The organism is Sphingomonas fuzhouensis (assembly GCF_034659795.1).
GTDB lineage: Bacteria > Pseudomonadota > Alphaproteobacteria > Sphingomonadales > Sphingomonadaceae > Sphingomonas > Sphingomonas fuzhouensis.
Window position 1 is genome coordinate 112,690 of record NZ_JAXSQY010000001.1, and the last position, 52,528, is coordinate 165,217.

A 52,528-nucleotide genomic window follows, 5' to 3' on the forward strand; every position below is an offset into this window, starting at 1 on the left:
CTTCCCCCATCTGGTCGCACTGTTCGGGCAGGCGGTGCGCGCCCTAGGGGCTCGTGACGAGGAACCGGAGTGGAATCCGTTTGTCGGGCAGGCGAGCCCGCGCGTCTACGGTCCCGCACCCGGCCGCTACGGTATCGGGCTGGACCCGGAGGCGGGCTATGACGAGGCCGCGCGGATCGAGGCGGGACGGAGCTGGCTCGCCGCGTCGGCGACCGCGCTCGACGATGGCGACCGGCGCGATGCCGAGGGGATCTCGGCGCGGGTGGCAGGGGCGCAGGCCTTTGTCCATGTCCACGACCTGCCGGAGAGCGACCTGCTGCTCGCTGCCGATTATGCCGCGCATCAGGCGGGCTTCGCGGCGGCGCGGGCGGCTGTGGGCGAAGGGGGGGCGTCGCTCTATCATCTCGATACGCGTGATCCGGCCAGCCCCAAGGCGCGGACGCTGGCGGAGGAGATCGCCCGCACCGTCTACGCCCGCGCCGCCAACCCGCGCTGGGTGGCGGGCATGATGGCGCATGGCTTTCGCGGCGCGGCCGAGATTGCCGCGACGCTCGACCATCTGGGCAGCTTCGCGCATCTGGCCGATGTGGTGCCCGCGTCGCTGATCGACCTCTATTGGGATGCGACGCTGGCGCAGGACGCGGTGCGCGATTTCATGGTGCAGGCGAACCCGGCGGCGTTGAAGGCGATGGAGGCGCGGTTTGCGGCGCTTCACAAGGCAGGGTTGTGGCAGACGCGGCGCAACTCCGTGTTGGCGATGCTGGACGGCGCGGGATGAGCGGGTTCGAGGTCAAGGGCTGGTGCCCCGATGCATGGCGGCCGATGATGGCGGGCGACGGCCTGCTCGTCCGCGTCCGCCCGCCGCTTGCCCGGCTGACGGCGGAACAGGTCGAGGGGCTGTGCGACGCTGCGATCCGGCATGGCAATGGCCAGATCGACCTGACGAGCCGCGCCAACCTGCAATTGCGCGGGGCGACCGAGGCAAGCTGGCCCGCTATGGTCGCCGCGTTGCAGCCACTGGGGCTCGTCGATCCCGATCCGGTGCGCGAGGGGCGGGGGGCGATCCTTATCAATCCAGACTGGCGGGAGGGTGACGACAGCCACGCCATCGCCAGCGAATTGCGTGCGCGACTGGCGGAACTGCCCGAGCTGCCGGGCAAGGTCGGCATCGTGGTCGATGCCGGGCCTGCACCAATGCTGGCGCACGCGTCCGGCGATTTCCGGATCGAGCGCGCCGCCACGGGTGGGTTGCTGTTGCGTGCCGATGGGCGGGCGAGTGGCGTGACCGTCACCCGCTCCAATGCGGTCGATGCCCTGATCCGGCTGGCGCACTGGTTCGTCGACAGCGACGGCCGCACCGCCGGGCGGATGGCGCGACACAAGGTCGCTCTGCCCGATTGGGCCGAAGGTGACGCCGTACCTGCGTCCGGCGTGCCGATGGAGCCGGGCCCGCACCCATTGGGCACGGTATATGGTCTGCCCTTCGGCCGGATCGATGCCGCATCGCTGGCGGCGTTCGTCCACACCCATGACTGCGCCATTCGCCTTATCCCGTGGCGGCTACTGATCGCGGAGGGCGTCGCACCGACGCCTGCCGCCGGGATGCTGCTGGCCGATAGCCCCATCCTGCACGTCGATGCCTGTGTCGGCGCGCCCGCCTGTCCGCAGGCCAGCGTCGAGACCCGTGAATTGGCCACCCGGCTCGCGCCGCTGATCGACGGTCGCCTGCACGTCTCGGGTTGCGCGAAGGGCTGCGCACGGGCACGGGCGGCGGACTGGGTGCTGACCGGGCGGGCGGGGGCTTTCGATCTGACCCGCAACGCCCGCGCCGGGGCCACGCCCCTTCACACCGGATTGACGCCCGAGCGGGCGGTCGCGCTTCTCGGAGCCTGTTGATGCCGTACACTTACGAAACCGATGGCGCGGCGATCTATCGCCAGTCCTTTGCCATCATCCGCGCCGAGGCGGAGCTGGCCCGCTTCGATGCGGAGGAGGAGCCGGTCGCGGTCCGCATGATCCATGCCGCCGGACTGGTCGAACTGGCGCCGTCGATCCATTTCTCGAGCGGCTTCGCGATGGCGGGACGGCAGGCGCTGGCAAACGGGGCGGCGATCCTGTGCGACGCGCATATGGTCAGCGAGGGCGTGACGCGCGCGCGGCTGCCCGCCGACAATCCGGTGATCTGCACGCTGCGCGATCCCTCGGTGCCCGCGCTCGCCAAGGAGATGGGCACGACCCGCTCGGCGGCCGCGCTGGAGCTGTGGCGGCCGTATCTGGGCGGGGCGCTGGTGGCGATAGGCAATGCGCCGACTGCGTTGTTCCATCTGCTGACCATGCTGGAAGACCCCGGCTGCCCGCGTCCGGCCGCGATCATCGGCTGTCCGGTCGGCTTTGTCGGCGCGATGGAGTCGAAGGACGCGCTCTGGGACGCGCAGCCCGTCCCCTGCGCCATCGTGAAGGGCCGCCCCGGCGGCAGCGCGATCACGGTGGCGGCGATCAACGCGCTGGCGAGCCGCGCCGAATGACCGGGACCGTTCACGGCGTCGGCCTGGGGCCAGGCGCGGCGGATCTGATGAGCGTCCGCGCCGACCGGCTGGTCCGCGGGGCGCGGCATGTCGCGTACTTTCGCAAGGCCGGACGGCGCGGCCATGCGCGCACCATCGTCGAGGGCATGCTGCGCGACGATGTGGTCGAATATCCGATGGACTATCCGGTCACGACCGAAATCCTGTTCACCGACCCGCGCTACAACGAATGCCTGTCGGCCTTCTATGCGACATGCACCGCGCATATCCTGTCGCTCGTGCAAAGCGGTGAGGATGTTGTGGTGCTGTGCGAGGGCGATCCGTTCTTCTACGGATCGTTCATGCACCTGCACAGCCGGTTGAAGGACCATGCGCCGGTCGCGGTGGTGCCCGGTATCACCGGCATGTCGGGTGCCTGGACCGCCAGCGGCGCGCCGATCACCTGGGGCGACGATGTGCTGACCGTCGCGATGGCGACCCTGCCCGAGGCCGAGTTGACCCGCCGCATCGCCGAAACGGACGCGCTGGTCGTCATGAAGATCGGCCGCCACCTGCCCAAGCTGCGCCGCGCCATCGCGGCGGCGGGGCGGGAAGGGCAGGCGTGGTTGGTCGAACATGCCGCGCAGGCCGGGGAACGGGTCCGGCCCCTGGTAGAAGTAGAGGATGCACCTGCGCCCTATTTCTCGATCGCGCTGATCCACGGGCAGGGGCGGCGGCCATGAGCGGCTGGCTGATCGTTGTCGGGCTGGGGCCGGGCGCGCAGGCGATGGTCACGCCCGAAGTGTCGGCGGCGCTGGCCGAGGCGACCGATGTCGTCGGCTATATCCCGTACGTCGCGCGGGTGCCGGAGCGCCCCGGTCTGACCCGCCATGCCAGCGACAACCGGGTCGAGCGCGACCGGGCGCTCCATGCGCTGGAGATGGCGGAGGCGGGCGGCCGCGTCGTCGTCGTGTCCTCGGGCGATCCGGGCGTGTTCGCGATGGCGGCGGCGATCTTCGAGCGGGTGGAGGAAGACCCCACGCGCTGGCATGACCTCGACATCCGCGTCCTCCCCGGCATCACCGCGATGCTGGCCGCCAGCGCACGGGCGGGGGCGCCGCTGGGGCATGATTTCTGCGCGATCAATCTGTCGGATAACCTCAAGCCGCAGGCACTGATCGAACGGCGGCTGAGGTTGGCGGCGGAGGCGGACTTCGCCATCGCGCTCTATAATCCCCGGTCCAGGGCACGGCCCGATGCGCTGGACGCGGCCTTTACACTGCTCCGGGAGACGTGCGGCGATGACCGCCCGGTCCTGTTCGCCCGCGCGGTATCCACGCTGGAGGAGGTCTTGCGCATCGTCTCTTTGCCGCAAGCGCGCGGCGAGATGGCCGATATGCGCACCGTCGTCATCATCGGGTCCAGCCGCACGCGGATGATCCCGCATGCGGGTCAGCCGATCCTCTACACCCCCCGGACGACGCCGTGATCCAGCCAGTTCAGCACCTCCATGATGCTGCGCGCTTGCGGGCGGGGCGGGATGAAGGGGCGGTCGATCATCACGACCGGCAGCCCCAGTTCGCGCGCTGCATCCAATTTGGCCCGTGCACCCGACCCGCCCGCATTCTTGGCGACGACCACCGCGATCCGGTGTTCGCGCAGCAGGGCAAGTTCGCCCGCCAGCGTGAAGGGGCCACGATCCACGACCAGATGATGGTGGGGCAAAGCGGGCTGATCGGCGGCGTCGACGAAGCGCAGCAGATAGAAATGCTGTGGCGCGCCGGCGAAGTCGCCGATGGTCTGACGCCCAAGTGCCAGGAAGACCCGCGCCGGGTCAGTCCCGAGCGCGACGACCGCCTGTTCACTATCCGCCACGCGGGTCCAGTGATCGCCGGGGCCCTCCACCCATTCGGGCCGGGTCAACGCGAGCAGCTTCACCCCCGCGCGCTCCGCCGCCGCGATCGCGTTGGCGCTGATCCGCGCGGCGAAGGGATGCGTCGCGTCGACCAGATGGGTCACGCCCTCGCGCATCATATGGTCGGCCAGCCCTTCGATACCGCCGAACCCGCCGATGCGCGTCGGGATGGCCTGCGCGCGGGGGTGCTCGGTGCGGCCTGCGTAACTCAACGTCGCCCGTTCGCCGCGCGCGGCCAGCGCGGTGGCCAAGGCGCTCGCTTCGGTCGTGCCGCCGAGCAGAAGGATATGGCGCATGGCTGACTCCGGGCCGTGGCTGACGATCGTCGGGATCGGCGAGGATGGCTGGGACGGCCTAGCCGCCCCCGCGCGCGCCGCGATCGAGGCGGCCGATAGCGTGATGGGCGCACCGCGTCACCTGTCGCTGCTGCCCAAATCGGGCCGTGCCAAGCGGATCGTTTGGCCGGTGCCCTTTGCCGATGGCGTGCCGATGCTGCTCGAACGGCGCGGCGAGCGGGTTGTCATGCTCGCCTCGGGAGATCCCTTCTGGTTCGGGGCCGGATCAGTCGTCACGCGCCATCTGGAGCCGGGCGAGTGGATCGCCTATCCGGCCGCGTCGACCCTGTCGCTGGCGGCGGCGCGGCTGGGCTGGCCGGTCGAGACGATCCAGAGCGTCGGGCTGCATGCCCGGCCGGTCGAGATGCTGCGTCCGCATCTGGCGCCCGGACAGCGGATATTGGCGCTGATGCGCGACGGAGCGTCGGTGACGGGGCTCGCCGCCTGGTTGGCCGAACAAGGCTTCGGCGACAGCGCGCTCACCGTGCTGGAGGCGCTGGGCGGCCCGCGCGAGCGGGTACGGGCCTGCACGGCGGACGCGCTCGACTGGACCGACATCGCCCATCCGGTCGCGGTGGCGATCGAACCTGCCGGGCCGGGCCGGGTGCTGTCGTCCGCAAGCGGTTTGGACGACGACTGGTTCGCGCATGACGGACAGATCACCAAGCGCCCCGTCCGCGCACTGGCACTGTCCGCGCTTGCCCCGCGACCCGGCGAATTATTGTGGGACATCGGCACCGGATCGGGATCGGTCGCGATCGAATGGCTGCTGAGCGACCCGACGACGCGCGCCATCGGCTTTGAGCGCGATCCCGCCCGTCTTGGCCGCGCCGCTGATAATGCCGCCCGGCTGGGTCTGGCACGGCTGGACCTGGTCGAGGGCGACGCTATCGCCGAACTGGCCGAGCGAGCGCACCCTGATGCGGTGTTCGTCGGCGGCGGGCTGTCGCGGTCGCTGGTCGAGGCGTTGCGGACGCTGCCGCGCTGTCGCCTGGTCGCGCATGCGGTCACGCTGGAAACCGAGGCTTTGCTGGCCGAATGCCATGCGCGATATGGCGGTGAGTTGCTGCGCATCGAACTGGCGCGCGCGCGGCCGCTCGGCACCAAGCGGGGTTGGAAGGCGAGTTATCCCATCGTGCAATGGCGGGTTGCATGGTGATCGCCGGGTTCGGATGCCGGGCGGGGGCGACGGTCGAGTCGTTCCGTAGCGCGCTGGCGGCGACCGGCATGCGTCCGGATGCGCTGGCCGTACCCACCGATCGCGCAGCGGTCATCGCGCCATTCGCCGAGGGAATGGCGGTCCATTTGATCGATGCCGACCTGTTGCAAGGCATCGACACCCCGACCCGCTCGACCGTCAGCATGACCGCGCGTGGGGTCGGCAGCGTCGCCGAAGCGGTGGCGCTTGCCGCCGCCGGGCCGAACGCACGGATCGTCGTGCCTCGTGTAATTTCCTCGGACCGCATGGCGACCTGCGCCATTGCTCAAGGACCTGAAGAATGACCGTTCACTTCATCGGCGCCGGACCCGGCGCGCCCGATCTGCTGACCCTGCGGGGTCGCGACCTGATCGCGGCCTGTCCCGTATGCCTCTATGCCGGATCGCTGGTGCCGGAGGCGGTGCTGGCGCATTGCCCGCCGGGTGCCAGGATCGTGAACACCGCGCCGATGACGCTCGACGAGATCATGGCCGAGATCGCGGACGCCCATGCCAAGGGACAGGACGTGGCACGGCTCCATTCGGGCGATCTGTCGGTCTGGTCGGCGATGGGCGAGCAAGTGCGGCGATTGCGCGAACTCGGCATTCCCGTCTCGGTGACGCCCGGCGTGCCGTCCTTCGCGGCGGCGGCGGCGGTGCTGGAGAGCGAACTGACCCTGCCGGGCATCGCCCAGTCGGTGATCCTGACCCGCACCCCCGGCCGCGCGAGTGCCATGCCCGAGGGCGAGTCGCTGACCGCCTTCGCCGCGACGGGGGCGACGCTGGCCATCCATCTGTCGATCCACAATCTGGCCAAGGTCGTCGCCGACCTGATCCCGCATTACGGGGCCGACTGCCCGGTCGCGATCGTCTGGCGCGCCAGCTGGCCTGAGCAGCGGATTGTCCGTGCGACGCTCTCCACCATCGAGCAAGCGGCCGCCGACGGGCCGGAGCGGACCGCGCTGATCCTGGTCGGCCGCGTCCTCGCGCCCGACGATTTCGCCGAGAGCCGGTTATATGCCGAGGGCTATGACCGCCGCTATCGCCCCGGAAACAGCCTGACATGACCCCCGGCCTGATGATCGCCGCGCCCGCCTCGGGCACCGGCAAGACGACGGTGATGCTGGGCCTGCTCCGCGCATTCCGTGATGCGGGGGTGGCGGTGCAGCCGTTCAAGAGCGGTCCCGATTATATCGACCCCGCCTTTCACCGCGCGGCCTGCGGGCGCGCGTCGTTCAACCTCGACGGCTGGGCGATGCCCGCCGCCCTCCTCGATACGCTGGGCCAGCGGGGGGTGGATGCGAACCTCGTGCTGGCGGAGGGCTCAATGGGGCTGTTCGACGGCGTCGCCAAGCCCGGCGCGACCGGCATGGGCAGCAGTGCGGAGACGGCCAGGCGGATGGGCTGGCCGGTGGTCCTGGTCATCGACGTGTCGGGACAGGCGCAGTCGGCGGCGGCGACCGCGCTGGGGTTCGCGCGTTACGATCCCGAGCTGCGCGTGGCGGGGGTGATCCTCAACCGCGTGGCGAGCCCGCGCCACGAGCGACTGGCGAGGCTCGGCTTCGAGGAGATCGGCCTGCCGGTCTTCGGCGCGCTGCCCCGGCGCGGCGATCTGGTCCTGCCGGAGCGGCATCTGGGGCTGGTGCAGGCGGTCGAGCATCCCGAACTCGACCGGCTGATCGGCGATTATGCGGCGTTCCTGGCGGCGCATGTCGATCTGGAGGCGATCCGCGCGGCGGCCTATGCCAAGCCCATGTCCATCAGCGACGCGATCCTGCCGCCACCCCCGGCGCAGCGGATCGCGCTGGCGCAGGATGCGGCCTTTTCCTTCGTCTATCCGCATATGCTGGAGGGTTGGCGCGCGGGCGGAGCGGACATCCTGCCCTTCTCGCCGCTGGCCGACGAGGCGCCCGATGCGTCGGCCGATCTGGTCTGGCTGCCCGGCGGCTATCCCGAGCTTCATGCCGGACGGCTGGCGGCGGCGGAGACGTTTCGCGCTGGTCTTGCCGCCCATGCCCGCACCAAGCCGATCCATGGTGAGTGCGGCGGCTATATGGCGCTGGGTGAAGCGCTGATCGATGCGGGCGGCGTCAGCCACCGCATGGCCGGGCTGCTCGGCCTCGTCACCAGCTATGCCAAGCGCAAGATGCATCTGGGTTATCGCCGCGCGACGTTGCTGGGCGACGTGGCGGGGATGCCCGAGGGCGCGGTGCTGGGCGGGCATGAATTTCATTACTCGACCGTCCTCGAACAGCCCGATGCGCCGCTTGCCCATGTCGTGGATGCGCAAGGGGAGGCGGTGCCCGAAACCGGATCGCGGCGGGGGCAGGTGACCGGCACCTTCTTCCATCTGGTGGCGCGCTGGTGGTGAGGGGTTTCGTATCTCTTGTCGGCGCGGGACCGGGCGATCCGGAGTTGCTGACGCTAAAGGCCGTCCGTTGTCTGGGACAGGCCGACGTCGTGCTGTTCGACGATCTGGCCGCCGGGCCGATGCTGAGCCATTGCCGCCCCGATGCCGAACTGATCGCCGTCGGCAAGCGCGCTGGGCGCGCTTCGCCCAAGCAGGGCGAGATCGACCGGCTGCTGGTCGATCATGCGCTGAGCGGCAGCCAGGTCGTGCGATTGAAGTCGGGCGATCCCGGTATTTTCGGGCGGCTGGAGGAAGAGATCGTCGCGCTGAAGGCGGCGGGCATCCCCTTCGAGATCGTCCCCGGCGTCAGTGCGGCGAGCGCGGCAGGGGCGGCGGCGGGCATTCCGCTGACCCGGCGCAACGCGGCGCGGCGGGTGCAGTTCGTGACCGGCCATGACGTCACCGGCGCGCTGCCTGCCGACCGCAATATGGCGGCGCTCGCCGATGCGAGCGCGACGACGGTGGTGTTCATGCCCAAGCGGACCTTCCCCGCGCTGGCGGAAGCGTTGATCGCGCACGGCCTGTCGCCGGATACCCCTGCGTTGATGGCCGAGCATGTCGGCTGCCCCGACCAGCGCCTGACCCGTGCCAGCGTCGGCGAACTGGCCGCACGACTGGCGGAGGGCGTGTCGGATAAGGCGGCGTTGATCCTCTACGGTCCGCTGATGGAGGATCTGTGATCCATCTCGACCTGATCGGCATCGGCACGGGCAATCCCGACCATCTGACCCGCGCGGCGGAGGCCGCGATGCGGGCCGCCGATCTGATCCTGCTGCCGCGTAAAGCGGACAAGGCGGAGCTGATCGACCTGCGCCGCGACATCTGCGCGCAGGTGCTGGCGGGGACAAGCGTACGGGTGGTCGAGTTCGACTTGCCGGTGCGGGCGACCGAGGGGGCCTATCTTGATACGGTCGAGCATTGGCACGACGCGATCGCGGAACGCTGGGCGGCGGAGATTACGGCGTATCTGCCCGGCGGAGGGCGGGTGGCGCTGCTCGTCTGGGGCGATCCGTCGCTTTACGACAGTACGATCCGTATCGCGCGGCGGCTGGCATCGGTCGAGCGGGTGACGGTGGTGCCGGGGATCACCAGCCTTCAGGCGCTATGCGCGGCCCATGCCATCCCGTTCAATGCGGTCGGCGCGCCGGTTTTGGTCACGACCGGGCGGCGTTTGCGCGAGGGCGGCTGGCCCACGGGGGCGGACAGCATCGCGGTGATGCTCGACGGCGGATGCGCGTTCACGACGTTGAACCAGCCGGATGCGGTCATCTGGTGGGGGGCGTATCTGGGCATGACGCAGCAGGCGGTCGAGGCCGGGCGGCTGGCCGATGTCGCCGAGCGGATCGTCGCACGCCGCGCCGAACTGCGGCGGGTCCATGGGTGGATCATGGATGTGTATTTGCTCCGGCGTGGTGGAGATTTGGCAGGGGAGGGTTTGTGATAGTGCCGACCCTTCCGCCCCTAGCCGCTCCCCTCCCGCAAGCGAGTTGTGGGTCGGCCATGCCCCCGGCATGGCCTGAACGATGCGGGGCATCGTTCACCCACAGCTGGGGTGGGGGAGGGCCTTGCCCCACACCACATCGCCCGTGGCTTGGCCCCCACCCCAAGCCCCTCCCCCCTGCCGGGAGGAGGGGCTTTAAGCGTATCGCCCATAAACCCTTTCCTCCCCTGGCAGGGGAGGTGGCAGGCCGAAGGCCTGACGGAGGGGTGTCCCGGCCAGTTGGCTATTCCCTCGCGAGCGGCGACACCCCTCCACCATGCTTCGCATGGTCCCCCTCCCCTGCAAGGGGAGGAATGGGGTTAGAACTCGATACCCTTTTGCGCCTTCACGCCCTGTTCGCGGAAGGGGTGCTTCACCTGCGTCATGTCCGTCACCAGGTCCGCCGCTTCGATCAGCGCATCCGGGGCATTGCGGCCGGTGATGACGACATGCGTCATCGCCCCCTTGGTGCTCAGCACCTCCAGCACCTCGTCCACCGGCAGGTAATCGTAACGCAGCACGATGTTAAGCTCGTCCGCGACGATCAGGTCGTAGGACGGGTCGGCGATCATCCGCTTGACCTCCTCCCATGCGCCCCGCGCGGTGGCGATGTCGCGGGTGCGGTCCTGCGTATTCCAGGTGAAGCCTTCGCCCATTGCGTGGAAATCGACCTCGGGGAAGCGCGCCAGCACCGCCGCTTCACCGGTGGTCATCGCGCCCTTCACGAACTGGACCATGCCGACGCGCATGCCATGGCCGACCGCGCGGATGACCATGCCCAGCGCGGCGGTCGTCTTGCCCTTGCCCTTGCCGGTATGGACGATGATCAGGCCCTTTTCGGCGTCACGCGCGGCGACCTTGCTGTCCTGCGCGGCCTTTTTCTTGGCCATGCGCTCGGCATGTTCGGCGTCGGTTCGCATCATTTCTCTCCTGAAAGCCGTAAGGGCAGACCCGCCACCACCAGATCGGTCGCGTCGCACACCCGCGCCAGCCGCTGGTTGAGCGTGCCTTGCGCATCGCGGAAGCGTCGGGCCAGCGCATTGTCGGGGACGATGCCGAAGCCGACCTCGTTGCTGACCAGCACCACCGGGCCGGGGGCGTTTGTCAGCGCCGCGACCAGCGCATCGGCCGCCGCCGTCAGGTCGGTCTCGCCGAGCAGCAGATTGGTGAGCCACAAGGTCAGGCAGTCCACCAGCAGCACATGGTCGGGGCGGCTATGCTCGGCGATGGCGTCGGCCAGCGCAAGCGGGGCCTCGACCGTCGTCCAGCGCGCGTCGCGGTCCGCCTGGTGCCGCGCGATGCGGTCGCGCATCTCGTCGTCCCAGGCTTGGGCGGTCGCGATGAAGCAGCCTTCAGTCGTCATCGCTTCGGCCAGGGCCTGCGCGTGGCGGCTCTTGCCCGACCGGGCACCGCCGAGGACCAATATGGTGCGGGGCTTCGTCATGCCCGTCCGCATCGCGGGAGCAGGCCGATGACGCAAGCGGAAATGGCCGCGCTGACCCATCATGGCGGTCGGATCGATGCCGCAAGGGCGCTGTTTCCAGACGTGTCCGCGCCCTGGCTGGACCTGTCGACCGGCATCAATCCGGTGCCGTGGACGCCACCTGCGGGGCTGGACGTCGATGCCGGGCCGTTGCCCGACCGGACCGGACTAGCCCGGCTGGAGGCGCTGGCAGCGGCGCATTTCGGTGTCGCGCCGGAGCGGGTGGCGGCGGTGCCGGGCAGCGAGATGGCGCTGCGCCTGCTACCGCTTCTGGGTGTGGGCGAGCCCATCGTCGCGGTGCAGCCCAGCTATGGCACCCATGGTGCGGTGGCCGCCGCACGGATCGGCCATGCGGCGCTGGACGGATGGCAAGGGCGGCCGGGCAGCCTGTTGCTCGCCAATCCCAACAATCCCGATGGGCGCTATCATGCCTGTGAGGCGCTGGCCCGCCTTGCGGATGCGCAAGCGGCGGCGGGTGGCTGGCTGATCCTCGACGAAGCCTTTGCCGATGCCATGCCCGATCCCGGTTTCGCGGGCGGCGAGCGGGTCGTGGTGCTGCGATCGTTCGGCAAGTTCTTCGGGCTGGCGGGGGTGCGGCTGGGCTTCGTGATCGCGCCACCCGACATGCTGTCGCGTCTTCGCGATCTGCTCGGCGATTGGCCGGTGTCCTCGCATGCCATCGTCTGGGGACGTGCGGCCTATGCCGATACCGCATGGATCGCCGCGACCCGCACGGCGCTGGCCCGGCGGGCGGCGGCGCTGGATACGGTGCTGGCGCGGCACGGCCTGGTGGCGCAAGGGGCCTGTCCGCTGTTCCGCATGGTCGAGACGCCGGCGGCATCCGCCATCTTCGCCCGGCTGGCGGCGGCGGGCATCCTTGTCCGCCCCTTTGCCGATGCGCCCGAACGCCTGCGCTTCGGGGTTCCGGCCGCGCCAGCGGACCTTGCCCGGCTGGATGAGGCGCTGGCCGATGGTTGACCCCGTCGCGATACTGGCGCTGGCGCTGGACGCCGCGATCGGCTGGCCGGATCGGCTTTATGTCTGGGTCGGGCATCCGGTGGGGGGCTTTGCCCGGTTCCTCAATCTGGCCGAGCGTATAGGCAATCGACCACGCTACGCGGAGGGGCTGCGCCGGGCGCTGGGTGTCGCCACCATGATCCTGCTGATCGCCCTGACCGGCGCGGCGGCATGGTGGATCGATCGGGAAGCGCATCTGCTGTTCGGCCGATGGGGCTGGATCGCCAGCGCAGTTCTGGCGTGGCCCGCCCTCGCGCAGCGTAGCCTCTATGTTCATGTCCGGCCGGTCGCGGATGCCCTGATGCGCGGTGACCTGCCCGCCGCCCGCGCACTGGTGGCGCGGGTGGTGGGGCGCGATACCGGACGGCTGGATCAGGCGGGGGTGTCGCGCGCCGCGATCGAGACGCTGGCGGAGAGTTTTTGCGACGGCATCGTCGCGCCGCTCTTCTGGTTGCTGCTGCTCGGCCTGCCGGGTGTGTGGGTTTATAAGGCGATCAACACCGCCGACAGCATGATCGGACACAAGGAGCCGCGCTGGCGCGCCTTTGGCTGGGCGGCGGCGCGGATCGATGATGGCGCGAACTGGGTGCCCGCACGGATCGCCGGATTGCTGGTCTGCGTGGCGGGCGGCGGTGGCTGGCGGGTGATGACACGCGATGCGCGGACCCATGCCTCGCCCAATGCGGGCTGGCCGGAGGCGGCGATGGCGGGGGCGCTGGGCGTCGCGCTGGCCGGGCCGGTTGCGTATGACGGCGTGACCCAGATCAAGCCGTGGATCGGTCGCGAGGGGCGCCCTGCGACACCAGCGGATATCGTCACCGCGCTTCAGATCTATGCGCGCGCCTGCTTGTTGCTGTGGGTGATCGCGGGGAGTGTCGCATGGCTGGCGTGATGATCCAGGGCACCGGCTCGGATGTCGGCAAGTCGGTGCTGGTCGCGGGATTGTGCCGCGCCTTTGCCAATCGCGGGCTTCGCGTTCGTCCGTTCAAGCCGCAAAATATGAGCAACAATGCCGCCGCCACCCCCGACGGTGGCGAGATCGGACGGGCGCAGGCGACCCAGGCGATGGCGGCGCGGGTGACGCCGCATGTCGACATGAACCCGGTGCTGCTGAAGCCGCAGGGCGACCGCACCTCGCAACTGATCGTGCGCGGGCAGGTGCGGGGGATGCTGCCCGCGTCCAAATGGCGCGAGGGGCGGATCGGCTTGCTGCCCGAAGTCGTGGATTGTTATCGCCGGTTGGAGGCCGAGTGCGACCTCGTCATCGTCGAGGGTGCGGGCTCCCCCGCCGAGGTGAACCTGCGCAGCGGCGACATCGCCAATATGGGTTTCGCGCGCGCGGCGAACGTGCCGGTGGTGCTGGCGGGCGATATCGACCGGGGCGGGGTGATCGCCTCACTGGTCGGCACCAAGGCGGTGATCGACCCGGCGGATGCCGCGATGATCCGGGGTTTTCTGGTCAACAAGTTTCGTGGCGACCCGGCGCTGTTCGCCGATGGCATGGCGACGATCGCGGAGCATACTGGCTGGCATTCGCTGGGGTTGATCCCCTGGCTGGCGGATGCGGCGCGGCTGCCCAGCGAGGATGCGGTGATCCTGGAGCGGAGCCGCGCAGGTGCCGGGGGGCGGCTGGTCATCGCCTGTCCGATCACCCCGCGCATCGCCAATTTCGACGATCTCGATCCGCTGCGCCTCGAGCCGCAGGTCGAATTGGTGATGGTCCGTCCTGGCGAGGCCATTCCCGATGCCGCGATGATCGTGCTGGCGGGGTCCAAGGCGACGATCGCCGACCTGGCCTTTATCCGGGCGCAGGGCTGGCACATCGATATCGCCGCGCATCATCGGCGGGGGCGGCCGGTGCTGGGGCTGTGCGGGGGATATCAGATGCTTGGTCGCTCGGTCGCCGACCCGGACGGCATTGAGGGGCCTGCGGGCCGTGTCGAGGGACTGGGGCTGTTGGATGTCGAGACGGTGCTGACCGGCGAAAAGACCGTTCGGCCGGTCACGGGGCAGGCGCTGGGCGCGGCCTTTTCAGGTTATGAGATCCATCTCGGCCGGACCGAGGGGCCCGACGCCGCGCGGCCGGTGGGGCATCTCGCCGATGGTCGGGCGGAGGGGGCGATGAGCGCCGACGGCTTGGTCGCAGGCAGCTATATCCACGGTCTGCTGGGCGAGGCGGGGCAGCGGGCGGCATGGCTGGCGCGGATCGGGGTGACGGCTGCCGGGCCAGACCACCGCGCCGATGTCGACGCCGCCCTCGAGGCGATCGCCGCGGTGCTGGAGGCGCATGTCGATTGCGACGCGCTGCTGCGGATCGCTCAGAGCGCCGAGTAGAGCGCGGCGATGAAGAGCAGCGTGGTCTCGGTCAGTTCGATGCCCGCGCCGTGCACATCGCCGGTCACGCCGCCCAGCCGCTGCCGGAACCACCAGGCGAGGCCGATAAGAACCAGCGGCGCAAGGGCCAGCGGCGGATAGACCCAGCCCAGCATCACCACGCCGATCAGCCAGCCGATCACGTCGACCGGCCGCACCGCGCGCGAAACCATCGCGCCCAGTCCGCCGGGGCGCAACGGCGGCAGGACGCGCGCCCAGACTAGCGGTCCGATCCGCGCCGCCGCCGGGATCAGCGCGATCATCGCCCAGCCTGGCGGCGGGACATGGTGGAGCAGCACCAGCTTGGCGAGAAGCTGGAGGACCAGCACCACCACCCCGAAACTGCCGATATGCGGATCGGCCATCACCGACAGCAGCCGCGACCGATTGCCATGCGCCGCGCCCAGCCCGTCGGACAGGTCGGCCAGCCCATCCAGATGCAGTGCCCCCGTCGCCCAGACCCAGGCGATCAGCGCCGTCAGCGCCCCCATCCACGGATCGACCCGCGCGCCCAGCCAGCCCGCGCCCGCCACCAGGACGCCGATCACCAGCCCCGCCAGCGGATACAGCCGGATCGCCGCTGCAAAATCCGCGTCGTCCGCGTCGATCCGTGGCATCGGCAACCGGGTCAGAAAGCCCAGCGCGACGATCAGCGCCTTCATGCCGTGACCAGCCCCGTCACCTGCGCGGTGCGGGGCGTGCCGTCCCACACATCCAGCGACACCAAGGCGGCATAGGGCAGCGCGAACGACCAAAGCGCGCGAAGGTCGAAGCCGCACAGCACATGCAGCGCGGCGCGCATCGCACCGCCATGGGTGACGATCAGCGTCGGCTCCGGCGCCAGATCGGCGATGGCGCCGCCCACACGGGCGACCAGATTGGACCAGCGTTCGCCGCACGGCGGGGGCGCGGTATCGGGGTCGGCCCAGAAACGGTGCAGCGCCTCCGGTTCGATGTCCCTTGCCGCCAGCCCGTCCCACTCGCCGAAATCCAGCTCCCGCCAGCGCGGATCGATTTCAGCCGGACCGATCGCCTCGGCAGAGGCGCGCGCGCGCGACAGGTCGGAGGCGATGCGGCGGGTCACGCTCAGCCCTCCCGCCCGTGCGACACAGGCGGCGATGCCTTCGACCGTGGCTGGACTGTCGGTCCGCCCCAACATCCGCCCCGTCAGTTCGGGCTCGCCATGCCGAAGCAAATGGAGGCGGAAGGGGGTCACGCGCTCGCCACGCCCGCCTCGGCAAAGGTCGCCATATGCGCATGGGCCGCGATCGCCGAGCGGATGACCTGGACCGCCACCGCCGCGCCGCTCGCCTCGCCCAGTCGCATGTCGAGTGACAGGATCGGCACCAGCCCCAGCCGCGCGAGCAGCAGGGTATGGCCCGGCTCGGCCGAGCAATGGCCCGACAGGCAATGGGCGGTGATGGCGGGATTGGCGAAGGCGAGCGGGGCCGTGGCGGCGGTGCCGATAAAGCCGTCGAGCACCACCGGTATCCGCTTCATCCGCGCGGCCAGCACTGCGCCGGCCATGCCCGCGATCTCACGCCCGCCGAGACGGCGCAATATCTCGAACGCGCTGGTCAGATGCGCGCGGTGCAGCGCCAGCCCGGCGGCCACCGCCGCGTCCTTGCGCGACAGCCCGGCCGCGTCGACGCCGGTGCCGGGCCCGACCCAGATCGCCGGTTCCCCGCCGAAACTGGCGGCGGCCAGCGCGGCGGCGGCGGTGCTGTTGCCGATCCCCATCTCGCCCAGGACCAGCAGGTCGGCATCGCCCACCGCCTCCGCCCCGTCGGACAGCGCGGCCAGGCATTCCGCCTCGCTCATCGCGGGGGCGGTGGTAAAGTCGGCGGTCGGCCGGTCGAGGTCGAGCGGCACGACGGCCAGTTCCAGCCCGGCGGCTGCCGCCAGCGCATTGATCGCGGCCCCGCCATGGGCGAAATTGGCGACCATCTGCGCGGTCACTTCCTGGGGAAAGGCGCTGACCCCGCGCGCGACGACGCCGTGATTCCCGGCGAAGATGACCACGCGGCCGCGATCGATCCGGGGGCGCTCGACCCCTTGCCAGGCGGCGAGGAAGATCGCGATATCCTCCAACCGCCCCAGCGAGCCCGGCGGCTTGGTCAACTGGCCCTGTCGCGCGGTCGCGGCGGCACGGGCCTGGTCATCGGCCTGGGGCAGGGTTGCCAGCGCCGTCTCAAAGGCGGCGATCGTCGGAAAAGCGGTCATTCGACGACAAATCCTTCCGGGGGGGTGCGGGTCAGGAAATGGCCTTTCACCCCTTGCGGCCATTGCTTGTAGGGCACCTGTCCCCAGTCGCTGTCGGCATAAGCACGGGCATAGTCCAATATGGCGCGCGCGGCATCCTCATCGGGGGTGAACTTGCCCATGACGTAGCCGACCTTGCCGGGGCAGCGCAGATGGACGGTGCAGAAGGACTGGCAGGCAAATAGGCAGGGCATCTCCTCGACCGCGACATGCGTATAAGCGGGATCGGACGCCTGCACCCGGCGCAGCGCCTCGACCAGCAGCGCGCCGCCGCGCTGGCCCTGGTCGTTCTCGCGCGCGTCGTCGGACAGGCGGCAGGTGTTGCAGGCGACCACGGCGGGGCCGTTCGCGGCGGGCTTCAGCATGAAAATGGCTCGTACATCGGGCAAGTCTCCATAGGCGCTGTCGCCGCGCGAGGGGAAAGCCCCGTTTCGTCCGGTACACCCTGACCAGCCGAAGGACGACCGCGACGGGCAGGTCTCCTGGCTCGCGGGTCGGCACCGGTCCGCCGCCTTCTCGAGCGTTGGCCCAATGGCGTCGTGGCGGACGGCTCGCCGCTTACAGTTGCAGGGGCAGCCGGGGTGTCGCACCCCATTCCCTTTTCATCCTCTTTCAAGGAACCTGTCGCGAGGGCGGCGATAGGCGGATGGGGGCGGGGTGGCAAGTGTTGCACCCTCGTCTGTCGGCGTCATGACGACTATGTAACCGGAACCCTTGGCCCCATCGGTGAGTCCCTGACGCATGACCCAGAACGCCACCACCCGCACCGAAACCGACTCGATCGGTCCCATCGAAGTCCCCGCCAGCGCCTATTGGGGCGCGCAGACCGAGCGCAGCCTGGAGAATTTCCCCTTTGGCGCGCGCGAGCAGATGCCGATCGGCATCATCCATGCGCTCGCCATCGTGAAGAAGGCGGCGGCGCGGATCAATCGCGGCCATGGCCTGGTGGCAGAAAAGGCCGACGCGATCGAGGCGGCGGCGCAGGAGGTGATCGACGGGCGCCATGACGACCAGTTCCCACTCGTCATCTGGCAGACCGGATCGGGCACCCAGTCCAACATGAACGCCAATGAGGTGATCGCGGGCCGCGCCAACGAGATGCTGACCGGTACGCGCGGCGGTAAGTCGCCGGTCCACCCCAATGACGATGTGAACCGCGGCCAGTCGTCCAACGACACCTTCCCGACCGCCCTGCACGTCGCCGCCGCGCTGGCCGTGACCAAGCAGCTTTTTCCGGCGCTCGACCGGCTCTATGCCGCACTGGATGCCAAGGCGAAGGAATGGGACGCGATCGTCAAGATCGGCCGCACCCATTTGCAGGACGCGACGCCGTTGACGCTGGGTCAGGAATTTTCGGGCTATGTCCAGCAACTGGCCAATGCCCGCGACCGGATCGAGGGGACGCTCCACCGCAATATCCTGCCGCTGGCGCAAGGGGGCACGGCGGTCGGCACCGGGCTGAACGCGCCGCATGGCTTTGCCGAGGCGATCGCGGCGGAGATCGCCGACGCCACCGGCCTCGACTTCGTCACCGCGCCCAACAAGTTCGAGGCGCTGGCGAGCAATGACGGGCTGGTCGACCTGCACGGCACGCTGAACGTTCTGGCGGTGGCGCTGACCAAGATCGCCAACGACATCCGCCTGCTCGGCTCCGGCCCGCGCTCGGGGCTGGGCGAGTTGGAACTGCCCGCCAACGAGCCGGGCAGCTCGATCATGCCGGGCAAGGTCAACCCGACCCAGTGCGAGATGCTGACCATGGTCGCGGCGCAGGTGATCGGCAACAATGCCGCCGTGACGGTCGGCGGCCTGCAGGGCCATCTGGAACTGAATGTCTTCAAGCCGCTGATCGGCGCGAATGTGCTGCGCTCGATCCATCTGCTGTCGGTCGGTATGGAGAGCTTCGCGACCCGCACGGTCGAGGGGATGACGGTCAATCGCGACCGGATCACCGAGTTGCTCGACCGCTCGCTGATGCTGGTGACGGCGCTGGCGCCCGAGATCGGCTATGACAATGCCGCCAAGATCGCCAAACATGCCCATCATAAGGGACAGACGCTGAAGGAAGCGGGTCTGGAACTGGGGCTGGTCGATGAGGCGACGTTCGATCGGGTGGTGCGGCCCGAGCTGATGCTGGGGCGGTGAACGTGAGGGGAGGGGGCAGTCTATCTCCTGTCATCCGTCTTTAGCCCCGGTCCTCCCACCCCTTGGCCGGATAGGCGGGCAGGGCGATGCGGTAATGGATCGCCGCCCCACGCAACAGAAAGCCTGCCAGCGCCGCGATCGGCCCGGCCAGCGGCACGCCCAGTTGCGTCAAGATCACATAGCTGGTCGATGCCAGCGCGGCGGCGGTGACATAGAGTTCGGGGCGCATCAGGATCGATGGTTCCCCCGCGATCACGTCGCGGATGATCCCACCGACACAGGCCGAAACCACGCCCAGCATCGCCGCCGGGATCGGCGTGATGCCATAGCCGCTCGCCTTGGCCGCGCCGTACACCGCATAGGCGGCCAGCCCGACCGCGTCGAACCAGTCGAGCGCGCTCCCGCGCCACCAGCGCTCGGGCGTGAGCCACACTGCCACCGCGACGATCAGGCAGACCAGCGGCACCCGCGCATCATGCACCCAGAAAACCGGCGCATCGATCAGCAGGTCGCGGAGCGTGCCGCCGCCGACTCCGGTGATAAGCGCGAAGAAGACCAGCGTGACCATCGTCTGGCGATGCTTGGCCGCCGCCAGCGCGCCCGACACCGCGAACACGGCGAGCCCCGCCAGATCGAGCCAGGGCATCACGGCGGGCAGCATGGCGGTCGGTTGGGGCAGCATCGGCGCCGACCCTAAAGGCGCTTTTCCCTATCGGAAAGGGCATGGTTTACATGAACGCGACGTTATCTCATGTTCATGCAACGGACAGTAGAAGTAGGACGTTACGGCGTCAGATCAAATTCGAAAGGAAGTTTGTCATGCGGAAGTTGATGCTTGCTCTGGGCTGCACCGCGATGGTCGTCCCCTCGCTGGTCCTGCCCGCCACCGCCGCCGATGCGCAGCGCCGCTACAAGTATCGCGAATGGCGCGATGACCGTGGCCGCGTCCGCTGCCGCAAGCCGGACGGCACGACCGGCCTGGTCGTGGGTGGCGTCGCGGGCGCGCTGCTGGGTCGCACCATCGATACGCGCGGCGACCGCACGCTGGGCACGCTGGGCGGTGCCGCCGTCGGCGCGCTGGCGGGCCGCGAGATCGAGCGCGGCACGAGCAACCGCCGCTGCCGCTAAACCGGTTTTTTTTGTCACGCAGGGGCAAGGGGCGTCACCTTCGGGTGGCGCCCCTTTTGTTTGGAAAATCAAACAGATGATGCTGTCGCTATAGTGAATGCAAGGTAGTTTTCGGTTCACGCAACAACGCGCGTAGAGGCGGGTTCTTCCTCCCATCATCAACGGGAGTATAGTGATGCGTATCGCTCTGTTGACGGCGACCATCGCCGCCACCGCCTTTGCCGCCATTCCTGCCGAGGCGCAGCGCAATGGTTGGGAAGCACGTCAGGAATATCGCGAAGACGTCCGCGATGCCCGCCGCGACTATAACCGCGATGTCCGCCGTGCCGATTCGCCGCGCGACATCCGCAAGGCGCGCCGGGAATATCGGGAGGATATCCGCGATGCGCGCAAGGATTATCGCAAGGACATGCGCAACGTCCGCTGGCGCAATTACGACTATAACCGATTCGAGCCCGGCCAGCGCGGCTATTATCCCGAGCGCTATTATCGCGACGGCCGCTATTATCAGCCGCGCGCGCTGGGGCGGAACGACCGCATCTATCGCGGCATGAACGGCCGTTTCTATTGCCGCCGCAATGACGGCACCACCGGGTTGGTGATCGGCGGTCTGGCGGGCGGCGCGCTGGGCAATGTGATTGCGGGCGGCGGCTCGCGTTTGCTCGGCACCGTGATCGGTGCGGGCGGCGGCGCGCTATTGGGCCAGCAGATCGATCGCGGTCAGGTCCGCTGCCGCTAAACTGGCGGACTGGCTGAAGGACGGCCCGGCGGGGAGACTCGCCGGGCCGTTCGTCGTTTTAGATGAAGCCGCCGCCCAGCATCAGGCGAAGGCCGAAGATCAGAATGAGAATCAGGTTCAGATTGCGCCCCGTATCGCGCGACGACAATGCCCCGACCGCCGCGCCGACGATCGCGATGGGGATCACGAACCAGTAACCCCAGGCGAAAAAGGGCAGAAAGGGCACGATTCCGAGCAGAAGCGCGACCAGGCCGATGACGATCGAGAACAGGTTCAGCATAGGGGCCAAGATGGCGTAGGGGCGGTGCCTGTACAAGCGCCACACCTGTGCCTGATCGACATTCTCCCATTCCTCCCCTTCCAGGGGAGGAATAAATGATGGTTCCGATATTCCGTGCTGGAGCATGGCAAAGGCCGACGATCGTTAAGGATCGCGTCGTTTAGCCGTGCTAGACGAAGCGTCATGATGGCGAAGTCGCACTATATCTTCATCCCGCTAGGGTGCCTGTTGCTGACGGCGTGCGGTGGCCAGTCGGATGATGATGCCCCGCTCAATGCGCTGGACAATGAACTGGCGGCGATGAACGATGGCAGCCCGACGCGTGACCCGCATCTGCGCGAGGCGCTGGCCGGGCAGATCATGGTCGATCCCGGCCTGACCCAGACGTCCAACGCCAATGCGGTGCGCCCGCCCAACCGGCCCGCCAGCGATCAGGTGCCGTCGATGCCGCCGCCCGCCGATCCGGTCGATGCCCGCACACTGAAGTCCGCGCCTGTGCCTGCGCGGGACTGTCCCGAATGCCGCGCCTTGGCCGGGGCCTTCACGCTGGCGGCGAAGGCCGGGCAGCAGCCGGGCAATGCCGCCTGCCTGTCGGGCCTGCGCTATTCCGCCGCATGGGCGAACCGGATGCCGCAGGCCTTGGCCCCCTATCCGGGGTCTCGTGTCGCGGAAGCGGCGGGCAATGACGCCAATGGCTGCGCCTTTCGCATCGTCAGCCTGCGCACCGCCGCCCCCGCCGCCAAGGTCATCGACTATTATTACACCCGTGTTAGCGGGGCGGGGTATAGCGCCGAGCACAAGCTGGATGGCGCGCAACATGTGCTTGGCGGCACGCGGGGGCAGGCGGCCTATATGGTCTATGCGACCGCCCGACCCGAGGGCGGTACGGACATCGATCTGGTGGTCAAGGGCGGCTGACAACAGCCCCACGCGCTTGTCCTTTGCGCGGGTGACGGGCTTGCGCTAAGGGAAGCGGATCATGTCACCGCTTCTTCTCGTGATGCTGGGCGGCGCATTGGGCTCGGGCGCCCGGTATTGGACCGGCCGCTATATGCTCGATGCGTTCGGCCCGGACTTTCCCTATGGCACGCTGACCGTCAACTGGGTCGGCGGTTTGCTGATGGGATTGCTGGCGGGCGTCCTCGCCCGGACCGGCGGCACGGAGGGGTGGCGGCTGTTCATCGGCGTCGGGATATTGGGGGGCTTCACCACCTTTTCCTCCTTCTCGCTCGATACCATCACCTTGATCGAACGCGGCCAAATGACGGTCGCGCTCGGTTATATCGCCTTGTCGTTGCTAGGTTCGCTGGCCGCGTTGTGGGCCGGACTTTCGCTAACAAGGATTTTCGCATGACGGACTCTGTCCGCCAATTTACCGTCGGCTATGACGATGACGGCATCCGGCTGGACCGCTGGTTCAAGCGGCATATGCCCGAGACCAGCTTTACCACTGTCGCCAAATGGGCACGCACCGGCCAGCTGCGCGTCGATGGCTTGCGCGCCACGCCGGGCGACCGGATTTCGGCGGGCCAGGTGCTGCGCGTACCCCCGGCCGAGCCCGCGCTGGCCGAAAGCAGCAAGCCGACGATGCGGCCGCGCCACATCCTGTCCGAGGACGAGGAGTCGTTCGCGCGCGAGATGGTGATCCACAAGGATCGCGACGCGCTGGTCCTGAACAAGCCGCCGGGTCTGGCGACGCAGGGCGGCACCAAGACGACGCAGCATGTCGACGGCCTGCTCGACGCGCTGCAGTTCGAGGCGGAGGGGCGGCCCAAGCTGGTCCACCGGCTGGACAAGGACACGTCGGGCGCGCTGCTCGTCGCGCGCAATGCGCGTGCGGCGGCGTTCTTCGCCAAGGCGTTTTCGGGGCGCACCGCCAAGAAGATCTACTGGGCGCTGGTTGTCGGCGTGCCTTCGATCGATGACGGCACGATCGAACTGCCCATCGCCAAGCAGCCAGGCACCGGCGGCGAGAAGATGCATGTCGACGAGGAAAACGGCCAGTCGGCGCGCTCGCGCTACCGCGTGATCGAGCGGGCGGGCAATAGCTGTTGTTGGGTCGAGTTGCAGCCGTTCACCGGCCGCACCCATCAGTTGCGCGTGCACATGGCGGCGATCGGCCATCCCATCGTCGGCGACGGCAAATATGGCGGCGCGGCGGCGTTCCTGACCGGCGGGATCAGCCGCAAGATGCACCTGCACGCGCGCCGCATCCGGGTCGATCATCCCGATGGCGGCCGCATCGACCAGACCGCTGAACTGCCCCACCACTTCGCCGAATCGATGAACCAGCTCGGCTTCGACGAGATTCGCGGCGACGTCCTGCCCCAGGACGAGGATCGCGGGCCCCCGCCTAAGGACGTGCTGAAGCAGCGCGCCAAGGCGCATGCCAAGCAATATCGCAAGGAACGCCGCGGCGAACGGCGCGGCCGGGGCACGCGGTAATTCAATCCTCCCCGGTACGGGAGGGGGGGACCATGCGCAGCATGGTGGAGGGGGGGCACAGGGGTTGTCCTATGCGTCAGGGCTTGCGCCCTGCCACCTCCCCGTGTCGTGGAGGGTCAGTGGAACGACAGCAACACATGTCGTCCGGCACCGCGCAGGACCATCGTCGCCAGCGCATAGCAGGCCAGCGCCCCGGCCAGCCCGAGCGGCAGGACCCATAGCCCCATCATCTCCGGCGCGGCAGGTGGATCGGTGAGGATGCCGAAGGCCGAGCCCTGGGGCAGCGACCAGAGCCCGACATGGCTGGGAAAGAGCGGCTTCGCCATCGCGACCGCCGCGAAGCACAGCGCGAACAGATAGAGCAGCATCGCCGCCAGCACCGCGCCGAACGCCGCCGCGCTGCGTCCCGACCGGACCAGCATGGCCCGGATCAAAGGAGCAGGGCGATCGTCGCCCAGCGCACCGGCCAGTCGGAACTCCTGAACATAGCGCGCCGCCAGCGCATGGGGCGGGCCCATTGCCGCGATCGCGGCGTCGAGCGAGTCGCGCCCTGCAGCGAGGCTGTCGGTCAGGTGGCTTTCGATCTCGCGGGTCAGCCCTGCGCGATCCTCGGCCGGGATCGCCTGAAGTGACCAGCGCAGGCGACGGACATAGTCGGCGATGAGGCGGGCAGGCTCGGTCATGGCTGATCCTCGACAAGGGTGGTGATGGTGGTTCGGAAATCGACCCAGGCGGCACGCATCGCCTCGGCCAGCGCTGCCCCTTCCGGGGTCAGGCGATAATATTTGCGCGGATTGCCGCCCTCGGCGGGCAATTCCCAGCGGCCTGCGATCCGGCCCGCTTTCTCCAGCCGGGCCAGCAGGGGATAGAGACTCCCTTCGCTGACCAGATCGCCGCCCGCCCGGATGCGCGCGAGAATCTCCAGGCCATAGGCCTCGCCGCGCGACAGGACCGACAACAACACCAGCTCGGCGGCCCCTTTGCGCAATTGCGATTGCCAGCTTCCGATATCCATGGTCGAACGGTAACGCCATGTACCTTGCTATGCAAGGTGCATAGGTATCAAAAAAACCCGCCGACATGGGACGACGGGGTTCCGTGACTGTGGGTGAGGGGGACGGGTGCCCCCTCAAGCCCGACGATCAGCGGCAATAGCCGGGGTTGTTCGACTTTTCGATCGCATGGCCCGCCAGCGCACCTGCGCCGCCGCCCAGGATCGTGCCGAGGGTCCGGTCGCCCCGCGTATCGATCGTGCGGCCCAGCAGGCCACCCGCGATCGCGCCGACGATGGTGCCCGTCGTGCCGCTGTTGCAGCGCTGCGGCCCACGATAGGCATAGCCGCGCTGGTCATAATAGCCGCGATCACCGCGATAGCCGCGATCGTAACGCGGGCCGCGATTGTAACCGTCCGAATAGGCGTCGCCATAGGCACGGTCGTAACGATCATAATAACGCTGCGCCGAAGCAGCGGTCGGAACCATGGCCGTGGCGCCGACGGCAAGGGCGGCGGCAGCGAGCGAAAGCTTCTTGAACATCACGATCTCCCTTGATCTTCAAACCGGCGGCGGCGGGATGATTCCCGTCGTCGTTGAAGCCCTTATGAGTGATTCGCCATGTTCGGATGCTGAATGCGGTTGTTAGCTGTTGTTCATGCGAAACGTCATGCTTCCCCCGCGTGCGCCTTGCCGATAGGAGGGGGCGATGACGCGCCCGCGCCTTGCCCTGTTCGATTGCGACGGCACTCTGGTCGATAGCCAGGCCAATATCTGTCTCGCCGCCGTCGAGGCGTTCACCCTGGCCGACCTGACCCCGCCGCCCGCCACTGCCATCCGTCGAATCGTCGGGCTCAGCCTGGTCGAGGCGATGCGCGTGCTGGCACCCGACCAGCCGGACCGGATGCATCACCAACTGGCCAGCGACTATAAGGCCGCCTTTTTCCGCCTGCGCACGGCAGGCGCGATGGAGCCCGAGCCGCTGTTCGACGGCATCCCCGCTTTGCTCGACCATCTGGCGGAGGAGGGCTGGCTGATGGGCGTGGCGACCGGCAAGTCGGATCGCGGGCTGGCGCGCGTGCTGGCGGAACATGGGCTCAGCCATCATTTCGTCACGTTGCAGACCGCCGATCGGCATCCCTCCAAGCCCGACCCGTCGATGGTGTTCGCCGCGATGGCCGAAACCGGCGTGGCGGCGGCGGATGTCGCGATGATCGGGGATACGAGCTTCGACATGGCGATGGGCAAGGCGGCGGGCGCCTTCGCGGTCGGTGTCGCCTGGGGATATCATGACGTGCGCGAACTGGTGAACGCAGGGGCCGATGTGGTGGCGCAGGATGTCGCGGATCTGCCTGCGCTGCTGGTGCGGCCATGACCGGCGATACGCGCGCCAGGCGGCGCTGGTTCATCATCATGGGTGTGCGCCTGATCGGCGTGGCGGGCGCGTTGTTCGGCGTGGCGCTGGCCTCGCGCGGGGTGGCCTGGCCGCACAAGGCGCTGGGCATCGCCATTGTCCTGTCGGCGCTGGCCATGATCGCGATCGTGCCGGCAGGTCTTGCGCACCGCTGGCGGAGTGGGGGCGAATGAAGCGGTTCTGGAAAGATGTGACGGTCGACGCCGAGCGGGTGGTGCGGCTGGACGACCGACCGGTGCGTACGCCGGGTCGGGTGCCGCTGGCGCTGCCGACCCTTCCGCTGGCCGAGGCGGTGGCGGGCGAGTGGCGCGGTGTGGAGGAGACGGTCGATCCGCGTGCCATGCCGCTGACGGGTCTCGCCAATGCGGCGATCGACCGGATCGCGGCGGACCCCATGCCCTTCGCGCAAGGGCTGGCGCGCTATGCCGAGAGCGACCTGCTTTGTTATCGTGCCGATTCGCCACCGGAACTGGTCGAGCGGCAGGATGCGGCGTGGAACCCGCTGCTCGATTGGGCGCGGGATCGCTATGATATCCACTTCACGCTGGTCACGGGGATCATGCACCAGCCCCAGCCGGCCGCCACCGTCGAGCAACTGGCGCAGGCGGTCGCGGCGCTCGACCCGTTCCGTCTGGCGGCATTGTCACCGGTGGTGACGATCACCGGCTCGCTGGTGCTGGCGCTGGCGCTGCTGGAGGGTGCGGCGGATGCCGATACCGTCTGGACCGCCGCGCATGTCGACGAGGATTTTCAGGCCGAGATATGGGGCGAGGATTATCTCGCCATCGAAGCGCGGGCGGCGAAGCGCCGGGAATATGACGCGGCGGTCCTGTTCCTGACAGCGCTGGGGTAAGGCACGCCGGAAATCCCGGCTTTCGCCGGGATGACGGTCACTTCGTCGTCAGCTTCCGGATGAAGCCGATCAGCCCGGTCTGGCGCGAGCGCTTCAGTCGCTCGGCCTGGAGGATCGTCTTCACCCCCTCGAAACACTGTTCGACATCGTCATTGACCAGGACATAGTCGTATCCGTCCCAGTGGCTGACCTCGTTGGTCGCGCGGGCCATGCGGGCGTCGATCACCTCGACCGAGTCGGTGGCGCGGCGTTCCAGTCGCTGGCGCAGCTCCTCCATCGAGGGGGGGAAGATGAACACGCGGACCACGTCGCCGCCCGCGATCTGGAACAGCTGCTGCGCGCCCTGCCAGTCGATATCGAACAGCACGTCCTTGCCCGCCGCCAGCATCGCCTCGACCTGCGCGCGGGGCGTGCCATAGCGGTTGTCGAAGACGTGCGCCCATTCCAGGAACTCGTCATTCGCCACCATGCGGCGAAATTCTTCCAGATCGACGAAATGATAGTCCTTGCCGTCGACCTCCCCCGGCCGCATCCCGCGCGTCGTCGCCGACACCGACATTTGCAGGCCCGTATCATCGGCCAGCAGCTTGCGCGCGATGGTCGACTTGCCCGCGCCCGAGGGCGAGGACAGCACGAACAACATGCCGCGGCGCTTCAGCTTGTGGGGATCGTCGGAATGAGCGGGCGAATTGGGCATGTCTGCCTTTGACGCACGCTGTTGCAGCGCGTCAAGCCATGGCTGACGCGCTGCGGCAACTTCAGCGTCCCGAAACCGGGTTCAGATGCGCGCGCCGGTCGCCTTTCCGGCCTTGTGCCGGTCATAGGCCTTCTTGGCCGCATAGCCGCCGCCGAGCAGCAGGCCGAGCGGACCCAGGCGGCGCATGCCGCCGACCGCCAGCGCACCGAGTGCTGCACCCTTCAAACCGCTATTGCCGTCACGACGGCTGACTTCGCGCCCGACGAGCGCGCCGATGATACGTCCGATCATTGCACTTCTCCGAAAACCCGGTCCTTCAATTCACCCGCACCGCGCAGCACCGCCCAGCCCACCGCATAGGTGATGGCGAGCGGCAGCACGATCTTCAGGACGTTGGCGGTCACCGCGCCGATGACGGCACCATCGGCGACGCCATCGTCACCCGACAGCCCGTCGATCGCCGCGCCCACCATGGCGCCGATGGTTGTTGCACCCATTGCACATGCCCTTCCTTGCTCGGGTCAGGAAAAGCATGGGGAGGGGCAAGGGTTCCGTAAGTGTCATTCCTCCCCGGCACGGGTAGGTGGCGCGCGTAGCGCGACGGAGGGGTGTCCCGTTCTCGATGGGGGCAACACCCCTCCGTCAGGCCTTCGGCCTGCCACCTCCCCTTGCAGGGGAGGAATATTTTTAGCCCTTCGCCGCGACCTTCGCCTCGATCGCGTCCCAGATCATGGCGGCGACGTCGGTGCCGTCGAATTTCTCGATCGCGACGATGCCGGTGGGGGAGGTGACGTTGATCTCGGTCAGCCATTCGCCGCCGATTACATCAATCCCGACGAACAACAGCCCGCGCCGCTTCAGCTCCGGCCCCAGCACTGCGCAGATTTCGCGCTCGCGCGCCGTCAATTTGGTCTTCTCCGCCGATCCACCGACCGCCAGGTTGGAGCGGATTTCACCCTCGCCCGGCAGGCGGTTGATCGCGCCTGCGACCTCACCGTCGATCAGGACGATGCGCTTGTCGCCCTTGGCCACGGCAGGCAGGAACGCCTGCACCATATGCGGTTCGCGGTACGCGGTATTGAACACCTCGATCAACGCCGACAGGTTCGCGCCGTCGCGCCCGACCTTGAAGATCGCCTTGCCGCCATTGCCGTGCAGCGGCTTGATGACGATCTCGCCATGCTGCGCCAGAAAGCTGCGCGCCTCATCCAGCGAGCGGGTGACGAGCGTCGGCGGCATGAACTGCGGATAGTCGAGGACGAAGACCTTTTCCGGAGCGTTGCGCACGCTGCGCGGATTGTTGACGACCAAGGTCTTCTCGGCGACCCGCTCCAGCAGGTGCGTGGCGGTGATATAGCCCAGGTCGAAGGGCGGGTCCTGCCGCATCAGCACGACATCGGCCTCGTCGCCCAGGTCCAGCTTCACCGGTTCGCCGAAGCTATAATGGTCCCCCGCGACCCGCTGTACGGTGACGGGATGCGCCTTGGTCCACAGATGGCCGTCCGACCAGTTGAGGTCGCCCGCATCATAATGGAACAGCCGGTGCCCGCGCGCCTGCGCCGACAGCATCAGCGCGAAGCTCGAATCGCCCGCGATGTTGATCTGGTCCATCGGGTCCATCTGGACGGCGACGGTCAGCGACTGGGTCATGCGGCGTTCCTTCCTTCGGTCGATCTTCGAGGGGGAGGTAGTCGCTGACCGCCCGCCTGTCACCCACGCGTCATCCGCACCAGGCATTTTCGATGTGACGCGGCCGCGTACCGGGGGCGAGCAGGATCACGTCGACCCGGATATCGTCGTTCGGCCCGGCATAGCTGGGCATCAGCACTTCCGCCGCCGCCGCGACCCGCGCCAGCCGCCGTTCGTCGATCGCGAAGTCGAGTTCGGCGGCGGTCTTGCGCGTCTTTACCTCGACGAACGCGACCAGCGACCCGCGCCGCGCGATCAGGTCGACCTCACCGGCAGGGGTGCGGACGCGGCGGTCGAGGATCGACCAGCCTTTCAGGCGCAACCACCATGCGGCCAGCCGTTCGCCGCGTCGGCCGACCTCCTCGGCGGCACGGCGGTCATGCTGTGGGCGGGGGCTGTGGGGCGGGACGCGCGACATGGAGCTTTGCTAGCCCATGGCAGGGGCTTCAGGCGAGGCTTTCCTCCGGCGATGTCAGCCAGGCCAGGCTATCGTCGGCATTGTCGAACACGCGCATATAGGGCTGGGTCATCAGCCGCCGTATCTGTTGCCGCCCGATCGCGCTGCTCGTCACCATCGCGATGCGGCTGGCGCGGGGGAAATCGCTCAGCGCTTCGTGCACGGTCATGATCGCATCCTTCGGTTGGACCGTGATCGCGCTCATGTCGATGCGCAGGCGATAGCCGGGGCGGAAGCCACTGCGTCGAAACGCGTCCACCAGTTCGCGCGCATAGCGCATCGCGATGTCCGGCGTGAACAACCCCGACCAGCATATGTCGAGCAGGTTGATGTCGCGGCGAAATTCGAAGGAATACATGGGGGGAGCGGCTCCTTGATCTGACATGCGCCCGTGACCCTTGCCGAATTGCTAACGCGGCACCCTAATCGCTTGAATTTCCGTCCTTCATTGTCAATGCACGGGCATAGAGCGCCTTGCGGTCCAGCCCCAGCGCCTTGGCGACTTCACTGGCCGCGCGGCCGACCGGCAGGCGGGTCAGCGCCTCGGCCAGCGCGGCGTCGGCGTCCTGTTCGGTCGCGGGCGGCGCTTCGCCCGGCGGGGCGACGACGATCGCGATCTCCCCCTTCGGCCCGCCCTCGGCATAGCGCGCGGCGAGGGTGGAGAGGGTGCCGGTCACCGCTTCCTCGAATTTCTTGGTGATTTCGCGAGTCACCGCCGCCTCGCGGTCGCCCAGCCCCTGCGCCAGGGCGGTAAGCGTCGCGGCGAGGCGCGGCCCCGATTCATAGAGGACGAGGGTGGCGCGGATGCCGGCGATCTCGGCAATTGCATCGGCGCGCGCCTTTTCCTTGGGCGGCAGGAAGCCCGCGAATAGGAAACGGTCGGTCGGCAAGCCCGCCAGCGTCAGCGCGGCGATGGCGGCGCAGGGGCCGGGGATCGTCACCACCGCATGGCCCGCCGCGCGGGCATCGCGTACCAGCTTATAGCCGGGATCGGAGATCAGCGGGGTTCCGGCGTCCGACACCAAAGCCACCGCCTGGGTCGCCATGCGCGCGATCAGGCCGGGGCGGACATGCTCGGCATTGTGATCGTGATAGGGCTGCATCGGCCGCTTGACCCCGATATGACGGAGCAGTCCGGCGGTCACGCGGCTGTCCTCGACCGCGATGACATCGGCGTTTGTCAATATGTTGGCCGCGCGCGGGGACAGATCGCCGAGATTGCCGATAGGGGTCGCGACGATGTACAGGCCGGGTTCGAGAGTGTGTTCGGATTGGGTCACGGGGATCGTCATGACAGAGGCAGGGCTGTTCGTACAACCGGGGGCCGTTATTCGGGGCCGCTTCCATCGCGTATCGCTGGGTAGCCACGGGCGGTTGGGCCGCGCGGTCGCGCTGGCGACGACGCTGGCGCTCGCCGCCTGTCAGACGATCGTGCCGCGCGGCCCCGTCGACCAGCCGCAGACCCGGCCGGTGCCGACCAGCCCGCGCCCCTCGACCGAGCCGGAGGCCGGCCTGCCGCGTGACACCGCGCGCCACCGTATCGCGTTGCTGGTGCCGCTGTCGGGCAGCAATGCCGGGGTGGGGCAGTCGATCGCCAATGCCACGATGATGGCGCTGCTCGATGCACAGGCCGATACGATCCGCATCACCAATTACGACACGGCGACGGGCGCCGCCGCCGCCGCGCAAAAGGCGATCGCCGAGGGCGCGCAGCTGATCCTGGGGCCGCTCCTGTCCGAGGATGTCCGCGCGGTCGCGCCGATCGCGCGCGCGGCGCGGGTGCCGGTCATCAGCTTTTCCAACGATGCCGGTGTGGCGGGGAACGGTACGTTCCTGATGGGCTATACGCCCGCCCAGTCGATCGACCGGGTCGTGGGCTATGCGCGGGGGCGCGGCGTCACGACCTTTGCGGGCCTCGTGCCCAACGGCCTTTATGGCGAGCGCGCATCGACCGCGTTCCTGCGTGCGGTCGAGGGGGCAGGGGGGCAGGTCGTCTCGCTCCAGCCCTATGGCCGGGTCGCGGGCGGCATCGCGGCGGCGGCGCAGCGGCTGAATGCCAAGGCACCCTATGACGCGGTGCTGATCGCCGATGGCGGCGCGACGGCGGCAGTAGCGGCCCCGATCGTCAAGCGTGGATCGGGTGCAAATACCCGGCTGTTGGGGACCGAACTGTGGAATTCCGAATCGGGGATCGCCGCGCGGGCGGCGCTGAACGGCGCGTGGTTCGCCAGCGTGTCGAACAATCTCTACCGCCAATATGCGACGAAGTACCGGGCCCGGTTCCGGAGCGCACCCTATCGCCTGTCCAGCCTGGGCTATGACGCGGTCCTGCTGACCGTGCGGATCGCGCGCGACTGGAAGATGAACGCGCCGTTCCCCGAGACGCGGCTGCGCGCATCGGACGGTTTCTCGGGCATCGACGGCGCCTTCCGCTTCGGCCGCGACGGCGTCGCCGAACGCGCGCTGGAGGTCCAGGAAATCCGCGACGGCACCACGATCACGGTCAGCCCGGCCCCGACCGGGTTCGGGGGGTAATCTTCCTCGAATGCCGACCGAATAAAAAGCGGGCCGGGATGATCGCTCATCCCGGCCCCAAGTCCAGGGTTGTCCGGATTGGTGAGCCGGACAACCCTTGGGGGTATTGATCAGAAGGCGTACTGGAATTGCAGGCGGGCGTTGCGGCCACCCTGATAGCCGGTGACGGTCCGATAGTAGATCGAAGCCGTGCCGTTCCCAGTCGTGCCGAACTCGTTGAAGTTGGTCGGCGTCTTCAGGTTGAGGAAATTGAACACGGTCAGACGCAGCGTGGCGTTCGAGCGGCCGATCGGGATCTTCGTCGAGATGTCGATATCGTCGGTGAAGAGCCAGCGGCCATCGAATGCCGTCCCGCGACGGACGAGCTGGACCGGATAGGCCACGAGCGGATCGGTGTTGATCGTACCGTCGGGCTTGACCTGGCAATAGGCACCCGCCGCACCATAGGCACGCGCATAGGGGTCGACCGAGCGCGGAACCGTGCCGATACAACCATATTTGCGCGGCGCGGCGGCCGAGAAGCTGGCGCCGACGTTGAAGAGACCGAACTGATAGCTGCCGAACAGCTTGAAGACATGGCGGCGGTCGTTCGGCGAATAGCCGTACATGCCACGCTGCAGACCGGGCTGGTCGAAGTCCTGCGTCAGGCCGGTATCGCCCTGTCCGTTGTCGCTCTTCACGCCGCCTTCATAGTTTCCGTACGTCTTGCCATAGACATAGGACCCTTCCAGGCTCCAGACGCCGTCAAAGTCGCGGACCGCGCGGAAGGTCATAGACCGGTGGAAGCGCTCTGCCTTCACATAGCCCAGATCGGCTGCCGAGAAGTTGACGGTACGCGGCGTCGATTCGCCGTTGATCGGATCGGACAGGGTGATCGGACCACCGCGGCCCGGATTGATCAGGACGTACTGATGGAAGCCGCCCCAGATCTTGTCACAGCCTGCGATCTTCTGCGCTGCGCAATAGTTGTTGACCGCCCGGTCGATCGCGGCGTCTTCGAGAACCTCGTTAAGACGGGTGATCGTCAGGTACGTCTCGAACCGCCAACGATCGACGCGCTTGCTGTAGCCGAAGATCCATTCGTCGGCCGACTGGGGCTTCAGACCCTGCGCGATCAGGCCGCGCGTGTCCGGGGCCCGACCCGTACCGGTCACGTCGCAATTGGCGATACCGGTATCGGGGCAGGCGACAGCGCCCGAATATAGGACCGGCGCGCCCAGGATCGGAATGTTGTTGGGACCGAGGCCTCCGAACAGATTGGTGCGCCAATAGAAGGTTTCACCACCTGCCAGACGGATGTTGGTATTGGCGGCGACCGGCATGTAGAGGCGGCTGAAGCTGCCGTAGAATTTGTCGGTCTGATTGCCGATCGGGTCGAAGGTGAAGCCCAGGCGCGGACCCCACTGGTTGCCCGACTTGTAGAAGACCGCACCGTCGCCATTGCGGTTGGTGAAGCGATCGAGACGAAGGCCGAGATTCAGGTTCAGCCGGTTTTCCATCAGCGACCAGCTGTCCTGGGCATAGAAGGCATCGTTCAACGAACGGAAGCCACCGCCGACGGCATAATTCGACTGACGAACATAGTCCGTACCGACCGGCACGCCGAATTGGTCGCCCGCACGGCCCCGAAGAATCGTGTACCCGATGCCGCCACCACTTCCGAGCGTCTGAACGTCGGACAGTAGTTCTTCGCGGTCATAGCCGAAGCGCACATGGTGCATGCCAAGCGCCTTGAAATAGACGTCGACGTCACCGCGATAGAATTTACGCACGTCCTTCGACGAGTTGATCGCGCCGCCAGGGTTGGTCAGGCTGATCGCTTGGTCGGTGCGTGCATCGGTCACGGGCGGAAGGGTCGAGTTGGACGCGTTGATCGATTGGCCGTAGGAAATATTTTCGTTGCGGCCATAGGCGGCCGACAGTGTCAGCCACTTGCTCATCACGCCGGTATAGCGCCCGACATAGTTCGCGCCGCCGTAACGGCCATAGGTATAACCCTGATACGGACCATCGCGGCCGGTCACCGGGTTCCAGCGGTTGGCAAGCGAATTGGTATTGCCGTAATAGGTCGACGTGCCTTCGCCGGTCGTGTTGAAATAGGTGAATTCCAGACGCTGGCCGCTGGTGATGACGGCATCGATCTTACCGCCGAAGAAGGGCGAGGCCGTACGGTAGAAGGTGCGCGAGGTACCCAGGAACGTATTGGTCGCCGGGAAATACTGCCGGCCTGCGAAGACGGAGTTGATGTTGCGGGCCTGGTACAGGCCGTAGAAGAACAGGTGATCCTTCCACAACGGGCCCGACAGCTCCGCCGTCATCGTGGCCGCGTCATAGCGCCCATGCTTGTTGTCCGTGTAGATCGTGTCCTTCGTCGCCGATCGCAGGTCGTTCGGGTTCCAGCTGAACAGGATGCCGCCATGGAATTCGTTCGAACCCGACTTGGTCGTCGCGTTGATGAAACCACCGGTCGAACGACCGAACTCGGCCGCATAACCGCCGGTCTTGACCTCGACATTCTGATAGAAGTCGAACGGAACCGTGACCGCGCCCAAGCTGCGACGGAAGTCGGTGATATTCAAGCCGTTGACGAAGAAGGCGTTTTCCGAAACGGACGCGCCGCTGATCGACGGCAGGCCGCCGAATGCACCCGCACCGGCATTGGCGCCCGGCGCCAGCAGGATGACCGATTGCAGGTCGCGGCCAACCGGCAGGCGGGTGGCGATGTCGGCAACGTCGATGACCGCGCCGGTCGTGGTGCTGTCGAAATCGGACGTGCGGATGCGCTTGCCCGACACGGTGATCTCACCCGAAGTGCTCTCGGCACCCAGCGCAAAGCGGTTCGACGATGAGCCAGCGGTCAGCGCGACATTGTCTTCGCGATACGTCGCATAGCCAGGTGCACTAATCGTGAAGCTGTAGCTGCCAGGCGGCAGTTCCGGAATCTGGTAGCTGCCGTCGCGGTCGGTGGTCGCGCTGCGGGTAAAGCCCTGCGCATCCGACGTCACCGTCACCGTCGCGCCAGCAATCGGCTTGCCTGCGGCATCGGTGACCGAGCCGCCCGCGATGACGTTGACATAGCCCTGCGCTGCCACGGGCGCGGCAATGACCGTCAGGCCGGACGCCGCGACGATCGCGGCTGCAGCAGACAAGAGTATGCCTTTGCGGCGACGCCGCATCGTATGAATGCTCATCGGTGATGATCCCCCTCATATGCCCGCCCATCATCGGACGTGACATCTGGCGAGGCCCCAATTCCCTTGTGTGGCCTCGGACATCACTTAGGCAGAGGGTAAAACGAGGGTCAATATAGTATAATATATTGTATTACTGATCTATGTCACCGATCAAGTGACTGCTTTTGCGTGCTATTCCTAATCTAAGTGAATTTCCCGAGGAAAAGGCCGCGTGAAAATCTGAAAATTCATTCATTTTCGGTTCACATGTTGTTTTGCTGCAACAGCGTACGGTGAAGCTATGCGGACATTGCGTATTCCGCCGTTTCGGTGTCGCCCAAGGCCCTTCGGAGAGGTGACGTTAGACCACGACCTCTCGCAAGATCGCGTCCAGCAGCAACGCCCCCGCCTCGGTGACGATCAGCCGATCGCCATCCAGCCGGACCAAGCCCTGTTGCGACAGGGTGGCAACCGCAGCACGGTTCACCATGTCGCGCCCGTCGGCCAGCGCGGTGACGCGGGTCAGGTCGACGCCCTCGGTCAGGCGCAGGCCCATGACCAGCGCCTCGGTCGCGCGGGTGGTGGGGGGGAGGGTTTCCTCCAGTTCGATGCCGTGGCCGTTGCGGTCGACCGCTGCCATCCAGTTCTCCGGCTTCTTGCGCCGCACCGTAGCGACGCCTTCGCGGCGACCGTGCGCGCCGGGGCCGATCCCGGCGTAATCGCCGTATCGCCAATAGGTCAGGTTGTGGCGGCTTTCCGCGCCGATTCGGGCGTGGTTGGAGGTTTCATAGGCGGGCAGCCCGGCGGCGGCGGTCAGCGCGCGGGTCGTCTCGAACAGGTCGGCGGCGGCATCGCCATCCGGGATGACCAGCCGCCCGGCAGCCGCCTCGGTCGCGAAGCGGGTGCCCGGCTCGATGGTCAGCTGGTAGAGCGACAGATGCTCGGTGCCATAGCCGATCGCGCGGGTCAGCTCGGCCTCCCAGTCGGGCAGGGGTTGGCCGGGACGGGCATAGATCAGGTCGAAGCTGACCCGCCCGAACTGTTCTTGCGCGGTCTGGAGCGCGCGTAGCGCCTCGTCGACACCATGCGCGCGGCCCAGGAAGCGCAGTGCCTCGTCGTCCAGCGCCTGCACGCCCAGCGATGCCCGGTTGACCCCGGCAGCGGCCAGGTCGGCGAAGCGCGCCGCCTCGACCGAGGAGGGGTTGGCCTCCAGCGTGATCTCGATCCCCTCGGCAAAGCCCCAATGCCGATCGGCCGCGTCCAGGATCGCGGCGACGGTCGCGGGCGGCATCAGCGAGGGCGTACCGCCGCCGAAGAAGATCGAGGTCAGTTGCCGCCCCGGCAGCGCCGCCGCTTCATGCGCCAGGTCCGCGAGCAGCGCATCGGCCCAGGCGGCCTGGTCCACCGACTCGCGGACATGGCTGTTGAAGTCGCAATAGGGGCATTTGGACACGCAGAAGGGCCAATGGACATATAAAGCGAGCGGCGCGGGCGTCGGGGAGGCACAGGGCGATATTGCAGAGGACATGATGGGGCCCGATATGGCGGCGATGCGCACGCTTCGCCATCTCTTATCGCTGACCGCCGCCGCCATGGCGCTGGCGGCCTGTGGTCCGATGATCCCCTCGCAGACCGGCGGGGTCGAACGATCGCCGCCTCGTGTCGTCGAGGAACGCGCGTCCGACGCGCCGGCGCCGCGTGGGGCGGGGCTGCTGCGCCAGGCGATGCTCGAGGGGCACCGCGCGGCACGGGCGGAGCTGGGCCTGCGACCGCTCGTCTGGGATGAAGGGCTGGCGGCGAGCGCGCTGGCCTATGCGCAGGAATTGGCGCACACCGGCCGGTTCCAGCACGCCGAACAGCCGCAGGGGCCGACGCGGCAGGGTGAGAACTTATGGACCGGCACGCGCGGGGCCTATCGCTATGACGAAATGATGGGACATTGGGTCGCCGAAAAGCGCAATTTCGTGAATCAGCCGGTGCCGCAGTCCAGTCGGACGGGCCAGTTCGGCGATGTCGCGCATTATACCCAGATCGTCTGGGCGCGTTCCACGGCGGTCGGTTGCGCGATGGCGAGCAATGCACGCGACGACTTCCTGGTTTGCCGCTATGCTCCGACAGGTAACGTCTTCGGCGAGCGGGCCTTCTGACTCGGCCGAGCATGACGGGAAGGTAAAGACGCGATGGCGAATCCCTATGATCCGATGGCGTGGATGGCCTTCTGGAGCGCGCCCGCGCGCTTCGCGATGATGGCAAGCGAGGCGATGCTGAGCGCGCAGAGCGTGATCGCCACCCGCATGGGCGCGATGGCGACCGGCACGTCCTCGGCAGCCGAGATGACCCTGATGGTCAGCGAGAAGGTGAAGGCGTTCGACCAGTCGGCCAAGGTCTGGAACCGCGATCAGGCCGCCTTGTCCAAGCTGTCGCGGCACGACCCGCGCGGCGGGGTGGTCGATGCATGGGAAGCGATGGCCCGCGCGATGCTGATCGGCGCATCGATGCCGGTCCAGGCGATGGCCCCGGTGCACCGGGCCGTCACCGCCAACCAGAAGCGGCTTTCCCGGAAATAGGCCGTGGGGCTCGGCCTTACCTTCGGTCAGCCCTGATTGTCATATTCGCGGGCGATCTCCGCCGTCGTCTTCTCGATGCCGGGATAGATGGTGCTCGACTTGATGTTCATGCGGTGGAGTTGCGCCAGGATTTCGCGCTTCCTGCGCACGACGATGCGCCGGACGTTGAGCGAACTATGCCCCGTCTCGGGCAGGATGGCATCGCGGCCGAAGAGCAGGAAGGCCCCCGACTGCGACGATATCCGTGCATTGGAGTTGCGGGCCTTGACGAAGACGATCCGTCCAAGATCCTTCGGATCGATCAGCGGCTTGAAATAGGGCTTTTCCGCGCCGATGAAGTGCAGCAGCCTTCGGCATTCATCGGTCTTGTTGAAATCCTCGGGCGGCAGGCCGGTCTTCATCCGCTCCTTATATTCGTCGGGCAGCATGGCGAGATTGGCGATGCAGCTGACGGTATCCGAATCGTAGAATTTGATATCCGCCTTGCGCGTCGACAGGATGATGACTTCGCCGTCGATCTCCGCCCCGTCCTCGTCGAATTTTGCGCCCGAGCAACAGAAATACAGCCCGACCAGTGGGTTGGAGGTCACGTCGAGCAATCGGGTGGGCAGGCCGAAATGCTGCATGCGGACCAGCTTGTCGATCATGTAGAGATCGCTCGCGAAATCGCCCGGTCGCTCGGACAGGAGTTCGCGGACCATGCGGTCCTCGTCGCGCAGATAACGCGGACCGCCGGTCGCGTTCTTGCGGAAGAGCGAGGGCTCCAGACGGTAGGATTTGTCCGAATGGCCGCGATAGAAAATCTGGTCGCCAGCCATCGCGGTCTCGTCCAGGACGATGGCAAGATACTGCTCGAGCGTCTCGACGATATCGACATTCTCGGGCGGCGTCATACCCGTCATCACGCCGGACGCGTCCACTTGATCGGCATCCGCCCGCTCGGGTAGATCGAGCCCGAGTTCGGCCAGGGCATCGCCCAGATCGCCCGACTTGATCGCCCAATGCGTTCGGGTGAGTTCCCAGCGGCCGAGCGTCAGCGCCTTTTCGAACGCCCGCCGGTCGGGGATCGCGACGCGGCCGAAATCGACGTCGATTTGAAAATCGAAGCCGATCGTACCGTCCGCGACACGCAGAGACGCTATACGGCCGACCCGCATCGTGACGTAATCGGGATGATCGCCTTCGCTGTCGCCCTTCAACTCGCTCATGAACAGCGTGGGCAGATCCTCCAGCAATGCCAGCGTCTCGCTGGAAACGGGCTGGAGCAATCCGGCAATCTCCGGATCGGTATATTCCAGATAGCGGGACAGCGAAAATTCGTCCTGATGCCACTCGCCGACGGGCTGGTCCCAATCGGTATCGTCATAGGCCATCAACAGATTGAACATCGCTATCCCCGAATGTCCGCAAGCGCCGGCGCCATGCGGCACGGTTTTGCAGGGCGGTGCTGGGGGCCTGGATAAGCCCCCGGCACCTTCGGCATCAGAACACCGCCTTGACCAGCTGGCCGAACGCATCGGCGCGGTGGCTGATGCGGTTCTTTTCGTCCTGGTCCATCTCGGCGAAGGTCTCGGTATAACCGATCGGCTGGAAGATCGGGTCATAGCCATGGCCCTTGTCCCCGCGCGGCGGCCATACGATGGTGCCGTCGACGCGGCCCTCGAACCATTCGACATGCCCGTCGGGCCAGCCGACCGCCAGCGCGCATACGAAGTGCGCCGCGCGCGCCATGTCGGGTTCTTCGTTCAGCCGATCCTCGACCGCGCGCATCGCCATGGCGAAGTCCTTCTCCGGCCCCGCCCAGCGGGCGGAAAACAGTCCCGGATCGCCGCCCAGCGCCTCGACGCACAACCCGCTGTCGTCGGATAGCGCAGGCAGGCCGGACAGGTCGGCCGCCGCCAGCGCCTTCAGCTCGGCATTGGCGACGAAGGTGGTGCCGGTCTCCTCCGGCTCGGGCAGGTCCAGGTCGCCCGCCGCGATCACCTCGACGCCGTAAGGTGCCAGCAATTCGCGAAACTCGACGATCTTGCCCTTATTGTGGCTGGCCAGCACCAGCTTGCCGGGTTCGAGCTTGCGGATCGCCTGGCGGCCGTTGCCTTCGCCGCTCATGCGCGGATCGCCCGGTCCTGCGCCGCGAAGATCTCGGTGCAGCCCATGCGCGCCAGGCGGAGCAGGCGCAGCAGCGCCTCTTCGTCATAGGTCGCGTGCTCGGCGGTCGCCTGGACCTCGGCGATGTGGCCGTTCTCGATCAGCACGAAATTGGCGTCCGCATCGGCGTTCGAATCCTCGATATAGTCGAGGTCGAGGACCGGCGTGCCCTGATGGATGCCACAGGAGACGGCGGCGACCTTGTTGCGGATCGGGTCGCTGGTCAGCTTGCCCTCGGCCAGCAACTTGTTGACCGCCATACGCAGTGCAACCCACGCGCCCGAAATGGCGGCGGTGCGGGTGCCGCCGTCGGCCTGGATCACGTCGCAGTCGATCGTGATCTGCCGCTCGCCCAGTGCCTTCAGGTCGCAGACGGCGCGCAAGCTACGGCCGATCAGCCGCTGGATTTCCTGGGTGCGGCCCGACTGCTTGCCCTTGGCCGCCTCACGGCTGCCGCGCGTATGGGTGGCGCGGGGGAGCATGCCATATTCGGCCGTGACCCAGCCTTCGCCCTTGCCGCGCAGGAAGGGGGGCACGCGTTCTTCGACGCTGGCGGTGACGAGCACCTTGGTATCGCCGAACCCGATCAGCACCGATCCTTCGGCGTGGCGGGTGAAATTCGGCTCGATCGTGATGGGACGCATCTGGTCGGGCATCCGGCCGGACGGGCGCATAGTCTTCTCCTTGTTCCTTGGCGACAGCCCTAACCGGACCCCACGCGATGCGCCAGAGAGGACGGTGACGATCGGAAGACCCTCTTCTTCTCTGCGCCCTCTGCGCCTCTGCGCGAAATTTCTCACGCGGAGACGCGGAGCCGCGGAGATCGTTCGGTTCTTCCTCCGCGTCTCCGCGCCTCCGCGTGAACGATTCTTCTTTTTTGCGCGCAGAGGCGCAGAGGGCGCGGAGAAGAAGAGAGTGTCTTCCGATCGCGGTTGAGTGGGTGCGTTGCAATGCCTACATTTCCGTCATGGTCACACTTCCGATCACTGAGCTGACCGACCGGGCGCGCGATATTTTTCGCGTGGTGGTCGACAGCTATCTGACCAGCGGCCAGCCGGTGGGATCGAAGACCATCGCGCTGTCGGGGATCAACCTGTCGCCCGCCTCGATCCGCAACGTGTTGCAGGAACTGGAGGAGCGCGGACTGCTCGCGGCGCCGCATACCAGTGCGGGGCGGATGCCGACCGATATGGGGCTGCGGCTGTTCGTCGATGGCATGATGCACGCGATGGAGCCGAGCATCGAGGAACGCGCCGCGATCGAGGCGCGTGCCGCCCGTTCCGGTCCGGTCGAGGAAGCGCTGGCGGCGACGACGGCGGTGCTGTCGGGGCTGTCGGCCTGTGCGGGCCTGGTCATGGTGCCCAAGCGCGAGATGAAGCTGCGCTCGATCGGTTTCGTGCCGCTGTCGCCAACCCAGGCGCTCGCCGTGCTGGTGGCCGAGGACGGCGCGGTCGAGAACCGCGTGCTCGAACTGCCGCCGGGCATGACGCCGTCCGCGCTGGTCGAGGCGGGCAATTATCTGTCCGCGACGCTGGCGGGCCTCACCCTGGGTCAGGCGCGTGAGCGTCTGGAGCGCGAGCTGGCGGCGGGCCGCGCGGCGCTGGACGGAGCGGCGCGGGCGCTGGTCGAACAGGGGCTGGCGGTCTGGAGCGAGGATGGCGAGCGGCGGCCGATCCTGATCGTGCGCGGGCAGGGGCGGCTGATCGATGCCGCCGCCGCCGCCGATCTGGAGCGGGTGCGCGACCTGCTCGACGATCTGGAGGGCAAGCAGGAGATTGCGCATCTGCTGGATTCGGCGCGCGCAGGCGATTCGACCCGCATCTTCATCGGCGCGGAGAACAAATTGTTCGCGCTGTCCGGATCTTCGGTGATCGCCAGGCCGTTTCGTGGCCTCGACGGCCAAGTGGTCGGCGTGGTCGGTGTAATCGGGCCGACGCGGTTGAACTATGCCCGCGTCGTGCCCATGGTGGATTTCACGGCGGCAACGCTCGCCCGCATGATGGGCTGAACAGGGATTATGATGAGCGACAACACGACCAACGAACCCCAGAACGACCTGCGTGAGGAAACGGCCGAGGCCGCGCCCGAAGTGGCGGGTCAGGACCGTCTGGCCGAGCTGGAGAACCAGCTGGCCGAGGCCAAGCAGCAATATCTCTACGCCCAGGCCGAAAATCAGAATGTCCGTCGTCGCGCGGAAAAGGAAGCGGCGGATGCGCGCAACTATGCCGCGACCGCCTTTGCCCGCGACGTGCTGTCGGTCGCCGACAATCTCCAGCGCGCGCTGGCGGCGATCCCGGCCGATCTGCGCACCGACGACAAGTGGAAGGGTCTGGTGACCGGCCTCGACGCGACCGGCCGCGAGCTGGACAGCGTGCTGGGCCGTCACGGCATCACCAAGATCGAGGCGATGGGCCAGGCGCTCGACCCGAACAAGCATCAGGCGATGATCGAAATGCCCTCCGACCAGGAGCCGGGCACGATCGTGCAGGAAATGCAGTCGGGTTATATGATCAAGGACCGTCTGCTCCGCCCCGCGCTGGTCGCAGTGGCCAAGAAGCCCGACTGATCGGGCGTTCCGGACGGATGACGAAAGGGCGGTCCTTCGGGGCCGCCCTTTTTCGTTACTGGCCGAGCAGTTTCAGCACGTCTTTCTGGCTCTGATTGGCCTGGGCGAGCATCGCGGTCGAAGCCTGGGCGAGAATCTGCGCGCGGGCGAGCTTTACCGATTCTTCCGAATAATCGGTGTCGGCGATGCGGGAGCGCGCCTCCGACAAGTTGGTCGTGCTACTGGTCAGCGTGCTTACCGCCGATTGCAGCCGGTTCGCGGTCGCGCCGAGTTGCCCTTGGGCGCTTGCCACGGTCGTTAACAAGTCGTCGACACGCTTGAGCGTATTGTCGGTGCGGTAGCGATTGGTGACGTTAAGCTCGTCGGTCAGCGAGAATTGGCTTCGCTGGACGTATTCATCGAACGTATATCCGGTGCTGTAGGTAGAGCCGTTTCGATCATACCACTGATCCCCCGGCTGCTGATAAACGATCCGCCCGATGTCCTCTCGATTGATGTCCGCACCGGCGATCTTCCCTCGCGCCATATAGTCGTCGAAAGTTACCAGATGCGGCGTGGCGCCGTTGGTGACAGGGTTATAGGATTGCGGTTGTGTCAGGGGTGCTTGATACCGTGATGACCAGTAGCCGTTTACGGTGTCTCGAAAATATTGCGTGGGTATGGGTGGTATAACGACCGGAATGGTGTCGGTGACGTTCGCTCCCGCCTGAACGTTCAGCTTTACGCTGGCATCCACCAGCTGATTGTTGCTGTCATAGACTGGCGCGTTGGCATTGAACAACGCCACGCCATTGAATGAGGCGTTGCGAAGTGTCGCGTCGATCTGGGTGGACAGTGCGGCCACTTCCAGTTGAAGCGCGGCGCGGTCGCTCATGCTGTACGTCCCCGACCCGGCCTGTACCGCCAGTTCGCGCACCCGTTGCAGCATGTTGGACACTTCGGTCAGCGCGCCGTCGGCGGTCTGGACCAGCGAGACGCCGTCCATCGCGTTGCGGATGCCTTGCGTCATGCCGCAGATCTGCGCGGTCATCGAGCTGCTGATCGCCAGCCCGGCCGCGTCGTCCTTGGCCGAATTGATCCGCTGGCCCGATGACATCCGCGCCATGGATTGCGCCAGATCGGTATTGGCGCGCTGCGTGGCCGCCATCGCACGAAGCGCGGCGCCGTTGGTGTTGATGACCGTCATGGTAACTCCCATCCCGTGACGAGCGCGGGAGGCCCCGCGCGCGAAAAAGATGGTTGACGAAATTAACCATGATCGAACAATCCGGGCTTTTCCCGGATATTAGCTTGCGGGGGGCTGGGGGAGGGCCTGCGCCCCAAGCAAAACCTCTCAGTCAGTCCCTCGAAACGGCACCAGCGTCTGATACTGCGCCAACGGCGGCGCCCCCGCGACCACCGCGCCACGCTTCAGCAGGAACGCATGACGGACAATCTCCGCCTGCTGCTCGATCCCATAGCGGGCAAAGGGCTGCCCCGGCTTCATCGCATAGGTGTAGTGGCAGAAGGGATGGCGTTTCAGCGGTAGGAAGATACCCCGCTGGTGCTGCCAGATATGCACCATCTCATGGATGAACAGCCCCTGTTCGTGGAGGGGGCAGGACCCGAAATCCTCGCGCCACAGATCGCCCTTCGGGTGGAAATGGATACACCCGCACGGTGCCATCACCGTGTCGCGCGGCTGGAAGAACGCCCATTTGGTCGGCGACAGCCGCACCTGCGCATAGTCGATCGCGTCGCCGAACACGCCGCGCGCCAGCGCTTCTTCGGCCGGGGTGAGGGGGCGCTTGATAGCCATCAGCCTTGCGGCGCAGGATCGCCCGCCGCGATCACCCGTGCCCCCTGGCGTAGCCGCGTGCCGTCCGAAAAGGTCAGGAGCAGCGACAATATCCGCCCCGGCTTCACGCCTGGATTCATGTCGTACAGCATCACATGGCGCCCGCCCGGCTGAAAGGCGACGGTGCCGCCCGCCGGGATGGGCACGGCATCGACCTTTTTCATCGCCATGCCGCCCTCATGCATCTCGCTGGTGATCGCGACATCGCTGCTGACCCCGATCAGATCGACGGGCTTGGGGCCGCCATGAATGACGAAATAAGCCGCCGCAGGGCGTCCCGGCACGGCAGCGAGCCGCACCCAACCCGCATCGCTCGACAGCTCGGGCTTCGCCGAGCATCCGCCCAGCGCCGCCGCCCCGGCCAGCGCCCAAAGGCTGATAAAAATGGCGCGACGCATGACAAACCCTTCCGTTTCGGCAAATCCTGACGCGACCCTAGGTTCCATCCAATCTTGCGGCAACAAAACGCCCACCTATATCCGCCTTCGTGAACGGGGTTTTCGGGTTGCCGCTTTCGGGACCGGCGAACCCCGGCATTGGACTTCCAGACTATGTTCTTGAGGGGCATTTAGAGACTTATGGCAAAAGTGATCGGCATCGACCTCGGCACCACCAACAGCTGCGTCGCTGTCATGGAGGGCGGCAAGCCCAAGGTCATCGAAAACGCGGAAGGCGCGCGCACCACGCCGTCGATCGTCGCCTTCGCCAAGGATGGCGAGCGCCTGATCGGCCAGCCTGCCAAGCGCCAGGCGGTGACCAATCCCGACAACACGATCTTCGCGGTGAAGCGTCTGATCGGCCGTCGCTTCGACGATCCCGTCACCAAGAAGGACACCGAGCTGGTTCCGTATGCGATCGCGCGCGGTCCGAACGGCGACGCGTGGGTCAATGCGGGCGGCAAGGATTACAGCCCGTCGCAGATTTCGGCCTTCACGCTGCAGAAGATGAAGGAAACCGCCGAATCGTATCTCGGCGAGACGGTGACCCAGGCGGTCATCACCGTGCCTGCGTACTTTAACGACGCGCAGCGCCAGGCGACCAAGGATGCCGGCCAGATCGCTGGCCTCGAAGTGCTGCGCATCATCAACGAGCCGACGGCGGCTGCTCTGGCCTATGGCCTGGAGAAGCAGGACGGCAAGACGATCGCGGTCTATGACCTTGGCGGCGGCACCTTCGACATCTCGATCCTGGAGATCGGCGACGGCGTGTTCGAGGTGAAGGCGACCAACGGCGACACCTTCCTGGGCGGCGAGGACTTCGACAACAAGATCGTCGATTTCCTGGCGTCGGGCTTCCAGAAGGACGAGGGCATCGACCTCACCAAGGACAAGCTGGCGCTCCAGCGTCTGAAGGAAGCGGCCGAAAAGGCGAAGATCGAGCTGTCCTCGGCCCAGTCGACCGAGGTCAACCTGCCCTTCATCACCGCCGACCAGAACGGCCCGAAGCACCTGGTCAAGTCGATCACCCGTTCGGACCTCGAGCGTCTGGTCGAGGACCTGATCCAGCGCACGCTGGAGCCGTGCAAGAAGGCGCTGGCCGATGCGGGCATGAAGGCCGACGAGATCGCCGACGTGGTGCTGGTGGGCGGTATGACCCGCATGCCGCGCGTCCGTGAGGTCGTGAAGAGCTTCTTCGGCAAGGAGCCGCATACCGGCGTGAACCCGGACGAAGTCGTCGCCATGGGCGCGGCGATCCAGGCGGGCGTGCTGCAGGGCGACGTCAAGGATGTGCTGCTGCTCGACGTGACCCCGCTGTCGCTGGGTATCGAGACGCTGGGCGGCATCATGACCAAGATGATCGACCGCAACACGACGATCCCGACCAAGAAGAGCCAAGTCTATTCGACCGCCGACGACAACCAGAACGCGGTGACGATCCGGGTCTTCCAGGGCGAGCGCGAGATGGCGCAGGACAACAAACTGCTGGGTCAGTTCGACCTGGTCGGCATCCCGCCTGCACCGCGCGGCGTGCCGCAGATCGAGGTCACGTTCGACATCGACGCCAACGGCATCGTCAACGTTTCGGCCAAGGACAAGGGCACCGGCAAGGAGCAGCAGATCCGCATCCAGGCATCGGGCGGTCTATCGGACAACGACATCGACCAGATGGTCCGTGACGCGGAGAAGTTCGCGGAAGAGGACAAGAAGCGTCGTGCCGAGGCCGAGGCCAAGAACAACGCCGAGTCGCTGATCCACACCACCGAGCGCCAGCTGGCCGACAATGGCGACAAGGTCGACGCGTCGCTGAAGTCGGAAATCGAGGCGGCGATCGCCGAGACCAAGACGGCGGTCGAGGGTGGCAACCCCGACACCATGAACGAGAAGGCGCAGGCCCTCGCTCAGGTCGCGATGAAGCTGGGCCAGGCGATCTACGAAAAGCAGCAGCAGGCCGAAGCCTCGCCGTCTGCCGACGCAGGGGCGGCCAAGCAGGACGATGTGGTTGACGCCGAATTCTCGGAAGTCGACGACACCAAGTAAGGCTGTCGGCCCGGTCTGCCACATGGCGGGCCGGGCCATGGCTTTGACGTTTGAATACCGCCTTTCGGGGCATGAAGTGGCGAAGCGCTTGGGCGTCCGCTCCGTCCGGCCTGACGGCACGGATGGTCGGCGGGCCGCGCACAAGCGGACGGGGCGAGACCGGGCATGAGCACGACGATCGACTATTATGAACTGCTCGAATGCGAGCGCACGGCGGACGATGCGACGATCAAGTCGCGTTACCGCAAGCTGGCCATGCAGTACCACCCGGACCGCAATGCGGGCTGCAAGGACTCCGAGGCCAAGTTCAAGGCGATCAGCGAAGCCTATGACTGTCTGAAGGACCCCCAGAAGCGGGCGGCCTATGACCGCTATGGCCATGCCGCATTCCAGCAGGGCATGGGCGGCGGCGGTGGCGGCGGCGCGCAGGATTTCGGCGCCTTTTCCGACATTTTCGAAAGCGTTTTCGGCGAATTCATGGGCGGCGGACGCGGCGGTGGGCGGCAAAGCCCGCGTCGCGGCGCGGACCTGCGCTACGACATGGAAATCACGCTGGAGGAGGCGTTCCACGGCAAGCAGACCGAGATCACGGTCGATGTCTCTGCCGCCTGCGACACGTGTGACGGTACGGGCGCCAAGGCCGGGACTAGCGCCAAGACCTGTCAGCAGTGCGGTGGCCACGGCAAGGTGCGCGCGCAGCAAGGGTTTTTCGTAGTCGAGCGGACCTGCCCGGTCTGCCAGGGCGCGGGCCGGATCATCGCCGATCCGTGCCCGGATTGTCGCGGCGACGGCCGCGTCGAGAAGACCAAGACGCTGGCCGTGAACATCCCGGCGGGCGTCGACGAAGGCACCCGCATCCGCCTGACCGGCGAGGGCGAGGCTGGCGCGCGGGGGGCACCGGCGGGCGACCTCTACATCTTCCTCCATGTGAAGCGGCACGCCATCTTCGAGCGCGAGGGCACGACCCTGTTCGCGCGTGCGCCGATCAGCTTCACGACGGCGGCCCTGGGCGGCTCGCTGTCCATCCCCGGCCTCGACGGCCGCACCCATGAGATCAAGATCCCGGCGGGTATCCAGTCTGGCAAGCAGCTCCGCCAGCGCGGCGCAGGCATGCCTGTCCTGCAAGGACGCGGCACCGGCGATCTGGTCATCCAGATCGAGGTCGAGACGCCGACCCGCCTGTCGACCCGCCAGCGCGAACTGCTCGAACTCTTCCGCGAAACCGAGACGGGCGACGAATGCCCTGAAAGCCAAGGCTTTTTTGCCAAGTTGAAGAGCGTCTTCGCGGGGGAGTGATCCCTGTCACAATAGACGAATGAACAGGTGACATAACAAAGCCGGAGTGATGGCCACTCCGGCTTTGTTGACTCTCATCGATGAACGGCGTCATGATTGCATTGCCGCTTTTGGGAGGAAGTGTTGCGATGCGTGGACGATATGTGTGCCTGCTGGCGGTCGGTGCGTTTCTGGTAAGTCCTGCATCGGGGCAAGACGCGCCGCCCGCTAATGTCGCTGCACCCCCTCTGCCTGACGGCGGATCATCGGACGAGATCATCGTCCGCGCCCTGAAAATTCCCCGCACCAAGCTGCCGGTCAATGTTCATTGGGCACCTTACGGCAATGTAACGGCCAATATCGCCTATGAACGGGCCGACCAGTTCTTGTCCTGTGCTTTCAAGAAGGTGCGTCGCGATTGGCTTCGCAAGGCGGTGGAGGGGCCGCCCCATCTTGCCAGCACCGTCTATGCGCAGGGCCTGGTGACGGTGACCAATCTCGGCTGTTATCCGCCCCCCGGCAGCACGGCCGCGCCGGATGTCATGGCGGCTGGGGCATCCTATCTGGATCGCACGATCCTTCTCGAACAGGTGCTGCGCCGTTTCGTGCCGAATGCCGCGCTGGATGCGGCGCAGACCTTCGATCCGGCAGTACGGGCCCGTTTCCGCGTGGTCGAAACCCAGCATAACCGCTATCGCCGGAACCCGGAATTATCGGGCTTCGCGCTGGCCGCCTGCCTGGTCCAGACCCAGCCGGTGCTCGCCACGCGGCTGGTTCATGCCGAACAGGGTAGCGATCTGGTCCGTGGGCTGGAACAGGCGATGATCGTGAATGCGCCCGAATGCCTCCAGGGCCTCACGCGTTTGACGGTCGAGCCGACGACGACGCGCATGTACATCGTCGACGCCTTTTACCGCTGGCTGCTGGCGGTGCGCAACGTGCCGACGCTGATCCCCGCAAGCAATGCATAGGACAGGCCTGGCGTCCCCAAGCAAAGCCATATTGCATTGCGGCGATGAGCGCGCTCCAATGGCGTGTCGAATGAGGGAGAATGTCATGTCGCCGTGGAAAACCCTATTGCCCCTGGTCGCCGCGTGCGCGCTGCTCCCCGCCGCCGCGCCGGTATCGGCGCCGCGTGTCGGCATCGCCAGCTTCGAGGCGCTGCCCAAGCCCCTGCCGCTGCCCTATCACGCAGGCGACGCCAAGGCGGAGATCGCGGCGGCGCGCGCCCGCGCGATCAAGGCGCACAAGCGGGTGCTGATCGATCTGGGCGGCAACTGGTGCCTCGACTGCCGGTTGCTGGCGGGCGTGATCGACACGCCGCAGATGCGCCCCTTCATCGCCAAGCATTTCGAGGTGGTGACGGTCGATGTCGGTCGGTTCGACCAGAATATGGATATCCCCGCATCCTATGGGATCAAGGGGCGGCTGGCGGGTGTGCCCGCGGTGCTGATCGTCGATCCCAAGACCAACAGGTTGGTCAATGCGGGCCGCGAGACGGCGCTGGCCGATGCGCGGGCGATGACGCCGCAGGCGGTGGCGGACTGGCTGGCCGGTTGGGTGGGGTGAGGGGACTTACCAGCCTTTTGGCTGGGTAATCACTGTTGTTCCCTCCCCCAACCCCTCCCGCCTGCGGGAGGGGAGAGGTAAAAGGGGCCGCGCGTTTCCTGAAGAAACTCCCCTCCCGCAGGCGGGAGGGGCTGGGGGAGGGGAGTCCCTATCCAAGCGTCATTACGCTCGGGAGATTCCCCTCCGGGTCACGCTTCGCCGAACACCCGCGCGAAGATCGTGTCGACATGCTTGTAATGATAGCCGAGGTCGAACCGCGCCTCGATCTCCTCGGGCGACAGCGCCGCCGTCACGTCGGCATCGGCCTTCAGCAGTTCCATCAGCGACAGTTCGCCGTCCGACTCCCACACCTTCATCGCGTTGCGCTGAACGAGGCGATAGGCGTCCTCGCGGCTCACGCCCGCCTGGGTCAGCGCCAGCAGGACGCGCTGCGAATGGACGAGGCCGCCCATCTTGTTGAGGTTCTTCTCCATCCGCGCCGGATAGACGACCAGCTTGTCGATCACGCTGGTCAGGCGCGCGAGCGCGAAGTCGAGGGTGATGGTCGCGTCGGGGCCGATATAGCGCTCGACCGAGGAGTGGCTGATGTCGCGCTCATGCCACAAAGCGACATTCTCCAGCGCCGGGGTGACGTAACCGCGCACCATGCGGGCCAGGCCGGTCAGATTCTCGGTCAGCACCGGGTTGCGCTTGTGCGGCATCGCCGACGAGCCCTTCTGGCCGGGCGAGAAATATTCCTCGGCCTCCAGAACTTCGGTGCGCTGGAGGTGGCGGACTTCGGTCGCCAGACGCTCGATCGAGCTGGCGATGACGCCCAGCGTCGCGAAGAACATCGCATGGCGATCGCGCGGGATGACCTGGGTCGAGACGGGCTCGACGGTCAGTCCCATCTTCTCGGCGACATGCGCCTCGACGCTGGGGTCGATGTTCGCGAAAGTGCCGACCGCGCCCGAGATGGCGCAGGTGGCGACATCGGCGCGCGCCGCGACCAGGCGGGCGCGGTTGCGGTCGAACTCGGCATAGGCTTGCGCCAGCTTCAGGCCGAAGGTGACCGGCTCGGCATGGATGCCGTGGCTGCGGCCGATGGTCGGGGTCAGCTTATGCTCGATCGCGCGGCGCTTGATGACGGCGAGCAGCGCGTCCAGGTCCTCGAGCAGGATGTCGGCGGCGCGGGCCAGTTGCACCGCCAGGCAGGTGTCGAGCACGTCGGACGAGGTCATGCCCTGGTGCAGGAAGCGTGCCTCCGGCCCGGTCCGCTCGGCGACATGGGTCAGGAAGGCGATGACGTCGTGCTTGGTCTCGGCCTCGATCGAATCGATACGCGCGATGTCGAAATCGCCCGCCGCCTTATCGGCTTCCCAGATGCGCGCGGCGGCTTCCTTGGGTACGACACCCAGCTCGGCGAGTGCATCGGTGGCGTGCGCCTCGATCTCGAACCAGATGCGGAAGCGGGTCTGCGGGTCCCAGATCCGGGTCATGGGGGCACGGGAATAGCGCGGAATCATCGAGGCACCTCAGGTCGTGGAAACGGCACGGCTTACCGTGCACTCCCTCTCGGAATCACGGCGTGCCGTGCCGTTAGCAGGGACGAGCCGAGCCTTCAAATCCGAAGGTGCAATTCCCATATGGCATAATGCAGAACGGGATCGTATCACTAATGACGAAGATGCGTTCCCGGTCTTCATAGTCATCGTTCGACCAGAGTAAGGGAGAGACGAGATGATGAAATATGCTTTTCTTGGCGCCGCGATGATGGTGTCTGCCCCCGTTCTTGCACAGGTTACGCCTGCGCCAGCCCAGACCACACCAGCCGCGCCACAGGATGCCCCGGCAACCTCCGCTGATCCGGCGCAGCCCACCGCAGAGCCCGCCGCGCCCGCCCAGGTGCAGGCGACCGGCAGCCAGATCGCCCAGGTCGTCGACACGCAGTTCCCGACCTATGACAAGGACGGCGACGGCAAGTTGAACAAGGCCGAGTTCGCCCAGTGGATGGTCGCGCTGAAGTCGCAAAGTGATCCGTCGACCAAGGCCGATGCGCCCGCCACCAAGAAATGGATCGGCAGCGCCTTTGCCCAGGCCGATACCGACAAGGACAAGGCGGTGTCCAAGACCGAACTGACCGGCTTTCTGAGCCAGGGTCAGGGCTGAATCGGAACACCCCCTCCGTTCCGACGAGTCCCCGAGCGGGGATGAGCGGGGCCGTCGGACCTTCGGGTTCGGCGGCCCTTCTGTTTTGATCCTCCCCAAGCTCGCTGGGGGAGGATTGGAGACAGGCACGAAAAAGGGCAGGGGCGTTGCTGCCACCTGCCCTTCTTTTCGTTCGCTTGCCCGGATGGGAAAGCGAGGCCGGATCAGGCCTCTTCCGAACCTTCGGTCGGCGCATCGGCCGCTTCGTCCGCGGCGGTCGGGACCGTCGGCGGAACGATCGTGGCGATCGCGAAGTCGCGGTCGTCGATCGCGGGTTCGGCGCCCTTGGGCAGCTTCACGTCCGAGATGTGGATCGAGTCGCCCACGGCCACGCCCTTCAGCGAGATGCTGATTTCGGTCGGGATGTTGGCGGCGTCGACAA

At 67.0% G+C, this 52,528-nt stretch carries 62 protein-coding genes and 1 riboswitch (2 of these 63 running past the window's edge); of the genes, 33 read left to right on the forward strand and 29 right to left on the reverse strand.

Translation table 11 applies throughout. The annotated features are described in order from the left end of the window. The 5 genes in view from cobN to cobJ are tightly spaced (each overlapping or abutting the next) and all read left to right on the forward strand, a layout consistent with a single transcriptional unit that may run on beyond the window. On the forward strand, positions 1–778 hold the final stretch of the coding sequence (gene cobN / locus U1H82_RS00530; protein WP_322962974.1) for a cobaltochelatase subunit CobN. The gene continues 2,609 nt to the left of window position 1, outside the view; the window shows 778 of its 3,387 coding nt (coding positions 2,610–3,387); the start codon falls outside the window, past its left edge; it ends in the stop codon at positions 776–778. Further along, positions 775–1,896: a ferredoxin-like domain-containing protein gene (locus U1H82_RS00535; RefSeq protein WP_322962975.1), complete on the forward strand. Its 1,122-nt coding sequence runs from the start codon at positions 775–777 to the stop codon at positions 1,894–1,896. Before cobN ends, U1H82_RS00535 begins: the two co-directional genes overlap by 4 nt. Continuing rightward, positions 1,896–2,525 carry a precorrin-8X methylmutase gene (locus U1H82_RS00540; RefSeq protein ID WP_322962976.1) on the forward strand — a complete coding sequence of 210 codons (630 nt, stop codon included), beginning with the start codon at positions 1,896–1,898 and terminating at the stop codon, positions 2,523–2,525. Before U1H82_RS00535 ends, U1H82_RS00540 begins: the two co-directional genes overlap by 1 nt. Then, entirely contained in the window at positions 2,522–3,247 is a 726-nt protein-coding gene (locus U1H82_RS00545; RefSeq protein ID WP_322962977.1) for a precorrin-2 C(20)-methyltransferase, read from the forward strand. The genes U1H82_RS00540 and U1H82_RS00545 overlap by 4 nt, the downstream gene beginning before the upstream one ends. Continuing rightward, positions 3,244–3,993 (forward strand): precorrin-3B C(17)-methyltransferase, encoded by a 750-nt coding sequence (cobJ, locus tag U1H82_RS00550; RefSeq protein ID WP_322962978.1) that lies wholly within the window; start codon positions 3,244–3,246, stop codon positions 3,991–3,993. Before U1H82_RS00545 ends, cobJ begins: the two co-directional genes overlap by 4 nt. Here cobJ and U1H82_RS00555 read toward each other — a convergent pair. Then, the gene (locus U1H82_RS00555) at positions 3,969–4,715 is read right to left on the reverse strand and encodes a cobalt-precorrin-6A reductase (protein WP_322962979.1); all 747 of its coding nucleotides are present in this window, start codon (positions 4,713–4,715) and stop codon (positions 3,969–3,971) included. The genes cobJ and U1H82_RS00555 overlap by 25 nt on opposite strands. On the opposite strand from U1H82_RS00555, the gene cbiE reads away from it, so the two are divergent. The 6 genes from cbiE to cobF are packed head-to-tail and all read left to right on the forward strand — an operon-like array spanning position 4,714 to position 9,802. After that, entirely contained in the window at positions 4,714–5,913 is a 1,200-nt protein-coding gene (gene cbiE, locus U1H82_RS00560; protein ID WP_322962980.1) for a precorrin-6y C5,15-methyltransferase (decarboxylating) subunit CbiE, read from the forward strand. The two genes, U1H82_RS00555 and cbiE, sit on opposite strands and share 2 nt — an antisense overlap. Beyond that, positions 5,907–6,257 (forward strand): cobalamin biosynthesis protein, encoded by a 351-nt coding sequence (locus U1H82_RS00565; protein ID WP_322962981.1) that lies wholly within the window; start codon positions 5,907–5,909, stop codon positions 6,255–6,257. Before cbiE ends, U1H82_RS00565 begins: the two co-directional genes overlap by 7 nt. After that, positions 6,254–7,018 (forward strand): precorrin-4 C(11)-methyltransferase, encoded by a 765-nt coding sequence (gene cobM, locus U1H82_RS00570; protein WP_322962982.1) that lies wholly within the window; start codon positions 6,254–6,256, stop codon positions 7,016–7,018. The genes U1H82_RS00565 and cobM overlap by 4 nt, the downstream gene beginning before the upstream one ends. Further along, the gene (locus U1H82_RS00575) at positions 7,015–8,322 is read left to right on the forward strand and encodes a cobyrinic acid a,c-diamide synthase CobB (protein ID WP_322962983.1); all 1,308 of its coding nucleotides are present in this window, start codon (positions 7,015–7,017) and stop codon (positions 8,320–8,322) included. The genes cobM and U1H82_RS00575 overlap by 4 nt, the downstream gene beginning before the upstream one ends. Then, positions 8,319–9,041, forward strand: a complete 723-nt coding sequence (gene cobA, locus U1H82_RS00580) for a uroporphyrinogen-III C-methyltransferase (RefSeq protein WP_322962984.1) — start codon at positions 8,319–8,321, stop codon at positions 9,039–9,041. Before U1H82_RS00575 ends, cobA begins: the two co-directional genes overlap by 4 nt. Then, positions 9,038–9,802 (forward strand): precorrin-6A synthase (deacetylating), encoded by a 765-nt coding sequence (gene cobF, locus U1H82_RS00585; protein ID WP_322962985.1) that lies wholly within the window; start codon positions 9,038–9,040, stop codon positions 9,800–9,802. Before cobA ends, cobF begins: the two co-directional genes overlap by 4 nt. Positions 9,803–10,161: 359 nt before the next feature. On the opposite strand, the gene cobO is transcribed toward cobF, so the two are convergent. Continuing rightward, positions 10,162–10,761 carry a cob(I)yrinic acid a,c-diamide adenosyltransferase gene (cobO, locus tag U1H82_RS00590; protein WP_375339490.1) on the reverse strand — a complete coding sequence of 200 codons (600 nt, stop codon included), beginning with the start codon at positions 10,759–10,761 and terminating at the stop codon, positions 10,162–10,164. Continuing rightward, positions 10,761–11,285, reverse strand: a complete 525-nt coding sequence (gene cobU / locus U1H82_RS00595) for a bifunctional adenosylcobinamide kinase/adenosylcobinamide-phosphate guanylyltransferase (RefSeq protein ID WP_322962987.1) — start codon at positions 11,283–11,285, stop codon at positions 10,761–10,763. Before cobU ends, cobO begins: the two co-directional genes overlap by 1 nt. A 27-nt stretch (positions 11,286–11,312) precedes the next feature. On the opposite strand from cobU, the gene U1H82_RS00600 reads away from it, so the two are divergent. The 3 genes from U1H82_RS00600 to U1H82_RS00610 are packed head-to-tail and all read left to right on the forward strand — an operon-like array spanning position 11,313 to position 14,675. Continuing rightward, complete coding sequence (locus U1H82_RS00600) at positions 11,313–12,302, forward strand: aminotransferase class I/II-fold pyridoxal phosphate-dependent enzyme (protein ID WP_322962988.1); 990 nt, start codon at positions 11,313–11,315, stop codon at positions 12,300–12,302. Further along, a complete protein-coding gene (cbiB, locus tag U1H82_RS00605; RefSeq protein ID WP_322962989.1) occupies positions 12,295–13,233 on the forward strand; it encodes an adenosylcobinamide-phosphate synthase CbiB in 939 nt (312 codons plus the stop codon). The genes U1H82_RS00600 and cbiB overlap by 8 nt, the downstream gene beginning before the upstream one ends. Then, positions 13,221–14,675 carry a cobyric acid synthase gene (locus U1H82_RS00610; RefSeq protein ID WP_322962990.1) on the forward strand — a complete coding sequence of 485 codons (1,455 nt, stop codon included), beginning with the start codon at positions 13,221–13,223 and terminating at the stop codon, positions 14,673–14,675. Before cbiB ends, U1H82_RS00610 begins: the two co-directional genes overlap by 13 nt. Here U1H82_RS00610 and cobS read toward each other — a convergent pair. From cobS to U1H82_RS00630, 4 genes are read right to left on the reverse strand one after another with little or no spacing between them, the layout of a single operon-like run. Further along, positions 14,660–15,376 carry an adenosylcobinamide-GDP ribazoletransferase gene (cobS, locus tag U1H82_RS00615; protein WP_322962991.1) on the reverse strand — a complete coding sequence of 239 codons (717 nt, stop codon included), beginning with the start codon at positions 15,374–15,376 and terminating at the stop codon, positions 14,660–14,662. The genes U1H82_RS00610 and cobS overlap by 16 nt on opposite strands. Then, entirely contained in the window at positions 15,373–15,930 is a 558-nt protein-coding gene (locus U1H82_RS00620; RefSeq protein ID WP_322962992.1) for a histidine phosphatase family protein, read from the reverse strand. Before U1H82_RS00620 ends, cobS begins: the two co-directional genes overlap by 4 nt. Beyond that, positions 15,927–16,937, reverse strand: a complete 1,011-nt coding sequence (cobT, locus tag U1H82_RS00625; protein WP_322962993.1) for a nicotinate-nucleotide--dimethylbenzimidazole phosphoribosyltransferase — start codon at positions 16,935–16,937, stop codon at positions 15,927–15,929. The genes U1H82_RS00620 and cobT overlap by 4 nt, the downstream gene beginning before the upstream one ends. Then, complete coding sequence (locus U1H82_RS00630) at positions 16,934–17,341, reverse strand: DUF1636 domain-containing protein (protein ID WP_322962994.1); 408 nt, start codon at positions 17,339–17,341, stop codon at positions 16,934–16,936. Before U1H82_RS00630 ends, cobT begins: the two co-directional genes overlap by 4 nt. 90 nt (positions 17,342–17,431) lie before the next feature. Further along, positions 17,432–17,616, reverse strand: a riboswitch (cobalamin riboswitch). A 101-nt stretch (positions 17,617–17,717) separates the two neighbouring features. On the opposite strand from U1H82_RS00630, the gene fumC reads away from it, so the two are divergent. Next, positions 17,718–19,118 (forward strand): class II fumarate hydratase, encoded by a 1,401-nt coding sequence (fumC, locus tag U1H82_RS00635; RefSeq protein ID WP_322962995.1) that lies wholly within the window; start codon positions 17,718–17,720, stop codon positions 19,116–19,118. A 40-nt stretch (positions 19,119–19,158) separates the two neighbouring features. Here the strand turns inward: fumC and U1H82_RS00640 are convergent, their stop codons facing one another. Beyond that, on the reverse strand, positions 19,159–19,800 hold the full coding sequence (locus U1H82_RS00640) for a trimeric intracellular cation channel family protein (protein ID WP_322962996.1): 642 nt from the start codon (positions 19,798–19,800) through the stop codon (positions 19,159–19,161). Positions 19,801–19,937: 137 nt separating this feature from the next. Between U1H82_RS00640 and U1H82_RS00645 the strand changes: the two genes are divergently transcribed. Both U1H82_RS00645 and U1H82_RS00650 read left to right on the forward strand, forming a co-directional pair. Next, on the forward strand, positions 19,938–20,246 hold the full coding sequence (locus tag U1H82_RS00645; RefSeq protein WP_058715332.1) for a glycine zipper 2TM domain-containing protein: 309 nt from the start codon (positions 19,938–19,940) through the stop codon (positions 20,244–20,246). 175 nt (positions 20,247–20,421) lie between these two features. Beyond that, positions 20,422–20,985 (forward strand): glycine zipper 2TM domain-containing protein, encoded by a 564-nt coding sequence (locus tag U1H82_RS00650; protein ID WP_322963757.1) that lies wholly within the window; start codon positions 20,422–20,424, stop codon positions 20,983–20,985. 58 nt (positions 20,986–21,043) lie between these two features. Here the strand turns inward: U1H82_RS00650 and U1H82_RS00655 are convergent, their stop codons facing one another. Further along, positions 21,044–21,265, reverse strand: coding sequence for a hypothetical protein (locus U1H82_RS00655; protein ID WP_058746007.1), 222 nt, complete (start codon positions 21,263–21,265; stop codon positions 21,044–21,046). 186 nt (positions 21,266–21,451) lie between these two features. Between U1H82_RS00655 and U1H82_RS00660 the strand changes: the two genes are divergently transcribed. From U1H82_RS00660 to U1H82_RS00670, 3 genes are all read left to right on the forward strand, one after another. Next, positions 21,452–22,183 (forward strand): hypothetical protein, encoded by a 732-nt coding sequence (locus U1H82_RS00660; protein ID WP_322962997.1) that lies wholly within the window; start codon positions 21,452–21,454, stop codon positions 22,181–22,183. Between the two features lie 61 nt (positions 22,184–22,244). Then, complete coding sequence (gene crcB, locus U1H82_RS00665; protein WP_322962998.1) at positions 22,245–22,619, forward strand: fluoride efflux transporter CrcB; 375 nt, start codon at positions 22,245–22,247, stop codon at positions 22,617–22,619. Next, positions 22,616–23,710 carry an RluA family pseudouridine synthase gene (locus U1H82_RS00670; RefSeq protein WP_322962999.1) on the forward strand — a complete coding sequence of 365 codons (1,095 nt, stop codon included), beginning with the start codon at positions 22,616–22,618 and terminating at the stop codon, positions 23,708–23,710. Before crcB ends, U1H82_RS00670 begins: the two co-directional genes overlap by 4 nt. Before the next feature lie 116 nt (positions 23,711–23,826). Here the strand turns inward: U1H82_RS00670 and U1H82_RS00675 are convergent, their stop codons facing one another. The 3 genes from U1H82_RS00675 to U1H82_RS00685 form a co-directional block, all read right to left on the reverse strand. Further along, the gene (locus U1H82_RS00675) at positions 23,827–24,393 is read right to left on the reverse strand and encodes an HAAS signaling domain-containing protein (protein ID WP_322963000.1); all 567 of its coding nucleotides are present in this window, start codon (positions 24,391–24,393) and stop codon (positions 23,827–23,829) included. Beyond that, complete coding sequence (locus U1H82_RS00680) at positions 24,390–24,725, reverse strand: PadR family transcriptional regulator (RefSeq protein ID WP_322963001.1); 336 nt, start codon at positions 24,723–24,725, stop codon at positions 24,390–24,392. The genes U1H82_RS00675 and U1H82_RS00680 overlap by 4 nt, the downstream gene beginning before the upstream one ends. A 127-nt stretch (positions 24,726–24,852) precedes the next feature. After that, positions 24,853–25,245 carry a glycine zipper 2TM domain-containing protein gene (locus U1H82_RS00685; protein WP_322963002.1) on the reverse strand — a complete coding sequence of 131 codons (393 nt, stop codon included), beginning with the start codon at positions 25,243–25,245 and terminating at the stop codon, positions 24,853–24,855. Positions 25,246–25,411: 166 nt separating this feature from the next. Between U1H82_RS00685 and U1H82_RS00690 the strand changes: the two genes are divergently transcribed. Genes U1H82_RS00690 through U1H82_RS00700 form a run of 3 tightly spaced genes read left to right on the forward strand, consistent with a single transcriptional unit; the run spans position 25,412 to position 26,969 of the window. Continuing rightward, complete coding sequence (locus tag U1H82_RS00690) at positions 25,412–26,077, forward strand: HAD-IA family hydrolase (RefSeq protein WP_322963003.1); 666 nt, start codon at positions 25,412–25,414, stop codon at positions 26,075–26,077. Continuing rightward, a complete protein-coding gene (locus U1H82_RS00695; protein WP_322963004.1) occupies positions 26,074–26,289 on the forward strand; it encodes a PH domain-containing protein in 216 nt (71 codons plus the stop codon). The genes U1H82_RS00690 and U1H82_RS00695 overlap by 4 nt, the downstream gene beginning before the upstream one ends. After that, positions 26,286–26,969 (forward strand): ATP12 family chaperone protein, encoded by a 684-nt coding sequence (locus tag U1H82_RS00700; protein WP_322963005.1) that lies wholly within the window; start codon positions 26,286–26,288, stop codon positions 26,967–26,969. Before U1H82_RS00695 ends, U1H82_RS00700 begins: the two co-directional genes overlap by 4 nt. Positions 26,970–27,006: 37 nt before the next feature. Here U1H82_RS00700 and gmk read toward each other — a convergent pair whose 3' ends face one another. The 7 genes from gmk to rsmI all read right to left on the reverse strand — a co-directional run bounded on the left by gmk (position 27,007) and on the right by rsmI (position 31,104). After that, a complete protein-coding gene (gmk, locus tag U1H82_RS00705) occupies positions 27,007–27,666 on the reverse strand; it encodes a guanylate kinase (protein WP_322963006.1) in 660 nt (219 codons plus the stop codon). Positions 27,667–27,747: 81 nt separating this feature from the next. Beyond that, a complete protein-coding gene (locus U1H82_RS00710) occupies positions 27,748–27,957 on the reverse strand; it encodes a hypothetical protein (protein WP_322963007.1) in 210 nt (69 codons plus the stop codon). Then, a complete protein-coding gene (locus U1H82_RS00715) occupies positions 27,954–28,163 on the reverse strand; it encodes a hypothetical protein (RefSeq protein WP_322963008.1) in 210 nt (69 codons plus the stop codon). Before U1H82_RS00715 ends, U1H82_RS00710 begins: the two co-directional genes overlap by 4 nt. Positions 28,164–28,353: 190 nt before the next feature. Next, positions 28,354–29,316, reverse strand: a complete 963-nt coding sequence (gene gshB / locus U1H82_RS00720; protein ID WP_322963009.1) for a glutathione synthase — start codon at positions 29,314–29,316, stop codon at positions 28,354–28,356. A gap of 70 nt (positions 29,317–29,386) precedes the next feature. Next, positions 29,387–29,773, reverse strand: a complete 387-nt coding sequence (locus U1H82_RS00725; RefSeq protein WP_322963010.1) for a YraN family protein — start codon at positions 29,771–29,773, stop codon at positions 29,387–29,389. Between the two features lie 28 nt (positions 29,774–29,801). After that, entirely contained in the window at positions 29,802–30,170 is a 369-nt protein-coding gene (locus U1H82_RS00730) for an STAS/SEC14 domain-containing protein (protein ID WP_322963011.1), read from the reverse strand. A 64-nt stretch (positions 30,171–30,234) separates the two neighbouring features. Then, positions 30,235–31,104, reverse strand: a complete 870-nt coding sequence (rsmI, locus tag U1H82_RS00735; RefSeq protein WP_322963012.1) for a 16S rRNA (cytidine(1402)-2'-O)-methyltransferase — start codon at positions 31,102–31,104, stop codon at positions 30,235–30,237. Between the two features lie 82 nt (positions 31,105–31,186). Between rsmI and U1H82_RS00740 the strand changes: the two genes are divergently transcribed. Then, the gene (locus U1H82_RS00740; RefSeq protein WP_322963758.1) at positions 31,187–32,347 is read left to right on the forward strand and encodes a penicillin-binding protein activator; all 1,161 of its coding nucleotides are present in this window, start codon (positions 31,187–31,189) and stop codon (positions 32,345–32,347) included. Positions 32,348–32,457: 110 nt separating this feature from the next. Here the strand turns inward: U1H82_RS00740 and U1H82_RS00745 are convergent, their stop codons facing one another. Together U1H82_RS00745 and hemW are read right to left on the reverse strand one after the other, a co-directional pair. Further along, entirely contained in the window at positions 32,458–35,496 is a 3,039-nt protein-coding gene (locus U1H82_RS00745; RefSeq protein WP_322963013.1) for a TonB-dependent receptor, read from the reverse strand. Positions 35,497–35,881: 385 nt separating this feature from the next. Then, positions 35,882–37,048 (reverse strand): radical SAM family heme chaperone HemW, encoded by a 1,167-nt coding sequence (gene hemW, locus U1H82_RS00750; protein ID WP_322963014.1) that lies wholly within the window; start codon positions 37,046–37,048, stop codon positions 35,882–35,884. 13 nt (positions 37,049–37,061) lie between these two features. Here hemW and U1H82_RS00755 point away from each other — a divergent pair, with 13 nt between their 5' ends. Both U1H82_RS00755 and U1H82_RS00760 read left to right on the forward strand, forming a co-directional pair. Continuing rightward, positions 37,062–37,667, forward strand: coding sequence for a CAP domain-containing protein (locus U1H82_RS00755; protein ID WP_322963015.1), 606 nt, complete (start codon positions 37,062–37,064; stop codon positions 37,665–37,667). A gap of 33 nt (positions 37,668–37,700) precedes the next feature. Next, positions 37,701–38,087 carry a hypothetical protein gene (locus U1H82_RS00760; RefSeq protein ID WP_322963016.1) on the forward strand — a complete coding sequence of 129 codons (387 nt, stop codon included), beginning with the start codon at positions 37,701–37,703 and terminating at the stop codon, positions 38,085–38,087. A gap of 26 nt (positions 38,088–38,113) precedes the next feature. Here the strand turns inward: U1H82_RS00760 and U1H82_RS00765 are convergent, their stop codons facing one another. From U1H82_RS00765 to rph, 3 genes are all read right to left on the reverse strand, one after another. Further along, on the reverse strand, positions 38,114–39,475 hold the full coding sequence (locus U1H82_RS00765; RefSeq protein WP_322963017.1) for an FRG domain-containing protein: 1,362 nt from the start codon (positions 39,473–39,475) through the stop codon (positions 38,114–38,116). 94 nt (positions 39,476–39,569) lie between these two features. After that, entirely contained in the window at positions 39,570–40,196 is a 627-nt protein-coding gene (gene rdgB, locus U1H82_RS00770) for an RdgB/HAM1 family non-canonical purine NTP pyrophosphatase (RefSeq protein WP_322963018.1), read from the reverse strand. Continuing rightward, a complete protein-coding gene (rph, locus tag U1H82_RS00775; RefSeq protein ID WP_322963019.1) occupies positions 40,193–40,909 on the reverse strand; it encodes a ribonuclease PH in 717 nt (238 codons plus the stop codon). The genes rdgB and rph overlap by 4 nt, the downstream gene beginning before the upstream one ends. 293 nt (positions 40,910–41,202) lie before the next feature. Here rph and hrcA point away from each other — a divergent pair, with 293 nt between their 5' ends. Continuing rightward, on the forward strand, positions 41,203–42,243 hold the full coding sequence (hrcA, locus tag U1H82_RS00780; RefSeq protein WP_322963020.1) for a heat-inducible transcriptional repressor HrcA: 1,041 nt from the start codon (positions 41,203–41,205) through the stop codon (positions 42,241–42,243). Between the two features lie 12 nt (positions 42,244–42,255). Next, positions 42,256–42,801: a nucleotide exchange factor GrpE gene (gene grpE / locus U1H82_RS00785; RefSeq protein ID WP_322963021.1), complete on the forward strand. Its 546-nt coding sequence runs from the start codon at positions 42,256–42,258 to the stop codon at positions 42,799–42,801. A 55-nt stretch (positions 42,802–42,856) separates the two neighbouring features. On the opposite strand, the gene U1H82_RS00790 is transcribed toward grpE, so the two are convergent. The 3 genes from U1H82_RS00790 to U1H82_RS00800 form a co-directional block, all read right to left on the reverse strand. Further along, complete coding sequence (locus U1H82_RS00790; RefSeq protein WP_322963022.1) at positions 42,857–43,987, reverse strand: flagellin N-terminal helical domain-containing protein; 1,131 nt, start codon at positions 43,985–43,987, stop codon at positions 42,857–42,859. A gap of 147 nt (positions 43,988–44,134) precedes the next feature. Further along, on the reverse strand, positions 44,135–44,599 hold the full coding sequence (locus U1H82_RS00795; protein ID WP_322963023.1) for a vgr related protein: 465 nt from the start codon (positions 44,597–44,599) through the stop codon (positions 44,135–44,137). Next, a complete protein-coding gene (locus U1H82_RS00800; RefSeq protein WP_322963024.1) occupies positions 44,599–45,036 on the reverse strand; it encodes a copper chaperone PCu(A)C in 438 nt (145 codons plus the stop codon). Before U1H82_RS00800 ends, U1H82_RS00795 begins: the two co-directional genes overlap by 1 nt. 180 nt (positions 45,037–45,216) lie before the next feature. On the opposite strand from U1H82_RS00800, the gene dnaK reads away from it, so the two are divergent. From dnaK to U1H82_RS00820, 4 genes are all read left to right on the forward strand, one after another. Then, positions 45,217–47,115, forward strand: a complete 1,899-nt coding sequence (gene dnaK, locus U1H82_RS00805; RefSeq protein WP_322963025.1) for a molecular chaperone DnaK — start codon at positions 45,217–45,219, stop codon at positions 47,113–47,115. Positions 47,116–47,280: 165 nt separating this feature from the next. Further along, positions 47,281–48,411 carry a molecular chaperone DnaJ gene (gene dnaJ / locus U1H82_RS00810; RefSeq protein ID WP_322963026.1) on the forward strand — a complete coding sequence of 377 codons (1,131 nt, stop codon included), beginning with the start codon at positions 47,281–47,283 and terminating at the stop codon, positions 48,409–48,411. Positions 48,412–48,539: 128 nt separating this feature from the next. Then, entirely contained in the window at positions 48,540–49,361 is an 822-nt protein-coding gene (locus U1H82_RS00815) for a hypothetical protein (RefSeq protein WP_322963027.1), read from the forward strand. Positions 49,362–49,446: 85 nt separating this feature from the next. Next, a complete protein-coding gene (locus U1H82_RS00820) occupies positions 49,447–49,959 on the forward strand; it encodes a thioredoxin family protein (protein ID WP_322963028.1) in 513 nt (170 codons plus the stop codon). 188 nt (positions 49,960–50,147) lie between these two features. Here U1H82_RS00820 and purB read toward each other — a convergent pair whose 3' ends face one another. Further along, positions 50,148–51,464 carry an adenylosuccinate lyase gene (purB, locus tag U1H82_RS00825; RefSeq protein ID WP_322963029.1) on the reverse strand — a complete coding sequence of 439 codons (1,317 nt, stop codon included), beginning with the start codon at positions 51,462–51,464 and terminating at the stop codon, positions 50,148–50,150. A gap of 214 nt (positions 51,465–51,678) precedes the next feature. Here purB and U1H82_RS00830 point away from each other — a divergent pair, with 214 nt between their 5' ends. After that, the gene (locus U1H82_RS00830; protein WP_322963030.1) at positions 51,679–52,107 is read left to right on the forward strand and encodes an EF-hand domain-containing protein; all 429 of its coding nucleotides are present in this window, start codon (positions 51,679–51,681) and stop codon (positions 52,105–52,107) included. Positions 52,108–52,310: 203 nt separating this feature from the next. Here U1H82_RS00830 and U1H82_RS00835 read toward each other — a convergent pair whose 3' ends face one another. Continuing rightward, a protein-coding gene (locus U1H82_RS00835; protein WP_322963031.1) for a 50S ribosomal protein L25/general stress protein Ctc crosses the window boundary here: on the reverse strand, positions 52,311–52,528 show its end. The gene runs 391 nt beyond the window's last position; 218 of the gene's 609 nt are visible here — the last part of the coding sequence; its start codon lies beyond the right edge, outside the window — the gene reads right to left on this strand; it ends in the stop codon at positions 52,311–52,313.

Coding starts and splice junctions, on each gene's coding strand:
- grpE (WP_322963021.1), top strand. CDS start 42,256: ATGAGCGACAACACGACCAACGAACCCCAGAACGACCTGCGTGAGGAA.
- U1H82_RS00765 (WP_322963017.1), bottom strand. CDS start 39,475: ATGTTCAATCTGTTGATGGCCTATGACGATACCGATTGGGACCAGCCC.
- U1H82_RS00545 (WP_322962977.1), top strand. CDS start 2,522: ATGACCGGGACCGTTCACGGCGTCGGCCTGGGGCCAGGCGCGGCGGAT.
- U1H82_RS00800 (WP_322963024.1), bottom strand. CDS start 45,036: ATGCGTCGCGCCATTTTTATCAGCCTTTGGGCGCTGGCCGGGGCGGCG.
- cobO (WP_375339490.1), bottom strand. CDS start 10,761: ATGCGAACCGACGCCGAACATGCCGAGCGCATGGCCAAGAAAAAGGCC.
- U1H82_RS00685 (WP_322963002.1), bottom strand. CDS start 25,245: ATGTTCAAGAAGCTTTCGCTCGCTGCCGCCGCCCTTGCCGTCGGCGCC.
- dnaJ (WP_322963026.1), top strand. CDS start 47,281: ATGAGCACGACGATCGACTATTATGAACTGCTCGAATGCGAGCGCACG.
- cobJ (WP_322962978.1), top strand. CDS start 3,244: ATGAGCGGCTGGCTGATCGTTGTCGGGCTGGGGCCGGGCGCGCAGGCG.
- dnaK (WP_322963025.1), top strand. CDS start 45,217: ATGGCAAAAGTGATCGGCATCGACCTCGGCACCACCAACAGCTGCGTC.
- rph (WP_322963019.1), bottom strand. CDS start 40,909: ATGCGCCCGTCCGGCCGGATGCCCGACCAGATGCGTCCCATCACGATC.
- fumC (WP_322962995.1), top strand. CDS start 17,718: ATGACCCAGAACGCCACCACCCGCACCGAAACCGACTCGATCGGTCCC.
- U1H82_RS00790 (WP_322963022.1), bottom strand. CDS start 43,987: ATGACGGTCATCAACACCAACGGCGCCGCGCTTCGTGCGATGGCGGCC.
- hemW (WP_322963014.1), bottom strand. CDS start 37,048: ATGTCCTCTGCAATATCGCCCTGTGCCTCCCCGACGCCCGCGCCGCTC.
- U1H82_RS00660 (WP_322962997.1), top strand. CDS start 21,452: ATGGCGAAGTCGCACTATATCTTCATCCCGCTAGGGTGCCTGTTGCTG.
- cbiE (WP_322962980.1), top strand. CDS start 4,714: ATGGCTGACTCCGGGCCGTGGCTGACGATCGTCGGGATCGGCGAGGAT.
- U1H82_RS00540 (WP_322962976.1), top strand. CDS start 1,896: ATGCCGTACACTTACGAAACCGATGGCGCGGCGATCTATCGCCAGTCC.
- crcB (WP_322962998.1), top strand. CDS start 22,245: ATGTCACCGCTTCTTCTCGTGATGCTGGGCGGCGCATTGGGCTCGGGC.
- cobS (WP_322962991.1), bottom strand. CDS start 15,376: ATGAAGGCGCTGATCGTCGCGCTGGGCTTTCTGACCCGGTTGCCGATG.
- U1H82_RS00710 (WP_322963007.1), bottom strand. CDS start 27,957: ATGATCGGACGTATCATCGGCGCGCTCGTCGGGCGCGAAGTCAGCCGT.
- U1H82_RS00650 (WP_322963757.1), top strand. CDS start 20,422: ATGCGTATCGCTCTGTTGACGGCGACCATCGCCGCCACCGCCTTTGCC.
- U1H82_RS00730 (WP_322963011.1), bottom strand. CDS start 30,170: ATGTATTCCTTCGAATTTCGCCGCGACATCAACCTGCTCGACATATGC.
- U1H82_RS00700 (WP_322963005.1), top strand. CDS start 26,286: ATGAAGCGGTTCTGGAAAGATGTGACGGTCGACGCCGAGCGGGTGGTG.
- U1H82_RS00795 (WP_322963023.1), bottom strand. CDS start 44,599: ATGGCTATCAAGCGCCCCCTCACCCCGGCCGAAGAAGCGCTGGCGCGC.
- U1H82_RS00815 (WP_322963027.1), top strand. CDS start 48,540: ATGCGTGGACGATATGTGTGCCTGCTGGCGGTCGGTGCGTTTCTGGTA.
- U1H82_RS00655 (WP_058746007.1), bottom strand. CDS start 21,265: ATGCTGAACCTGTTCTCGATCGTCATCGGCCTGGTCGCGCTTCTGCTC.
- U1H82_RS00715 (WP_322963008.1), bottom strand. CDS start 28,163: ATGGGTGCAACAACCATCGGCGCCATGGTGGGCGCGGCGATCGACGGG.
- U1H82_RS00725 (WP_322963010.1), bottom strand. CDS start 29,773: ATGTCGCGCGTCCCGCCCCACAGCCCCCGCCCACAGCATGACCGCCGT.
- U1H82_RS00755 (WP_322963015.1), top strand. CDS start 37,062: ATGGCGGCGATGCGCACGCTTCGCCATCTCTTATCGCTGACCGCCGCC.
- U1H82_RS00630 (WP_322962994.1), bottom strand. CDS start 17,341: ATGCTGAAGCCCGCCGCGAACGGCCCCGCCGTGGTCGCCTGCAACACC.
- U1H82_RS00675 (WP_322963000.1), bottom strand. CDS start 24,393: ATGACCGAGCCTGCCCGCCTCATCGCCGACTATGTCCGTCGCCTGCGC.
- cobM (WP_322962982.1), top strand. CDS start 6,254: ATGACCGTTCACTTCATCGGCGCCGGACCCGGCGCGCCCGATCTGCTG.
- rdgB (WP_322963018.1), bottom strand. CDS start 40,196: ATGAGCGGCGAAGGCAACGGCCGCCAGGCGATCCGCAAGCTCGAACCC.
- U1H82_RS00555 (WP_322962979.1), bottom strand. CDS start 4,715: ATGCGCCATATCCTTCTGCTCGGCGGCACGACCGAAGCGAGCGCCTTG.
- U1H82_RS00760 (WP_322963016.1), top strand. CDS start 37,701: ATGGCGAATCCCTATGATCCGATGGCGTGGATGGCCTTCTGGAGCGCG.
- U1H82_RS00690 (WP_322963003.1), top strand. CDS start 25,412: ATGACGCGCCCGCGCCTTGCCCTGTTCGATTGCGACGGCACTCTGGTC.
- purB (WP_322963029.1), bottom strand. CDS start 51,464: ATGATTCCGCGCTATTCCCGTGCCCCCATGACCCGGATCTGGGACCCG.
- U1H82_RS00640 (WP_322962996.1), bottom strand. CDS start 19,800: ATGCTGCCCCAACCGACCGCCATGCTGCCCGCCGTGATGCCCTGGCTC.
- hrcA (WP_322963020.1), top strand. CDS start 41,203: ATGGTCACACTTCCGATCACTGAGCTGACCGACCGGGCGCGCGATATT.
- U1H82_RS00610 (WP_322962990.1), top strand. CDS start 13,221: ATGGCTGGCGTGATGATCCAGGGCACCGGCTCGGATGTCGGCAAGTCG.
- U1H82_RS00600 (WP_322962988.1), top strand. CDS start 11,313: ATGACGCAAGCGGAAATGGCCGCGCTGACCCATCATGGCGGTCGGATC.
- cobU (WP_322962987.1), bottom strand. CDS start 11,285: ATGACGAAGCCCCGCACCATATTGGTCCTCGGCGGTGCCCGGTCGGGC.
- U1H82_RS00535 (WP_322962975.1), top strand. CDS start 775: ATGAGCGGGTTCGAGGTCAAGGGCTGGTGCCCCGATGCATGGCGGCCG.
- U1H82_RS00830 (WP_322963030.1), top strand. CDS start 51,679: ATGATGAAATATGCTTTTCTTGGCGCCGCGATGATGGTGTCTGCCCCC.
- U1H82_RS00670 (WP_322962999.1), top strand. CDS start 22,616: ATGACGGACTCTGTCCGCCAATTTACCGTCGGCTATGACGATGACGGC.
- U1H82_RS00820 (WP_322963028.1), top strand. CDS start 49,447: ATGTCGCCGTGGAAAACCCTATTGCCCCTGGTCGCCGCGTGCGCGCTG.
- rsmI (WP_322963012.1), bottom strand. CDS start 31,104: ATGACGATCCCCGTGACCCAATCCGAACACACTCTCGAACCCGGCCTG.
- U1H82_RS00565 (WP_322962981.1), top strand. CDS start 5,907: ATGGTGATCGCCGGGTTCGGATGCCGGGCGGGGGCGACGGTCGAGTCG.
- U1H82_RS00680 (WP_322963001.1), bottom strand. CDS start 24,725: ATGGATATCGGAAGCTGGCAATCGCAATTGCGCAAAGGGGCCGCCGAG.
- gshB (WP_322963009.1), bottom strand. CDS start 29,316: ATGACCCAGTCGCTGACCGTCGCCGTCCAGATGGACCCGATGGACCAG.
- U1H82_RS00575 (WP_322962983.1), top strand. CDS start 7,015: ATGACCCCCGGCCTGATGATCGCCGCGCCCGCCTCGGGCACCGGCAAG.
- U1H82_RS00645 (WP_058715332.1), top strand. CDS start 19,938: ATGCGGAAGTTGATGCTTGCTCTGGGCTGCACCGCGATGGTCGTCCCC.
- U1H82_RS00695 (WP_322963004.1), top strand. CDS start 26,074: ATGACCGGCGATACGCGCGCCAGGCGGCGCTGGTTCATCATCATGGGT.
- gmk (WP_322963006.1), bottom strand. CDS start 27,666: ATGCCCAATTCGCCCGCTCATTCCGACGATCCCCACAAGCTGAAGCGC.
- cbiB (WP_322962989.1), top strand. CDS start 12,295: ATGGTTGACCCCGTCGCGATACTGGCGCTGGCGCTGGACGCCGCGATC.
- cobT (WP_322962993.1), bottom strand. CDS start 16,937: ATGACCGCTTTTCCGACGATCGCCGCCTTTGAGACGGCGCTGGCAACC.